The organism is Enterobacter sp. DSM 30060 (assembly GCF_013375955.1).
Classification (GTDB): domain Bacteria; phylum Pseudomonadota; class Gammaproteobacteria; order Enterobacterales; family Enterobacteriaceae; genus Enterobacter; species Enterobacter intestinihominis.
On sequence record NZ_CP056118.1, the window covers coordinates 345,163 to 402,114 of the forward strand.

Genomic DNA, 56,952 nt, shown 5'->3' on the forward strand with positions numbered 1-56,952 from the left:
CGGCCAGCCCGGCGAGGCGGTGACCATTCTGAACCGCTATACCTTTAACAATAAAGATGACCAGAACGGCTGGGAGCTGCTCGCCCAGGCCCAGGGGCAACTGGGTAATCGCGATCAGGAGCTGGCCGCGCGTGCGGAAGGTCTGGCGCTGGCGGGGCGCCTCGATCAGGCCATTTCCCTGCTAAGCAGCGCCAGCTCACAGGTGAAGCTCGGCAGCCTGCAACAGGCCCGCTACGATGCGCGAATCGACCAGCTGCGTGGCCTGCAACAACGCTTTAAGCCGTACGAGAAGATGTAATAAAGGAGAAGTCATGACAGACGCGGTAAAAATTTACCATAACCCTCGCTGCTCCAAGAGTCGCGAGACTTTGAATCTGCTGAAGTCTAACGACATCGATCCGGAAGTGGTGTTGTATCTGGAGACGCCCCCGGACGCGCAGACGATCCGCCAGTTGCTGAAGATGCTGAACATGGGCAGCGCACGCGAGCTGATGCGTCAGAAAGAAGATCTGTATAAATCGCTCAATCTGAACGATACCAGTCTCACTGAAGATCGGCTGATTCAGGCGATGGTCGACAATCCTAAGCTGATTGAGCGCCCGATTGTCGTGGCGAACGGCAAGGCGCGTATCGGCCGTCCGCCGGAAGACGTACTCGGGATCGTCTAATCGTTACGCCGCAGCGCTTCCAGAAACGCCTGCGGCGTACTCTCCCCCAGCTTTTTCTGCGCTTTTCCCCGGTTGAAAAATTCACACAGCTGGATCAACAGTTCTCCCGCCGGTTCACTATTCACGCGCGGAATGATCTCACGTAACGGCACGGTGACCTGAAGGGCAAGATAATACTGTGAATGCACTTTTACGATGACGTTATGCTCCGGCAAGTTCACTTCTAGCCCAAAAGTCTCAATAGATTGAATATCAGCCGGACAGGCAGCCAGCACCTCGTTCGTCCAGCGGGTCAGCAACTGCGGCGAGACACCGGCATAAAGCCGGGCGTAGCACCAGCCGCTGACGGGTTCACGCGCCCAGAGCAGGTGTTGCTCCCCACCGTCGTCCATATGCAGCGATAGCGGCTGATGATGCAGAAGTAGCTTCTGCGGCATGATACCGGCCTTCAGTGCCTTTTTGCCCTGCAACGGCGCCCCCTTTTGTCTTACCGAAGCCGGTTTGAGGTAGCGGTTCAGGGTCGCGCGGGAAACGGCGATCCCTAGTCCGTCATTCACCAGCAGCAGCAGTTCATCCAGCGGTGCCCCAGTGATATCCCGCAGGGCATTTATCAGTGCCGCCTGCTCTTGTCTCAATGCTTTGTATATCACTTTTGGCGTTGTGTGGTTATCCGAAACCTGGTCGCGGTTGCGCCAGCGCCTGACGGTGGTGACCGAGATCCCCAGTTCAACAGCTAGCTCTCTGTCGCTTTTATCTGACTGCTGAAGATAGCGACGGATACGCGGTGTGGTGGTGGCGTTAGCATGCAGTTTGATTTCCATCGCGTCTCTCTCCGCAACTAATCTTATGAGATTTATAGTAGAACAGCGAATGCTTTGTGACCGATTTCACCTTTCACTCGCCGCGCTTCACTGATAATCCACAGACATAACATAAACAACACCTCTCAATCTTGTACGGAGTTCACAATGAACAATGTTCTGGGATTTCTTGAAGCAAAACTGATGCCGCTGGCGGCGAAAACGGCCCAGCAGCGTCATCTTGGGGCCATTCGTGGGGCCTACGTTTCATTCATGCCGTTTATCATCGTCGGCTCCATCCTGCTGGTGATCTCCTCCTTCCCGAATCAGGCCTATCAGCAGTTTATGTCTCAGGCCTTTGGTGAGAGCTGGAGTGCGATTATAGAGATTCCATTCAACGCGGTATTCTCAACCATGTCGCTGTTTATCAGCTTCCTGGTGGCCTACCGCCTGGCTGAGCACTATGGCGAGGACCGCATCTCCTGCGGCATCCTGGCGCTGGTCGCCTTCCTGATCCTGACGCCCTTTATCAAAGTGGCGGAAAACGGCGGCATTACCGTGATGCCGGTGGAGTGGATTGGCAGCAAAGGGTTGTTTGTGGCGATGATCGGTTCCCTGCTGTGGACGGAACTGTTCTGCTGGCTGAAGCGCAAAAAGCTGGTCATCAAAATGCCGGACGGCGTACCTCCGGCGGTGCAGGAGTCGTTCGCGGCGCTGATCCCGGCCCTGCTGGTGATGATTCTGGTGCTTATTATCCGCATCATCTTCGAAAACACCCACTACCACACCATCCACCAGTTTATTTATGAAGTGGTTGCCACCCCGGTGCGCCACTACGGCACCTCTTATTTCGGTGCGTTGATGACCGTATTCAGTATCACCATTCTGTGGTCAGTGGGCATTAACTCCGGTTCGATGATCAACGGCATTATTCGCCCGCTGTGGATGGAAAACCAGACCGACAACATCGCCGCGATCCAGGCGGGAACGACGCCGCCGCACATCATCACCGAACAGTTTTTTGACATGATCTGGATGGGCGGCGCGGGCGCCACGCTGTCGCTGGTGATAGCGATGCTGATTTTCGCCCGCAGCAAAAACATGCGAGAGGTGGCGCGCCTCGGTGCGGGTGCCTCGGTGTTTAACATCAACGAACCGATCCTGTTTGGCCTGCCGGTGATCATGAACCCGATCATGCTCATCCCGTTTAATCTGGTGCCGCTGGTGCTGGTCACCGTGCAGTATACGGCGATGAAAATTGGCGCGGTCGCCGTCACCACCGGGGTGTTTATTCCCTGGACCCTGCCGCCGGTTATCAGCGGCTTTATCGTCACCGGGCACCTGAGCGGCAGCGTGATGCAGCTGATCAACCTGCTGATTGGCGCCATGCTGTACCTGCCTTTCATGCGTATCGTGGATAAACAGTACCGCGCCGCGGAGCTGACTACCGCTACGCAACCCGACACCACCCTTGCAAAACAGGAGTAAAGCATGTGGGGAATTATCGCAACCTGGCGAATGGCACTTGAAGGGGTAACGGAATCCGCGTCTGCCCTGGCGGCGGGAAAACCGGTCGCTTCGGCGGTGGTCGATGCCGTCGCTGCCGTGGAAGACTTTCCGCTGTATAAATCCGTCGGCTACGGTGGCCTGCCGACCGACAACGGCGAGGTGGAGCTGGACGCGGCCTATATGGACGGCGACACGCTGGCGTTCGGCGCCGTGGGGAATCTGGTGGATATCGCCAACCCGGTGCGCGTGGCGCACGCGCTCAGCCGTCAACGCTATAACAGCCTGCTGGTCGGCCAGGGCGCGCGCGAATGGGCGCTGAGCCAGGGCTTTGCCGACAAAACTATGCTCACGGATCGCGCCATGCAGCACTACCGCAAGCGCTGCCGCGAAACGCTGGATAAGGGGTTAAGCCCCTACGACGGACATGACACCGTCGGCATCATTGGCCTTGATAAACAGGGTTCGATGAGCGTCGCCACCTCCACCAGTGGCCTGTTTATGAAAAAACGTGGTCGCCTCGGTGACTCACCCATCATCGGCTCCGGCTTTTACTGCGACAGCGAAACCGGCGCGGCCACCGCCACAGGCGTCGGTGAAGACCTGATGAAGGGCTGTACCAGCTACGAAATCGTTCGCCGGATGGCGCAAGGGATGACGCCGCAGCAGGCGGCGGATTCAGTCGTATTCGAACTGGAAGACAAGCTGATGTCGCGCTTCGGTCGCGCGGGCGATCTCTCCGTGGTGTGCATGAACAACCAGGGCGAATTTGGCGCCGCGACTAACATAAAAACCTTCTCGTTCGTGGTGGCGACGGCTCGCCAGCCCCTCACCGTTTTTCGTACTGAACGCCTGCGGGAGAAAACGCACTATCACGCGGTAGATGAGGAGTGGATGCAGGCCTATGCCGCACGGATCCGCGCGCCGATTGAGGAATCATGATGATCACTTACCAGTTTATCAACGCGCTTTCAGACGCGAAGCCGAACAGCCATTTGATTGCGCGCGCTGACAGTTCCCTGTTACCGGAAAGCGCTCTTGTCGCTGAAATGCGCCAGCAGAGCACCGTCGCGGACGCTCGCTTTGGCTGCGCGCCGTTTGCGCGCATTACTCTGTTGCCGGACGCGCTATGGCATGACGCCCTGACCGAAGGGTTGCTCACCGCCCTGCGACCGCTGCTTACCGCCCCCGCCAGCGCCGAACTCGTGCTGGACGTGACGGATATCGACGATGTGGTGCTGGCGCAGGTGCTGCGTTTTCTCTTTAATCAGGCGCACAGGCTCAGTGACCTGAAGCTGAAGAAGACGAACGAAGCGGTGCGTCTTACCTGCATCACTGCCCTCTGCCTGCCGGAACAGCAGGCGAAGCTGGAGACGACCTTCCGCCAGCAGCAGGCCATTGCGCTCGGCATGATCGCGGCGCGACGTCTGGCGGATATGCCATCCGACCGCTGCACGCCGCAGTTTGTGGTGGAAGAGGCGCAAAAACTGTGTGCCGCCAGCCCTGCCCTGCGCTGCGAGGTGCTGAACGAAAAAGATATTGCTGAGCAGGGTCTTGGACTGCTGCACGCCGTTGGCAAAGGGGCGACCTGCCCGCCGCGTCTGCTGGCTATTCATTATGATGGTGCCAACGACGGCCCGATGCGCTGCTACGTGGGAAAAGGCATTACCTTTGACACCGGCGGCCTGTGGCTGAAGGAAGGCGCGGGCATGTACACCATGAAATATGACATGTGCGGCGCGGCCAACATACTGGGGCTGATGCTGACCGTTGCGGAGCTGAAATTACCCGTGCGCATCATGGGCGTGCTGGCGCTGGCGGAAAACGCCATCGGCCCCGACGCCATGCAGCCCGGCACGGTGGCAACAGCCTGTAACGGAACCACCGTTGAAATCAATAATACCGATGCCGAGGGCCGGCTGGTGCTGGCTGACGCCATTGCCTGGGCCAGCCAGCGGTACCCGCAGGCCCGCTACATCATTGATATGGCGACTTTGACGGGCGCAGTGGTGAAAGCGCTGGGGTATGAGCTGAGCGGGCTGATGACCCAGGATGAACCGCTGCGCGCCGCGTTGACGCAGGCAGGTAAACGGAGCGGTGACGAGGTGTGGTCTCTGCCGCTGGACGCACGGCTGAAAAAGCAGACCGACAGCGCGATTGCCGATCTGTGCAATACGCCGACTAACAATGCGGCGATAAGCGCCTCGGCGGCGTGGCTGCTGCATCACTTCTGTCCGCCGGCGATCCCATGGGCACATCTGGATATCAGCGGGACGGCGCTGTGGCGTGAGAACGGCAGAAGCGTGGCGTCGGGAAGACCGATTCCGCTGCTGGTTGAGCACCTGATGGGGGATCTTTAGCCCGGTGGCGCTGCGCTTACCGGGCCTACGGGTGCCATATGTAGGCCGGGTAAGGCGCAGCCGCCACCCGGCATAACTACAGCTTAAGAATATCTTTCACAAACGGAATGGTCAGCTTGCGCTGGGCGGTGATGGAGGCGCGATCGAGCTGATCGAGCGTATCAAAGAGCGTGCGCATCTCCCGATCCAGACGCTTGAGCAGGAAGCGCCCTACGTCTTCCGGCAGTTCAAATCCGCGCAGTCTGGCGCGCAACTGAAGTGCCTGGAGTTTGTCTTCATCCGACAGCGGTTGCAGCTTGTAGATTTGCCCCCAGTCCAGACGAGACGCCAGATCCGGCAGCCCCAGATTGAGCTGACGCGGCGGACGATCGCCGGTGATCAGCAGCCGGGTTTTGCCCGACTCCAGAATGCGGTTGTAGAGGTTAAAGATCGCCATTTCCCACGGCTCGTCTCCCGCCACGCATTCAATATTATCGATGCAGACCAGGGAGAGATGTTCCATGCCCTCCAGCACTTCAGGCACAAACCAGGTGCGTTTATCCAGCGGCACATAGCCTACCGCGTCACCGCGCGCCGAAAGTTCCGCACAGGCGGCATGCAGCAGGTGGCTGCGTCCCGCGCCTTCGCGTGACCAGATATAGATGTATCCGCTGTGTTCCTGGCGCAGCACGTTTTGCAGTGCAGCCAGTAAAGAGGGGTTATCACCCGGCCAGAAACTCGCGAAAGTTTCGTCGTCAGGGAGATAGAGTGGCAAAGAGAGCTGTGCCGGTCCGTTCAGAAATACCTCAACCAGAGATCTTACATAAAATCGGAATGGAGTTTAACACGGAACCAGCAAGGAGAGAACCGGGCGGATCGTCCGCCCGGTTAAAGGATCAATGTGGTGCTTTTTCGCTATCGTCAGCGTCCAGGATTTCTTCTTCCGGACGAATGACCGAGATCAGCTTGAAAATCAGGCTCAGGCCCACGCCGACGATGGTCGCCAGCGCCATACCCTTCAGCTCTGCCGCGCCGATGTGCACCTTCGCGCCGCTCACGCCGATGATCAGGATAACGGAGGTCAGGATCAGGTTCTGCGCCTTGCTGTAATCCACTTTGGATTCAATCAGCACGCGAATACCGGACGCACCGATCACCCCGTAAAGCAGCAGGGAAACGCCGCCCATCACCGGAACCGGGATAATCTGGATCGCCGCCGCCAGTTTGCCGACGCAGGAGAGCAGAATAGCGATGATCGCCGCGCCGCCGATAACCCAGGTGCTGTAGACGCGGGTGATCGCCATTACGCCGATGTTCTCCCCGTAAGTGGTGTTAGGCGTGGAGCCGAAGAAACCGGAGATGATGGTGGAGAAACCGTTGGCAAACATGGAGCGATGCAGGCCCGGGTCGCGGATCAGGTCACGCTTCACGATGTTCGCCGTGACCACCAGGTGGCCAACGTGCTCAGCAATCACCACCAGTGCAGCAGGCAGAATGGTGAAGATAGCAAACCATTCGAAGCGTGGGGTGTAGAAGGTCGGCAGCGCGAACCAGTGTGCCTCGGCAATCGGTGTGGTATCCACAACACCCATCACGAAGGAGAGTGCGTAACCCACGAGCACGCCGATCAGTATCGGGATAATCGCCATAAAGCCGCGGAACAGGACGGAACCGAAAACCGTCACGCCCAGCGTCACCAGCGAAATAATAATGGTTTTAGAATCCGGTGACTGACCGTCCGCAGGCAGCAGCCCAGCCATGTTCGCCGCGACACCCGCCAGTTCCAGGCCGATGACGGCAACGATTGCCCCCATTGCCGCAGGCGGGAACATCACGTCCAGCCAGCCGGTACCCGCTTTCTTCACGATGAAGGAGACCAGGCAGAACAGCACGCCGCACATGATAAAGCCGCCCAGCGCGACCTCGTAACCCAGCGGCAGCAACAGCAGTACCGGGGAGATAAACGCGAAGCTCGACCCGAGATAGGCCGGGATTTTGCCTTTACAGATGAAGAGGTAAAGCAGCGTACCGATGCCGTTAAACAGCAGCACGGTAGCCGGGTTAATGTGAAACAGGATTGGCACCAGCACGGTTGCGCCAAACATGGCGAACAGGTGCTGCAAACTAAGCGGGATTGTCTGTAAAAGCGGCGGTCTTTCACTCACCCCGATAGCACGGCGCGTCATAGTGTTTTCCTCTGAGTGTCATTGTTGGTTTTTATTCAAAAAAAAGCCGACTATCAAAGTCGGCTTCTTTATCGTTATTCGATTATTTAGTCCCAAAAATCTTATCGCCGGCATCGCCGAGCCCCGGGATGATGTACCCGTGCTCGTTCAGTCCCTGGTCGACAGACGCGGTATAGAGTTCAACGTCCGGGTGCGCTTTTTCCAGCGCCGCGATACCTTCCGGCGCCGCGACCAGCACCAGCACTTTGATGCTGCTGCAGCCTGCTTGTTTCAGCAGGTCAATGGTGGCGATCATCGAACCACCGGTCGCCAGCATCGGGTCAACTACCAGCGCCATACGCTCATCAATGTTAGAGACCAGCTTCTGGAAGTATGGGACCGGCTCAAGCGTCTCTTCGTTACGGTAGATACCTACCACGCTGATACGCGCGCTTGGGACGTGCTCCAGCACGCCTTCCATCATGCCCAGACCCGCACGCAGGATTGGCACCACGGTAATTTTTTTACCTTTGATCTGCTCAACCTGTACCGGGCCGTTCCAGCCTTCGATGGTCACTTTTTCCGTTTCCAGATCAGAGGTCGCTTCGTAGGTCAGCAGGCTACCCACTTCAGAAGCCAGTTCGCGAAAACGCTTCGTGCTGATGTCATGCTCACGCATCAGGCCCAACTTGTGTTTAACGAGTGGGTGTTTCACTTCCACAATCTTCATTCTCTTTCTCCTCTGAGGTGGCATCCGCAAAAAAATCGCGGGATTATACCGCTTTTTTCGGATTGCGCCATACCCATGTTGCTTGATGTACATCAATCAAAAACAAAAAAGCCGGAGGCTGGGCTCCGGTTTGGGTGCGGGGTCTTGCCCGGCGGCGCTGCGCTTACGCGGGCCTACGTGTAGTGTAGGTCGGGTAAGCGTTAGCGCCACCCGACAATTACAGGTTATCGCCGTTGCTCGCAATCACCTGCTTATACCAGTCGAACGATTTCTTCTTGCTGCGGTTCAGCGTGCCGTTACCTTCGTTATCTTTATCGACAAAGATAAAACCGTAGCGTTTCTTCATCTCGCCAGTGCCGGCAGAGACCAGGTCGATACAGCCCCACGGGGTATAGCCCATCAGATCCACGCCGTCTTCCACCACCGCTTTTTTCATCTCGCGGATGTGGGCGGAAAGGTAGTCGATGCGGTACTGGTCGTTCACCGTGCCGTCGCTCTCCTGCACGTCGATCGCGCCAAAGCCGTTTTCCACAATAAACAGCGGCAGCTGATAGTGATCCCAGAACCAGTTCAGAGAGTAGCGCAGCCCGACAGGATCGATCTGCCAGCCCCAGTCCGATTTCTGCACGTACGGGTTAGAAACCAGGCTCTTGCTCTCGTCATAATCCAGCGTCGGATTATCCGCCGTCGCTTTGGTGGCGAACGACATGTAGTAGCTGAACCCGATGTAATCCACGCAGCCCTGCGTCAGCGCCACTTTATCTTCTTCGGTGATATCCAGCGCGAAGCCGCGACGTTCAAAGTAGTTGAGCAGATGCTGCGGATACTTGCCGCGCACGTGAACGTCGGTGAACCAGTAGCGGCGATGCATGGCGTTCATCGCCATCATCATGTCGTCCGGGGCACAGGTCAGCGGATAGATGGGGCACATGGCAATCATGCAGCCGATGTGCAGTGATGGGTTGATCTTGCGCCCCGCTTTCACCGCCAGGGCGCTGGCCACCAGCTCATAGTGCGCCGCCTGGAACATCACCGGCTCGCGATCTTCTCCCGGCGCATATTTCAGCCCGGAGTTGGTAAACGGCGCAAAGTCTTCATGAAAGTTGGCCTGGTTATTGATCTCGTTAAAGGTCATCCAGTACTTCACTTTATGCTGATAGCGCTCAAAAACGACCTTCGCGAAGCGGACAAAGAAGTCGATCAGCTTACGGTTACGCCAGCCGCCGTATTCCGTTACCAGGTGGAAAGGCATCTCGAAGTGGGAAAGCGTGATCACCGGCTCGATGCCGTGCTTCAGGCACTCGTCGAAAAGATCGTCATAGAATTTGAGTCCCGCTTCGTTCGGCTCCAGCTCGTCGCCTTTCGGGAAGATACGCGTCCAGGCAATGGAGGTGCGGAAGCATTTGAACCCCATCTCGGCAAAGAGTTTGATGTCTTCTTTATAGCTGTGGTAAAAGTCGATGGCTTCGTGGTTTGGGTAATTTTTCCCCTCCAGCACGCCGTTGGTGATTTCACGCGGTACCCCGTGGGCGCCTGCCGTCATGACATCGGCAACGCTCACGCCCTTGCCGCCCTCTTTCCAGCCGCCTTCAAGCTGGTGCGCCGCAACGGCCCCACCCCACAGAAAACCTGCTTTAAATCCTGACATTCGCTTTCCCTCATTCTGCGTTATTTTCTGCAAAAACAGTTACAGAAACCGGTTTCATTTTGATGATGTGCAAAGGGGATAGCCGTTGCAAGCAGATCGCCGAAACCGGTTTCATTTTCGTGAACGGAGTCAAGTTTGTTGCCCTGGACAGTCCGCACAGAAAAAAAGATCCCCGCGCCGAGAATAGGCTCGCAAACGTTTGCCTGGACTGTTAGAATTGCGCCGATTTTTCTTACTAGCTATGCAATCGCGTGGGGATTTAAGCCGTGACCAACAAAACTTCTCTCAGCTACAAAGATGCCGGTGTTGATATTGACGCAGGTAATGCGCTGGTTGACCGAATCAAAGGTGTGGTGAAAAAAACCCGCCGCCCGGAAGTGATGGGTGGCCTGGGTGGATTCGGCGCACTGTGCGCGCTGCCGCAAAAATATCGTGAACCTGTGCTGGTCTCGGGTACGGATGGTGTCGGTACAAAACTGCGCCTGGCGATGGATCTTAAGCGTCACGATACGATTGGTATTGATCTGGTGGCGATGTGCGTCAACGACCTGGTGGTACAGGGCGCTGAGCCGCTGTTCTTCCTGGATTACTACGCGACCGGCAAGCTGGATGTGGATACCGCAGCCAGCGTCATTAACGGTATCGCCGAAGGCTGTCTGCAATCCGGCTGTGCGCTGGTCGGCGGTGAAACCGCTGAAATGCCAGGCATGTATCACGGTGAAGATTATGACGTCGCAGGCTTCTGCGTCGGCGTGGTAGAAAAATCAGAAATTATCGACGGCAGCAAAGTGGCTGACGGCGATGTGCTGGTTGCGCTGGCCTCCAGCGGTCCGCACTCCAACGGCTACTCTCTGGTGCGTAAGATCCTCGAAGTGAGCGGTTGCGACCCGCTGACCACCGAGCTGGACGGCAAACCGCTGGCCGATCACCTGCTGGCCCCGACCCGCATCTACGTGAAAAACGTGCTGGAGCTGATTGAGAACGTTGACGTGCACGCCATCGCTCACCTTACCGGCGGCGGCTTCTGGGAAAACATTCCGCGCGTGCTGCCGGACAATACCCAGGCGGTGATCGACGCCTCCTCATGGCAGTGGCCGTCCGTCTTCAACTGGCTGCAAACCGCAGGCAACGTGAGCGAGCATGAAATGTACCGCACCTTTAACTGCGGCGTAGGTATGGTTATCGCCCTGCCCGCCAGCGAAGCGGATAAAGCGGTTAAGCTGCTGACAGAAAAAGGTGAAAACGCGTGGAAAATCGGTACGATTAAAGCTTCCGATTCCGAACAGCGTGTGGTCATTGAATGAAAAACATCGTGGTGCTCATTTCCGGCAACGGAAGCAATTTGCAGGCAATCATAGACGCCTGCAAACAGAAGAAAATCAATGGCACCATTCGGGCAGTATTCAGCAACAAGGCCGATGCGTTCGGCCTTGAGCGCGCGCGGGAAGCGAACATTCCTGCGCACGCGCTGGAAGCCAGCCAGTTCGCCGGGCGTGAAGCCTTTGACCGTGAGCTGGTGCAGGAGATTGACGCCTACGCGCCTGACGTGGTGGTGCTGGCGGGCTACATGCGTATCCTGAGCCCGGCTTTCGTCGCGCATTACAACGGACGTTTGCTGAATATTCACCCTTCTCTTCTGCCGAAATATCCTGGCCTGCATACCCATCGTCAGGTGCTGGAGAACGGCGATGAGGAGCATGGGACCTCCGTGCATTTCGTTACCGACGAACTGGACGGCGGTCCGGTCATTTTGCAGGCAAAAGTACCGGTCTTTGACGGTGACAACGAAGACGACGTGACGGAACGTGTACAGGCTCAGGAACACGCCATTTATCCGCTGGTGGTAAGCTGGTTTGTTGACGGCCGTCTTGAGATGCGCGACGGTGCCGCCTGGCTGGACGGCGTGAAGTTACCCCCGCAGGGTCATGCGGCTGAAGAGTAGTTTGTTCTGTCGGGTGGCGCTGCGCTTACCCGACCTACATATTGCATTACCCGATATTCCCTTCTCCAACCCCCTAAAATCCCCAACAAAAAAATAACTGTCATACTTTTCTGGCACTGTTGGACATATCGTGGAAATGCTCGCCATAATAAGGACGAGACGGATTTACCACGTCCTGTGATTGAACTGGAGTGTGAGCTGTAATGGGTCAGGAAAAGTTATATATCGAGAAAGAGCTAAGCTGGTTAGCATTCAACGAACGTGTACTTCAGGAAGCGGCCGATAAAAGTAACCCGCTGATTGAGCGTATGCGTTTTTTAGGCATCTATTCCAACAATCTGGATGAGTTCTACAAGGTTCGCTTCGCCGAACTAAAACGCCGAATCATCATCAGCGAAGAACAGGGCTTAAACTCCCACTCGCGGCATCTGCTTGGAAAAATCCAGTCTCGCGTCATGAAAGCCGATCAGGAATTTGATGGCCTCTATAACGAGCTGCTGCTGGAAATGGCACGCAACCAAATCTTCCTGATCAACGAACGCCAGCTCTCCGCGAATCAGCAAAACTGGCTGCGCCACTATTTCAAACACTATCTGCGCCAGCATATCACCCCGATTCTGATCAACCGTGAAACCGATCTGGTGCAGTTCCTGAAAGATGATTACACCTATCTGGCGGTAGAAATCATTCGTGGTGAGACCATTAACTACGCGCTGCTGGAAATACCGTCTGATAAAGTCCCGCGCTTTGTAAATCTGCCGCCGGAAACCCCGCGCCGACGTAAGCCGATGATCCTGCTGGATAACATTCTGCGCTACTGTCTGGACGATATCTTCAAAGGTTTCTTCGATTACGACGCGCTCAACGCCTACTCGATGAAGATGACCCGTGACGCCGAGTACGATCTGGTGCATGAGATGGAGGCCAGCCTGATGGAGCTGATGTCTTCCAGCCTCAAGCAGCGCCTGACGGCAGAGCCGGTGCGTTTTGTCTATCAGCGAGATATGCCGGACGCGATGGTGGAGATGCTGCGCGATAAGCTGACCATCTCCCGCTACGACTCCATAATCCCCGGTGGGCGTTACCACAACTTTAAAGATTTCATTGGCTTCCCGAACGTCGGCAAAGCCAATCTGGTAAACAAACCGCTGCCGCGCCTGCGCCATATCTGGTTCGATAAATTCCGCAACGGGTTCGATGCCATCCGCGAGCGGGATGTGCTGCTCTACTATCCGTATCACACCTTTGAACACGTGCTGGAATTGCTGCGTCAGGCCTCGTTCGATCCGAACGTGCTGGCGATTAAAATCAACATTTATCGCGTGGCGAAAGATTCCCGCATCATCGATGCGATGATCCACGCGGCGCACAACGGCAAGAAAGTGACCGTGGTGGTTGAGCTCCAGGCTCGCTTCGACGAAGAGGCCAACATCCACTGGGCACGCCGACTGACGGAAGCGGGCGTGCACGTCATCTTCTCCGCGCCGGGGCTGAAAATTCACGCCAAGTTGTTCCTGATCTCCCGTAAAGAGGGCGACGATGTGGTGCGCTACGCCCATATCGGTACCGGGAACTTTAACGAGAAAACCGCGCGTATTTACACCGACTATTCGCTGCTGACTGCCGATGCCCGCATCACCAACGAAGTGCGTCGGGTGTTCAACTTCATTGAGAACCCGTACCGCCCGGTGAGCTTCGATTATCTGCTGGTGTCACCGCAGAACTCACGGCGCCTGCTGTACGATATGATCGACAAAGAGATTGCCAATGCGCAGAACGGCTTGTCGTCCGGCATCACGCTGAAGCTCAACAATCTGGTGGACAAAGGCCTGGTGGATCGCCTGTATGCGGCCTCCAGCTCCGGCGTTCCGGTAAATCTGCTCATTCGCGGCATGTGCTCGCTCATTCCGGAACTGGAAGGCATCAGCGACAACATCCGCGTGATCAGCATTGTGGATCGCTATCTTGAACACGATCGCGTCTATATTTTCGATAACGCCGGTGATAAGCGCGTATACCTCTCGTCCGCCGACTGGATGACGCGTAACATTGATTACCGTATTGAAGTGGCGGCACCGCTGCTGGATCCTCGCCTGAAGCAGCGTATCCTGGACATTATCGAGATCCTGTTCAGCGATACGGTGAAAGCACGTTATATCGACAAAGAACTCAGTAATCGCTATGTACCGCGCGGCAATCGCCGTAAAGTGCGGTCGCAGCTGGCGATTTACGATTACATCAAATCACTTGAGCAACCCGATTAACCTATGCCAATAAACGATAATACCCCACGCCCGCAGGAGTTCGCTGCGGTCGATCTTGGCTCAAACAGTTTCCATATGGTCATCGCCCGCGAGGTGGATGGCGCGATGCAGATCATCGGTCGTCTGAAGCAGCGCGTGCATCTGGCCGATGGGCTCGACGCGCGTAACATGCTGAGCGAAGAGGCAATGGAGCGCGGGCTTAACTGCCTGTCGCTGTTCGCAGAACGTCTGCAAGGCTTTTCGCCGTCCAGCGTCTGCATCGTCGGGACGCATACGCTACGCCAGGCGCTGAACGCGCCGGAATTTCTTAAGCGCGCGGAAAAGGTTATCCCCTACCCGATTGAGATCATCTCTGGTAACGAAGAAGCGCGCCTGATTTTTATGGGCGTGGAGCATACGCAGCCGGAAAAAGGCCGCAAGCTGGTGATTGATATCGGCGGAGGCTCAACCGAACTGGTGATTGGCGAAGATTTCGAGCCGCGTCTGGTTGAAAGCCGCCGTATGGGCTGCGTCAGCTTCGCGCAAATGTATTTTCCGGGCGGCGTCATCACCCGCGAAAACTTCCAGCGCGCGCGCATGGCCGCCGTGCAAAAACTGGAAAATCTGGCCTGGCAGTATCGTATTCAGGGCTGGAACGTGGCGCTGGGCGCATCGGGGTCGATTAAAGCGGCCCATGAAGTGCTGCTGGCGATGGGTGAAAAGGACGGGTTTATTACGCCTGAGCGCCTGGTGAAACTCACCGAAGAGGTGCTTAAGCACAAGAGCTTCGACGCCCTGAGTCTGCCGGGCTTGTCCGACGAGCGTAAAGCGGTGTTCGTACCGGGGCTGGCGATCCTCTGCGGCGTGTTTGACGCGCTGGCGATCAAAGAGCTGCGCCTCTCTGACGGCGCCCTGCGCGAAGGTGTGCTGTATGAGATGGAAGGCCGTTTCCGTCATCAGGATATTCGCAGCCGCACCGCGCAGAGCCTTGCCAACCAGTACAATATCGACCGCGAACAGGCGAAACGGGTGCTGGAAACCACGGTTCAGATGTACGAGCAGTGGGAGGAGCAGAATCCAAAGCTGGCGCATCCGCAGCTGGCCGCGCTGTTAAAATGGGCCGCGATGCTGCATGAGGTGGGGCTGAACATTAACCACAGCGGAATGCATCGCCATTCAGCCTATATTCTGCAAAATAGCGATCTGCCTGGCTTCAACCAGGAGCAGCAAACCATGATGGCGACGCTGGTGCGCTATCACCGCAAAGCCATCAAGCTCGACGATCTGCCGCGCTTTACGCTATTTAAGAAAAAGCAGTTCCTGCCACTCATTCAGCTTCTGCGCCTGGGCGTGCTGCTCAATAATCAGCGACAGGCGACCACCACGCCGCCGACGTTGAAGCTTAAAACGGATGACTATCACTGGACGCTGAGCTTCCCGCACGACTGGTTTAGCCAGAACGCGCTGGTGCTGCTGGATCTGGAAAAAGAGCAGCAGTACTGGGAAGCGGTCACCGGCTGGCTGTTGAAGATTGAAGAAGAGAGTTCTGAGGCGGCAGCGTAACGGCTAAGGCGCTCTCCTGAGAAGGCTGTGTTTCGAGCAACGTATCAAGCTCAACTGGCAACCCAATCAAGTAGCCCTGCACATAATCGATACCTAGCGCGTGCACCGCGCTACGTATCTCTTCTGTTTCCACACATTCCGCCACCACCAGCATTTTCTTCATCCGGGCCAGATGGCAAATGGATGCCACGATCTGGTAATCCAGGCTGTTGCTGACAATATTGCGAATAAAGCCGCCGTCGATTTTGAGAATGTCGGCGTCCACGCTTTTTAACCGCGCATAGCTGGCGTAGCCGGTGCCAAAATCATCAATGGCGATCCGTATTCCCATTTTTTGCAATTGCCTGAGGGTGGATGCCGCCAGATCCGCATGACCAAAGGCGCTACTTTCGGTCACTTCAAAGATCAGCTGCCATGCTTCAACGGCATATCTGGCTAACAGGCGGCTCACTTCAAGCGGGAACTGCGCCCGGTAGACGGTAGAAGGTGCGAGGTTGATGGCAAAGCGCTGGCCCGGCAAACGCTGGCGGTGCTGTGCCAGGAAACTCAACGTACGCTCCAGTACCCATAAATCGACACGCGACGATAAACCAAACTCCTGTGCTATGGGCAGGAACTGCTCGGGAAAGATCAGCGCCCCGTTATCATCACGCATTCGCAGCAGCACTTCGTGGTAATGATCGCCGCGCAGGCCGCGAACGGGCTGAACTAACAGGCTAAAAGCGTTCTGCTCCAGCGCTGTCTGCAAACGGCTCATCATCGCCACCTTATCTTTCAGGCTACGCTGCAAGTGAACAGCCCCGCGCTGCTGAAGATTTTCCGGGTGATTCGTTGAGAGGGAGAGGTCAGCCACGATGCCCAGTTCCCCCAGCACCAGATAGAGGTGATTGACGGGTGAGCGTACATAGCAGTAGCTCACGCCAACCTGAGGCTGCACCGGCATACCATCCCAGATAAAAACAAATTGCTTAATATGCTCGTCCAGCGTCTCAATGCGCTGTTGATGCGACTCCGCCTCCAGTCGCACCGCCATGTCATATCCGGTGAGGTGATAGACTTGCTCTTTTGGCTGAAGGGTGCCATTTATCCATTGCGCCAGCTGCTGCTTATACTGGATCCGTAGCAGTACGCCGTAATTACGCCCCAGCACTTCCAGCTCGGGCACGCGCAGTAAACAGAGCGCCGACCAGGGGTTACTGGCCAGCTCTCGCGACAGCGCCCGCAGGTTGGGCATATGCACCACCGGATCGAGAAAAGCCTGACTGCGGGAGCGAATATTGATGGTCCGCTGGCGTGTCGCCAGCATCGACATGTACGTCACAACGAAGGAAAAGACCAGATAGCTGGATGAGGTGATCGCCAGCTGAATGCCATAACCCCCCTGCACCGGAATGTAGTGATAAAAAAAGTGAATCGACACCAGCAGGACCGGCGTCCAGATGATTGACATCAGCTTGTAGCCAAAGCGCATCGCCCCCCAGAGCATCACGGGCATCAGCAGTGACAAAGTGTAGTTGGTGCTGAAAATGGAACTGTTTTCATTCATGGGCAGCAGCAGCATGGCCAGCAACCCACCAAGAGCTAAAAACCACACCACAAACTCAACGGCCGTAACCTTTTTGTCTATTTGCGTGCGGAGCTGGGACATCAGTCCCTTGATATAGCGCGGATGACGTATCAGGCGGATCAGCAGGTAGCTTAGCGGCACACCCGTCAGCCCGCTCACCAGCAGCCCCTGATAGTTAATAAGGGTCCGAATATTGAGGGGATTCAATCCTGCAAGGCTCTGGCGGCTCTCATAGACCCCGAGATAAACCGCAAACTGAAATAGCACCAGAAAAAGCGTTGCCGGGCAAAACACCTGCCAGAAGATACGTTGCCCCATCAGGCGTATGTCACCGTAAGCGGTCATATTGCGTCGGGGCGCAAACACGCGGTAACCGCCCCAGCTGAGCACCAGGGGGACAATAAAATGCAAAATGCCGGTCACGGTTTCAAACAACCCAACGGACGGGTAATAACGTAAAAACAGCGACACCACCACTCCGGGAAGGGCTTCCAGGCCAAAGAACAACATCAGCGTCAGCAGAAAGGAGAGCGGGAGATAATAGAGCGCAACGATACCGTCGCCCAGCTGCGTTAAGGTATTAGCCACACTAAGCACCGGGAGTAACACGACGGGTAATATAAGAGGAAGTGCCCACCAGCGGTCTTTATTTTGCTTCAGGATGTGGTGAATATTCATAGATGCTCGTTTACAACCCTTGCGCTCCAGAGGGTAAATGAAGACAGGCATCCAACCTGACGTACACGATGCCCGGAAAATTCCTGGCAAGCACAGTGGAGGTGGGATTTTAAATATCAACGACGAGATGCCGTTGACCTAAATCAAATTAATTTATCTGAATAAACATTTCTTACGTTTTATTTGAATATTTTTCCTGTAATTATCAATGCGATAAATAAAAGCGTTGTTTTTAATAACATAAATTAATGTAAGCATTGACGGTATTTTACATTTCGCTGAATTGACCCCGACTTGCGGCTGTGCCTTAATAGCCGTATCGCCCAAAAGGGTATACTCAGGAAAAGAAAGTGAGTCAGGCTACGCGTATGCGAAAACGACATCGATTTAACACCCGGATGACCCGCATCATACTGCTCATCAGTTTCCTGTTTTTCTTTGGCCGCTTTGTTTATTCCTCCATTGGCGCCTGGTATCACCATCAGGACAAAATTCAGTCGCAGCAATCAGGTCTTGTAGTGGATTCGCCCGAGCGCTAAAGCGTGTTCGCTCCAGGCAGACAAACTGTATCGCACTGTATCCCGAGCGCTACGCTGACAAACCGGTACAAAACGCCCGCAAAAGCAAACATCCCCGATACATAAAAATGGTCTTCTGTGTCCCTCGCCATAATAAACTGATGAGGAGAGCCACAGATGATTCGTCGATATTTCCTGCTTCCTGTATTTGCGCTGACGTCCTTTGCTGGCGCACTGGCCGCACCGTTGGATGGCCTGAGCGCCGCTGATGTTAATGGCCCGGCCGCCGTAGCGCCGCAGGAAAAACCCCAGCCGCCAGCAAAACTGATCGTCGACCCACCGCTGGCGGGAGCGCTGAGTAAAGGTGCGGTCTTTATTCAGTACCGCGTCGAAAACCTGCGCATTGAACCTGTATTTGGACCCGACGCGCTGAAAGTCACTCCGCGTATCGGCCATATTCACGTAGTGGTGGATGACGCGCCCTGGCACTGGGCTGAAACCAGCGGCGAGCCGGTGATCCTGGTCGGGCTGCCCGCCGGGAAACACAAGGTAACCATCATCGTTGCCGACCCGACGCATAAGCCCATCGACCATAAAACCGTTGAATTCACCGTACCGCCCCACGCGGCGGTTCATCACTTTTAAGGAGCCTGTTATGAAAGCATTGTCTGTATTAACAGCGGCGCTGCTGGCGGTTTCCACCAGCGCGCTGGCAGAGACGAAAGCCAGCGTGGTGCTGGTGCACGGGGCGTTTGCCGACGGGAGCAGCTGGAATAAGGTGATCACCCGGCTGCAAAAACACCATACCGAGGTCATTGAGGTACAACTTCCGCTCACGTCTCTGAAAGATGATGTCGCCGCCACGCAGCGTGCTATTGCCCGGGCTCATGGGGATGTGGTGCTGGTCGGTCACTCCTGGGGCGGGACGGTAATCAGCGAGGCGGGAAACAATGCCCGCTGACGTCACTGGTTTACGTTGCCGCTTTTGCGCCGGATTCCGGCCAGTCGACGGCAGAACTGGCAAATAGCTTCCCTGATCCGCCAGGGAGCGCCAGCCTCGCTAAAACGGCAGAGGGGTATTTATATCTGCCGACAAAAGCGGTCAGCGAGAATTTTGCCCCTGACGTGAAGGACGTTGAGCGCAGCGTGATTGCCGCGACGCAGAGCCCCATTAAGGCCAATGCGTTTGGGGAGAAAGTCGCGCATGCCGCCTGGCATGACAAACCGAGCTGGTATGTGGTCAGCAAACATGAACGGATGATCAATCCTGAGCTTGAGCGCGCAATGGCGAAGAAAATCAACGCCAACACCACGGAGGTTGCGGCAAGCCATGTATCGATGGTCAGCCAGCCGGACGTTGTTACCCGTACGATTGAACAGGCGTTATCGGGTCAACAGTGATAAAAAAAGCCCGCATGATGAACGGTCCGACTTCGGGCCACGCCATCCTACGGGCTTTATGTACTTCCGGCTCCTGTAACGGGGTTATGTGCGGTTTTGTCACAAACGCGCCTTCGCCCTCACTGAACCATCAGAAGCTATACGTCACCTTCAAACTTCCCACAGGAGACGTTTTTCGCTGAACAATGGGGCTATCGCCAGCCTCCCCCGTCAGCTGCGTAACGCCAGCTGCGGCAAGCAGGCTCCAGCGGGAGGTAAGCTTATGGGTCCAGTCCAGATTCAGCGAATACGCATATATTCCCGATCCGGCATCGTGTCGGGCAAAACCCGATGCGGCCGACTGGGCGGCATTCACCCCGTAGTAGGTTTGCACATACTTACTGGATCCCCAGCTACCGGTCAGCGCCAGCGTTAACGCATTTTTCGGAGATGTATAGAGCGGGCTGGCAATACCGAAATGCACAGCTTCACCATTGTCTCTCTCAGAAACCGGGACCTCTGCCTGCAACTGCACGGTCAGCCAGTCAGTCACCCTGTACCCCAGCCCTGGCACAACGATAGCTGAGCCTTTAATGTCACCCATTCCTCGCAGGTCGTCGCTGCCGGAGGCGATCGAATCGCTGCTTACGTCGCGATCCTTACGTCCTGCGCGATAGCTCAGCGCTGCGTTGTAGTCCAGCTTACCAAAGCTGTTGCCGTAGCCGATCCCCCGCGTGGTGCTGACAAAAAAACCATTGGCCATCGCGTAATCAACCACCTGAGCCGCAGAGACCCGGCTCTTGTCCGAACCGGAATAGCGTGGAGAAACATCCACGCCGCCTCCCAGGGTTAACACGTTGCCCTGAGGCTGCTCTGTCGCCAGTGCCGGGGTGGCCAGTAACGCCAGGACGGCCCCCGGCAAGATGCTTTTCATGCTGCGACCGATGCGTGAACGGGGGAAACTATGACGCAGTGTGATGTTTCTCATTAAAGAAGCCCTTTGGATTCAGATAATTGCGATACAAGCGGTGTTAAACGCCAGAGCGCCCATTCTGAATACTCACCCTAAGGTTCTTATGAGCCGTAAATGAAGAAATGCTGAAGCACGTGAAGGTTCTGTAAACCCTGTAGAATTCCTGTTACCGTTTTTTCTTCAGTTGTTCTTCATGCACTGTTGATACAGTTACCAATGTGAAAATTCTACTAATTGAAGACGACCTGGATCTCGGCAACGGCGTACGTTTCGCCCTTGCAGATCAAGGATTTGATGTCATATGGGTACGCCGGAAAGAGGATGCGCTGCATCAGCTTGAGCTCTGCGTGCCGGAGCTTATCCTGCTCGACCTGGGGCTGCCCGATGGCGATGGCATGAGCCTGATGACGCGCCTGCGTCAGCAACTCCGGGGGATGCCCGTCATTATCCTAACGGCGCGAGGCACGCTGCAGGACCGCCTGTGCGGGCTGGACGCGGGCGCGGACGATTATCTGGTCAAACCTTTTGTTCTCGCCGAGCTGCTGGCACGCGTGAGAGCCCTTGCGCGACGCAGTTACGGTTTTGAAAATGAGGCAATAGAAATTCGCGGTTTGTCGCTTCATATTCCGACGCGTCGCGTAACGGTGAGCGCACGCCACGTTGAGCTGACGGCAAGCGAATATGCGCTGCTTGAAACGTTAATGCTGCGCGCCGATCGCGTGCTTACGCGGCGGTATCTGGAAGAGAGGATATTCGGCACGAAAGAAAATCTCAGCAACGCGCTCGACGTGCATATGGGTAACCTGCGGCGAAAAATTGGCGATGGCTTTGTGCGAACGGTGCGGGGCGTAGGGTACGTCATTGATACCGTACCGGTTCAGAAGGCGGCAGGTTGATGCGTAATTTTTGGTACCGCCTCAGGCTCCCTACGCTGGTCAGGCGAATGCTGGTCGCCCAGATGCTGCTGCTTACGTTGCTCTGGTGTTTCTTTTTAACCTTCATTTTGCTGGAGGACCTGCGCAGCCCTCCAATACTCACGGGCAGTGAGACTTACGAAACCCTCTTTTCCCTGGTTGAGAGCATGGAGGATAGGCCGCAGGCGCGTAATGAGGTGCTGGCCGCGTTCAGCAAGGCGCTGCGGGAGGGGTATGGCGGCGGTGAAGATCCGGAACTCGCTATCAACCTGATCGTTCGCAAGCATAATGAGATTATTTTTTCTTCGCGTGGCGCGCCAACGGAGGTGAAAAATAGCCTCCTGGGGGAAATGCAGCGCGTCCGGACCGGAGACCACACCTGGACGAGCCGCACGCTCAAATCCGCGCGCTCCGACGTTGAAGTCACCCTTTTCACCCCGGCTGGCAGCTGGAATTTCTTTATCTACCTGAACTCGCGCGGCTATTACGTCATGCCGCTGCTGGTATGCATCCCTTTTCTTCTGTTTCCCGCGTGGCTGTCAATCCGCATCGCGATGCGCCCCTGGAACAGGGTAGTGAATGAAATTTCATTGCGCACGCCAGACGATCTCTCTCCCTTAAAAGCCGTTCCCAGGCACAGGGAGCTGCGCCAGACGGTGGACGCGATTAATGACTTTCTCGCCAGGGTGCGGGAAAGCGCCGAAAGGGAAAGGGTGTTTATTGCCGATGCCGCGCACGAGCTGCGTACGCCGCTGGCCGCGATGCGAATCAACGTCGAGGCGCTGCAGTCCTCGGTCATCAGCGAAAGCCAGCAGGAGCTGCTTGCAGGCATTGTTCGCAGCAATAGCCGTGCTGCTCGTCTCGTCAATCAGCTTCTGCTGATGAAGCACAGCGAAGCGCACATCGACACGGTAATGGAGCCTGTGCCGCTGACAACGCTTATTCAGGAGCGAATGGCCGCACTGGAGCCGCTGGCATCGGCACGCGGGATTGAGTTTGAATTCTTCGGTGACGATGAAATCCATGTCGCAGGCATTCGGGAACGTCTGGTGTCGCTGATCGACAATTTAATTGAGAATGCCGTGAAGTACAGCCCTGAGGGTGGACGCATTGAGGTACAACTGCAATCGCGTGATAAGTCCGCTCAGCTGCGCGTCTCAGACGCCGGCCCCGGTATCCCGGTTGAACTGCGGGAGCGCGTGTTCGACAGATTTTTCCGCGATCCTAATCAGACCCAAAGCGGGAGTGGACTGGGGCTTGCCATCGTCAAAGCCGTTACGCAGCAACACAACGGCAGGGTCAATCTGAGTACGTCAGCCGAAGGTGGTCTTATGGTGACCGTTGATTTCCCGAATCCGTCGTTCGCATGAACGTAAACCCGGCGCTACACGTCCTGACATGTGTCAGCGCAGCGTTACTTCACGTATGCCGCAGATTGCTTCAATAAAATTACCGTATTTGTTATATTGTTACTCACTGATTATTCACCTCTGCGGTGCCAAAAAGAACAAGATTCACCGCAACCCAGGACAGAAAAATGTTAGATTACCGCTTCCCGACAGCTTTGCAGATGGTTCTCAGCGTAGCGATGGCGGAGCAATCGGGTGAACGTTCGACGAGTGCAATCCTGGCTTACGGCCTGGAAGCGAATCCGAGCTTTATCCGCAAATTAATGGTTCCTCTCGCCCGGGACGGCATCATCGTCTCCACGCTTGGCCGCAACGGCTCTATTCACCTTGGCCGCCCGGCTGAAGAGATCACCCTGCGTGATATCTACCTTTCCGTCACTGAAGATAAAAAGCTGTGGGCGTCCCGTCCTGACGTCCCGGCCCGCTGTGTGGTCAGCGCCAACGCCTGCTGGTACTTCAAATCAATCGCTGATGAAGCGGAGCAGGCTTCGTTAGCGGTTTTAGCGCGCCATACCGTCGCCAGCGCGCTGGAAGAGGTGAAAAAAGCCGATACCAGCGGGTGCGATCCGGTGCCGGAACTCTGTACGCAGCATAAAAAAGCGCCTTAATCCTGACGGATTGCGAAAAAAAAGCCGCCTTCACAGTGAAGGCGGCTTTTTGTTATCTGCTACGTCCTACGCAGGCAACACCTCTCTTTCCGCTTTGCCGCGCGTCACGAACTTACGCAGCGTCACGTAAAAGACCGGCGTCAGGAACAGACCAAACAGCGTCACGCCCAGCATCCCGGAGAAGACGGTGATCCCGGTGACGCCGCGGACTTCTGCCCCTGCCCCGTGACCAAGGATCAGTGGAATGGTCCCGGCAATAAAGGCGATAGAGGTCATTACAATCGGGCGTAAACGCAGGCGGCACGCCTCCAGCGCAGCCTCCATGATGCTTTTGCCCTGAATTTCCAGCTCGCGGGCAAACTCCACGATAAGTATCGCGTTTTTACAGGCCAGCCCCATCAGCACGACCAGCCCCACCTGCACGAAGACGTTGTTATCGCCCCCGGTCAGCCAGACGCCGAACAGCGCGGAGAGCATCGTCATCGGCACGATAAGGATCACCGCCAGCGGCAGCGTCCAGCTTTCATACAGCGCCGCCAGCACCAGGAACGCCAGCAGCACCGCGACCGGGAAGACGATCAGCGCCGTATTGCCCTGGGTGGCCTGCTGGAAACTCAGGTCCGTCCATTCAATATTCATCCCGTTCGGCAGGATCTGCTTAGACATGGCGTCCAGCTGCGTCATCGCCTGCGCGGAAGAGAGCACGCGCGGGTCAGCATCACCAATAAGATCCGCCGCCGGGTAACCATTATAGCGGATCACCGGGTCCGGCCCGTAGGTGGTCGTGATTTTCACCATACTGCCAATCGGCACCATTTCGCCCTGGTCATTGCGTGTGCGTAAATTCGCGATATCTTCCACGCTGTCGCGGAACTGCCCGTCGGCCTGTGCCATTACGCGCCAGGTCCGTCCAAACTGGTTAAAGTCGTTTACATATGACGAGCCCAGATAGGTTTGCAGCGTGCCGAAAAGATCGGTAAGCGATACGCCCTGCGCTTTCGCTTTATCACGGTCAACCTGCACATCCAGCTGCGGAACGTTAGCCTGGTAGGTTGAGATGGGGAAATGCATCCCCGGCGTCTGCATAATCGCCCCGGACATGGTGTTCACCGCGCTTTGCAGCGCGCCATAGCCCAGACCAGCACGGTCCTGAATGTACAGCGAATAACCGGACCCTTGACCCAGCCCTAAAATCGGCGGCGGCAGAATCGAGAAGCCAAAGCCCTGCTGGATTTGCGCGATTTTCGCATTGATCTCCGCGTTAATTTCCGCCGCAGTATGTTTACGCTGGTCGAACGGCTTCAGGCCAAAGAAGACCGTCCCGGTGTTCGGCGTATTGGTGAACTGGAGCGCGTTCAGGCCAGGAAACGCGACCGCATAATCCACGCCTTCGGTATTCATCCCGATTTCGCTCATTTTGCGGATCACCGCATCGGTGCGCGCCAGCGACGAGCCTTCCGGCATTTTCACGCCGCCGATCAGGTACAGCTTATCCTGCGTCGGAATAAACCCGCCGGGTACGACTTTAAACATCACACCCGCGGCACAAAGCAGCAGCAAATAAACCGCAAACACTGCACCGCGTCGGCCAAGCGTTTTACCTACCATTCCCTGATAGCCGGTCGAGCTGCGATGGAAAAAGCGGTTAAACGGACGGAAAATCCAGCCGAACAGACGATCGATAAGCCGGGTCGGGAAATCTTTCGGGGCACCATGCGGCTTCAACAGCAGCGCGGCCAGCGCCGGAGAAAGCGTCAGCGAGTTGATCGCGGAGATCACCGTGGAAATAGCTATCGTTACCGCAAACTGTTTGTAGAACTGGCCGGTCACGCCAGAGAGGAACGCCATCGGCACAAACACTGCACACAGCACCAGCGCAATGGCGATAATCGGCCCGGACACTTCACGCATCGCCTGATGCGCCGCCGCAAGCGGGGCGAGCCCCTCTTCGATATTTCGCTCGACGTTCTCCACCACCACGATGGCATCATCCACCACGATACCGATGGCCAGCACCAGCCCGAACAGGCTCAGGGTATTCAGCGAGAAGCCCAGCAGGTAAAGAATGCTGAAGGTACCCACCACCGATACCGGCACCGCGATCAGCGGGATGATCGACGCGCGCCAGGTTTGCAGGAACAGGATCACCACCAGCACGACCAGCACCACCGCTTCCAGCAGCGTTTGTACAACCGCACGGATCGAATCGCGCACAAATACCGTTGGGTCGTAAGGTGCCGCCCACTTCATATCGTCCGGGAAACGGGTGGACAGTTCGTCCATTTTGGCGCGCACCGCGTTAGACAGATCGATGGCGTTTGCCCCCGGCGACTGGAAGATACCAATCCCGACCGCGTCTTTATTGTTCAGCTGGGAGCGCAGCGCATAGCTGCCGGAACCCATCTCGATACGCGCCACGTCGCGCAGGCGGACGACCGTACCGTCCTGCGTTGTTTTCAGGACAATATTGCCAAACTCTTCTTCGGTATGCAGACGGCCCTGGGCGTTAATGGAGATCAGGAAATCGCTCTCTTTCGGCAGCGGCTCGGCGCCAAGCTGCCCGGCGGATACCTGTACGTTTTGCTCCTGCATCGCCGTCACCACGTCCGAGGCCGTCAGTCCGCGCGCCGCCACCTTGTTTGGATCCAGCCAGACGCGCATCGCGTATTCACCCGAGCCGAAAATCTGGATCTGACCCACGCCGGGCAGACGCGCCAGCTCGTCCTTCACCTTCAGCGTGGCGTAGTTACGCATATACAGTGAATCGTACTTACCGCCAGGCGAAAAGAGATGCACCACCAGCGTCAGCGTTGGCGACTGTTTCTGAGTCGTAATGCCCAGACGCCGAACGTCTTCCGGCAGACGCGCCTCGGCCTGTGCGACGCGGTTTTGCACCTGTACCTGCGCCTGATCCGGGTCGGTACCCGGACGGAAGGTGACGGTAGTCACCAGCACGCCATCGGAGCCCGCGACGGATTTCATGTACATCATGTTTTCAACGCCGTTGATCGCCTCTTCCAGCGGCGTCGCCACGGTTTCGGCAATCACTTTCGGGTTGGCGCCCGGGTACTCGGCGCGCACCTGCACGCTTGGCGGCACGACATCAGGATATTCGCTCACCGGCAGCAGCGGGATGGCGATTAATCCTGTGATAAAAATCAGAATCGACAGTACGGCGGCAAAAATCGGCCTGTCGATGAAAAAACGGGAAAAGTCCATGGATTGGATTCTCAGGTAAGGGATCAGTTGAGGGCGGCGCTGGCGGTCATGGCAACGGTTTTCGCGTTAACCGGCATACCCGGCATAAACACTTTTTGTAAACCATCGACGATGACTTTATCCCCGGGATTCAGCCCCTGCTGTACAATACGTAAACCGTCGGCCAGACGCCCCGGCGTAATATCGCGGCGCTGCGCTTTCCCGTCTTTATCAACGACATAAACATACTTACGATCCTGATCGGTCAGCACCGCCTTATCGTCAACAAGCGTGGCTTTAAATTCCGCACTGCCCGGCAGGCGCACGCGTGCGAAGAGTCCCGGCGTGAACTGACGCTGTGAGTTATCCAGCAGCGCGCGCATGCGGATTGTACCGGTACTCGGCGTGAGCTGGTTATCCAGGAAATCCACTTTGCCCTGATGGGGATAGCCCTCCTCACCCGTCAGACCAATCTCCACCGGCAGCGCCGTGTGGTGACTGGACGCCCCCTGCCCGCTGCGGGCCAGGTTCTGATAGTGAAGATAGGTGGACTCGTCCACGTCGAAGTAGACGTAAACCGTCTTCTGTGAGACCAGGGTGGTGAGCACGCTGGCGCTGTCACCCGCAGTCACCAGGTTACCGCTGGTGATCAGCGCCCGGCTGGCGCGACCGTCGATAGGCGCGGTCACTTTGGTGAAGTCGAGGTTGAGCTGCGCGGCATCAACCGCCGCCTGCGCCGCGCGAATATCGGCCTGCGCCTGGGTAGCGGCGGAACGGCGCTGCTCCCACTCTTCACGGGATACCACGTTGGTATTGACTAATTTATCGGTACGGTTAGCCTCGCTTCGCGCCAGGCTGGCCTGCGTTTTGGCTCTCGCCAGGTTCGCCTGCGCCTGTTCCAGCGCCGCGCGATAGGTTCGGTCATCAATCGTGAACAGCACCTCGCCCTTTTTCACCTCCTGACCGTCGGTGTAATTCACTTTATCAATGTAGCCGGAGACGCGTGGGCGCAGCTGAACGCTTTCCACCGCTTCAATGCGACCGTTAAAGCTGTCCCACTGGCTAATGGATTTCACCACCACGTCAGCTGCGCTGACGACGGGCGCTTGCGGTGCGGCATTTTGCGCGACGCTGTCATCGCACCCGACGAGAAGCGCGGAGAGTAAAACCACCCCCGTCGCGCTCAGATGAAAGTAACCCCAGGTTTTTTGCAGGCTCATTATTTTTATTCCGGTTATTGTAGCCGCCGGGCAAGACGCAGCGGGAGGCGCCGCGCCACTTCCTTTGTCCGGTCTGGCTTAAGGCCATTTGTGTCGTTCATCGCCACAAAACTGTAACAGTTTCGAATACACTATCGCGGCGATTGTAGGAAGGCGCTTAATTAAGTGCAAGAATAATTGTTGCACTTTATGTGCTATTTGCCGCGAAGGTAAATCACGGGTTTTGAGAAGGGATTTAAATGTAACAATAAAACTTGCAATTAATATCAAAACGGGCCACCTTTAAGTGCAACAAACAAAGATGCTTTTAATGCGTGGCGTAGGGGGAAGCAAGATGAACACGGGTGCATTCATTCACGATTTGCTCGACTGGATCGACAACAACCTTGATAGCCGCCTGGACATTGAAACCGTCTCCAGGCGAGCCGGCTATTCGAAATGGCATCTCCAGCGGATCTTCAAAGAACATACCGGCTCCCCTCTCGCTGAATATATTCGCGCGCAAAAGCTGCAAAAATCAGTTGAGCGCTTAGCCCAAAGCGATGAACCGATTCTGAACGTGGCGATCGCGCTGGGCTTTGATTCTCAGCAGTCCTTCAACCGCAGCTTTAAGCGTCAGTATGGTCAGGCGCCAGGGGCATGGCGACGCAGTATCGGCTGCCGTGGATCCCGGCAGATGAGCCAATAATTCACGTCCCGTTCGGATATCAGTTACAAAAGAAAAACCCTCTGTAAACAGAGGGTTTTATCAGTCTTACCTGCTTATAACTTCGCAGGAAAGGTTATGGGCTTACTCCCACTCGATTGTTTACGGCACGCATAACCAATTGACTGGTAATAAGTTTTTGAAAACCAATCTCCACCGTACCGTTTTATATACCGTCACCGGAAATCAGTACCCCGTTTCGATGAGGCAAAGTCACCAAAGAATTTGTCCCGCGCCTCTTCAGAAACTAAAGCCGCTAATTCAAAGTCTGAGTAGTACCCAAGACTTTTGAACTTGCCATCAATCCTTAACGTTACCCGCCACTTTTTCCGACCTTCATACCAGTTCACACCGGGAGCACCACTCTTATTATCAGAGCGAATTGGCATGTTCATGTTGTTCTGCTGTATTGTGCACTTCCTGATATTGCACCAGCGGTTATCATGCCGAATTCCATTTCTGTGATCTACATTTTCTGCATATTCACCAGTCATATAAAGATACGCAAGGTGCTGTGCTTTATATAATTTCCTGTTAATTCCTATTCTGACGTAGCCGTGAAAAGGACAGACATTACCTGCCTCTCTGCCTTTGCGCCGATTCAATCCGTTAACAATCCATGTAAAAATACCGTTTTCTGGATTGTAGTGTATCAACTTCTTCAATTCACTTTGTGAGATCATTAGAGTTCCTCACCGCATCATAAGCAGCTTCACATCTTAATCCTGCCTTCCTTGCTCTGTCAGCCTCTGCTGCATACTCTCCCGCCGCTGCGTCAATTTCTCTAAACAGGACGGCAAGCAAACTGCTGGTTCTGGCCCTTGCCTTGCTGCTGATGGTAGCGCCGGCATTGCCGCTATCTGCCTGTAGTCTGGCGATGGCATCTGCGATACCGTCTTGCAGGCGCTTAGACTCAGCAGCAGCAATGGCAGCATTACGCTGCGCTGTAGCAATGTCCTTCTGTGCTTGTTCCTGGATTGCATCTATAGCCCCTTGCCGCTGTAGCTCAATGCGACGTTGTTGTTCTGTGAATTCCAGTTTGGCCTGTAGGTCATCTTGGTCACGAGCATGCCACCTAGCCTGCCAAGACCTATCAGCAATGCTGTAGCCAGCCCACAGAATCATCAGCACACCAACAGCCACTAGCAGCAGTGCTGCCAGTGGTCTCCAGTACGCTTTTACGAATGCCCAGATCATAAAAGCACCTTGCTGGCGGCGATGTACCGCGCGCGCCGGTCGTCGATACCGTTCTGCCCGCCATTGATGATCTTCGTGACGCGCACCAGGTCGCCGGTGTACTTCATGCAGCCTTTGGTGGCGAAGAACCACGCCGCGCTGCGGGCCGCGTATTCGTCCTGCGCCAACAATTCCGGCTGGCTAACCAGCTCAATTTTGAGCCCGTTGCCACAGTCTCGGTAGTTGTTCAGTCCGGTGATCTGGATGAGCCCGCGCCCGCGATAGAACCAGCCGTCAGTCGGGCCATTGTTCCCATTACGTTTGCTGTATACCAGATTGGCGATCGCACGCTGGCGCTCCAGAGGCAACGATGGCTCACCAGCACGGCGGCCCAGCTCGTTGGCCTGGCGCTGAGTGAGACGCCCGGCACGGACGAATCCTGCCAGTCCGGTTACGCTGTAGTTGAAGTTCTCCTGAAGCCGTGTGAACCCTGTCGATTCATGGCCTACCTGCGCGATAAACATCGCCTTGTGCACTGGCGCTTCAATGCCAAACTCTTTCATGGCGGCGGTGATATGCGGGAACCAGCGCGCGGCCAGTTGCTCGTTAATGCCGGCGGCGCGGCGGAATTGGTTAATGTCCATGCTGGGACCTCGTTATCTTGAAAATTTGCACCACGTTCCCTTTTGTCTTGATGAGAGCAGCCAGGAACACAGCTTTGATGATGACTTCTGACCAGTCGGCGCTGACGTAGTACCCGTAGAACGTCCGGATGGGTACGCTGGCAGCCACGACGATCAGCAGATAGGCGAGCCATCCACCCCACCAGCGATGGCGTGACCCGTCACGGCGGAACAGAAGGACTCGGATAGCAATGCCGCCACAGATAGCGGCATTCAGGATGAGAAGCAGATCAGGACCGGTCATCGTCTTTTCTCCCCGGGATCAGGTCGCGTGGATTTCCAGAACGGTGATACAGCCAGGTACCTATACCAACAGCAACGATTGAAGAAACAAACGCCCCTGCTGAATACGCAACCCCTTTCTCAAACATATCTGTGGTGATGCCAGGGAAAGCGGATGCAAATCCTATGAGAAGTGTTGCTGTCGGTTTGTAGAAGAGAAGGCCGCAGAAGAAGCTGATGAACGCCAGAAGTAACCGCCGCTTTATGGGATACTCAACCGCCGAGGTAACAAAAATTACCGCACCAGCAAGCGCCCCTAAAGCCACCTCCGGCGGCACACCCGCGACCACAGACATTAGCGCGCTCAGGCTAAGCCCCTGATTCAGCGATTCCGTGGTTAACGTGTGCGACATAGTGACCACCGTTTAATGTGCATAAAGAACCCCCTTATTTGGTGAGTTCATGATACACAATAAACCGTATGTGGATTAAATTTGATCGGATAACTCTTAACGAAATTACCCTAAAGGTGATAAAGTAAGGTTTTGTATTTTACGGATGAAAAAGTGCTTAAGTTATTCGCCAAGTACACATCGATAGGTGTTATCAACACGCTCATCCATTGGGTTGTGTTTGCCGTTTGCATCTATGCATTCAATACGGGACAGGCTCTGGGGAATTTTGCCGGGTTCGTCGTGGCGGTGTCATTCAGCTTTTTTGCAAACGCGAGGTTCACATTTAACTCATCGACAACCACTCTGCGCTACATGCTCTACGTAGGATTCATGGGCTCACTTAGCGCGATTGTTGGATGGTGCGCTGATAAGTCTGGCATGGCTCCTATCATCACGTTAATCGTGTTCTCCGCAATCAGTCTGGTGTGCGGATTTATCTATTCAAAGTTCATTGTCTTTAGGGATGCGAAATGAAAATTTCTCTGGTCGTTCCCGTCTTCAACGAAGAAGACGCAATACCGATTTTTTATAAAACGGTTCGGGAATTTGAAGGGCTTCAGCAGCATGAAGTAGAGATAGTCTTCATCAATGACGGCAGTAAAGACGCGACAGAGTCAATTATCAACGCGCTTGCTACTGCCGATCCGCTTGTGGTTCCGTTGTCGTTCACTCGCAACTTTGGGAAAGAGCCTGCGCTATTCGCTGGTCTTGATCGTGCCACCGGAGAAGCGATTATCCCAATTGACGTCGACTTGCAGGACCCTATCGAGGTTATTCCGCACCTTATTGAAAAGTGGCAGGCCGGGGCTGATATGGTGCTGGCCAAACGCTCTGATCGTTCTACAGATGGCAGACTGAAGCGCAAGACCGCTGAATGGTTCTATAAGCTGCACAACAAAATCAGTAATCCAAAGATCGAGGAAAACGTTGGCGATTTCCGTCTGATGTCCCGCGAGGTAGTGGAAAACATTAAACTCATGCCGGAACGAAACCTGTTCATGAAAGGCGTGCTGAGCTGGGTTGGTGGCCGCACTGATGTCGTTGAATATGCCCGCGCAGAACGAGTGGCCGGCAGCACGAAATTCAACGGCTGGAAGCTTTGGAACCTGGCACTTGAGGGGATCACAAGCTTCTCAACATTCCCACTCCGCATGTGGACATACATAGGCTTACTGGTTGCTGGCGTTGCGTTCATCTACGGCGCGTGGATGATTATAGACACCCTCGCCTTCGGTAATGCTGTGCGGGGTTACCCATCCCTCCTTGTATCCATTCTTTTCCTTGGCGGCATTCAGCTTATAGGGATTGGGGTTCTTGGTGAGTACATTGGCAGGATTTATGTGGAAGTGAAAAACAGACCTAGATATATTCTGAAGAGAAGAAGCAATGATTGACTACAATAAATTTTCTAGAGTTTTTTTATGCTCGTTTATTTGCTCTGTGATAATTTATGGTTACGAGCTAACTCACTTTACATTGTCGATAGATGAGGAGTTCTTTGACAACTTCTATCAAACCGTCTCACTTGGTAGATGGGGGCATGCTTTCTTGCGGTGGTATATTCTACCAGAGCCATTTGCTCCGTTTTTCACCACGCTAGTTTCATTACTATTCTTCTCATTATCTGCAACATTAGTAACTTATATTTACAATCTTAGCACTAAAGATTCGTGCATAATGGCTGCGTTGTGCATGTCTGTTCCGCAGTTCGCTTATCAATTAGATTTTGCCAATCAGAGCGATACAGTTTCTATCGGCATGCTTCTTAGTGTTATATCTGCTTTGGCTTTTGTTAAATATGCAGACAAAGGAATTATAAAGGGGTGTGTATTATCAATATTTGCTTATGTGTTTTCAATTAGCATCTACCAATCCCTTGCAACATTACCAATTACCATTATTTTAGGTTGGTGCTTGTACTCTGTTTTAGAGAGCAACGCATCAAATGCTTACATTATAAAAAAACTCATTTCATTTGCGTGTATATCTCTCGCGTCTGTAATTATTTACTCTATACTAACATTACTAATTCAGAATATAACTGGAGCGCATGCAACATCTTATGCTTCCAGTATGTTCAAATGGAGTAGAGGTTTTGATAAGGCTTTATTTGATACATTAGCGGCCATAAAATCATACTTTACGTTCTCTGCTTACTATGGCTTAAGTGTGTATTCGCTGGTAATGATTCCATTCTTCGCCATACTTATAAAAAGCATCAAAGATAAGAAGTATGCAATGCTTCCGTCATCCATTTTTTTATTAGTGGCGTTGATGCTTTCTCCTTTCTTTATGCTGGCTGTCTTTGGCTTCAATCAACCACCAAGGACAATGACTTCACTAGGGTTTTCATTCGCACTTATCTCTATTATTGCCGTGAGGTATATAAAAAGCGATCTTTTAAAAGTGCTGTTGCCTGTTATTCTGGTTATTTACTCATGCTCTATAGCCAGCCAGCTATTTCATTCAGACTTCATGTCTGAGCAGTCAGATAGATATTATGCTGGAAGGGTTATGTCTGACGTATATCATAAATATCCTGACTTCAATCCTAAGTTAACTCCTGTTTATTTTTATGGAATGATAAATAAAAAGAATCCATGGAAAATGCCAAACTCTGACATTTTTGGAGAATCTTTCTTTTCATGGGACGGTGGTAATAACGCGAGAATGATAGCATATATTAGAATGTCTGGGATCGACGATCTTAAAAGGTTAGATAAAACAAGAGTTAAAGAGGCTAGAGAATACGCATCAAGTATGGATGTTTGGCCTAAAGATGGATCTATAGTTAGGAAAAATGGAATAATGGTTGTTAAGCTTGGAGGAAGCCCAGGGATTAACTAATGTAATGGGGGGCTCAGCCCCCCCCATTACATTACATCTTAGATCTTATTAAAGCCATTTCAAGAATCATGGCTTCTGAGTACGAAACTCCGTAAACCCCATCCTCAAAAACCACAACTCCATAATCAAGGGCATTTAGCCCCTCAGATTCAAACGCATAAATTACCTCCTGTGCAATTACTCCAAAGTGTTTTTTGTTGTCTCCATCCTTCCACCGATACTGATAAAACTGCACTTTGCTCCATGCTGAAAGAACTCTTTCATCTATGGTTTGAATGTCCTTTTTCTTTGTTTTGTCGGAGGTTTGGATGGTACCGTTCGCGGCGAAAACAGCAGCCCAGCGGTTAGTCCCAGACCCTAAATTAGTGGTGTTATCTAATTCAGGCCTGACTGTTCCTGCAAATTGATGAGCTCCGGCCCGGTATGAAGCAACACTGTTTTGATAGTTAGCTGAGGGCGTGGAAGTTGATGAGACAGTAATTCCAAAGTCGATATACTGTGTTCCTGCTGCCCGCATATGAATTCTTGGTGTAGCCGTTTTTGACTTGGAACCAATTTCTACTCTACTAGCCAAACTTCCGTTGTTTGTGTCATCAGCAATTACTATTGGCAATGATGAATAATTATGATTAACGTGAGAGCCATTATACTGCCCATCACCATTGTTAGGACCGTAGAAAAGCTTGGTGCCTAAGCTTTGCAATTCAAATGACGAGGTCGTAGAACTTAAATACACTTGGTTCGGGGTAGAGTCAGAAACACCAGTTATCTGATACTCATTGCCAGACCAAACTGAACCAGTCACTGACAATGCAGCAGCGACTCCTATCTCGGCATAACACGGTTTTGGTGTTGATGCTGATATTGCATTTGTGGACGCAAGTGCGATATTACCCCATGATATACCGCTGATATTACATCTCGCAGCCTCACCAAGACGGATCGCGCCGCGCGTTAATGTTAATTCAGTGTTGTATTTATTATAGAAATAATAAACATTCATGTCAGTAACGGTGACTTGGCTGTACCCCGAAACATCAAGAACCCTAATTGCGTGCGACACTTCAGACCCGCAGCCCACCATTGACACCTGGCCGCCAATTTTATAAACAGTTTGTGCGCGGTAACCATCTCGGCCGGTTCCATCGGCAGCGCAAGAAACTAAAGATGAATAATTAGCGTTAATATCCCATGCGTGGTAAACCCTAGAAAGAGTATTAGGTGATGTGTTTATAGCGTAGCACGACCTAAACTGGCAGCTAGTTCCAGAAACGATCGTAAATGGAGCTCGGTTTGCAGAAATTATGTTTGTGAATGAGTTAACCCATGTATTGGTGAAATATATTCCATCTTCGAAGCATGTAACATACAGGCTCTCAAAAGTATTTTCTGCACAATCATATCCTCTAATACCATACCCGTAGGAATCTACAACAATATAATCTCGGTTAAGATAGTTAAGCTTAAGAGTGGTCGGGTCCCACTTCACTGCCACCGGCCCACCTCTGTCTATACCGAAGTTACGCAGTGATACACCTGTTACACATCGAGTAATACCGGATTGGTCACTGTCGTTAATGTCATTCTGGTTTGGCATGAACAATAACGCGGCATCGATATTATTATAAACTCGGTTAACTGTCGGACCCATCACATCTGGCAAGTCCGTATACACCCCGTTCCCCACTTTACGGATCACGGAATGCTGATTACCACACCCATTTATTACTGTGCCTGAATAAATAAGAATAGGCAGTGATGTTGTATATACTCGCTCTCCAAGCCTTACCTCTTTTCGTGAATCAATGGCCCTCTGAAGGGCTCCCCCCCAATCAGCTTCACCGGCAATAAAATACATTTCTGGGGTTACGTAGGTAATAGCATCAGCTACCGTACCTGATGGATCAAGGCCAATTAGTCCGGCCCCCGTAGGTTTAGCAAGTTCGATTAGAACTTCTGAAGCAGAACCAGATGGCGGCAAAACAACGATAGGGTTACCTGCATTGTCGAAGGCAGGAATCTTGTTCGCGCGCGTCGCGGCGTCTGGCAGTTGTGGTATCGGCTCAGGAACCCGCAGCGTACGGCTTAGGTTGCTGTTTGCCAGCGTATCAACATAATTCTTCGTAGCCGCGTCCTGCGGATCTCTGGGGTCCTTCAGGTTGCGGATATAATTATTCAGCGCGTCGTACCAGTTCGCGATGCTGGAAGGCTTGCGAAGCGCCAGGCGGAACATACTTCCCACTTGCTGGATCAGCATCGTCAGCTTATCGAAAGCGTCTTCATGCACTTCAGCGAAAAACTTACCCTGGTTGCGCAGGTCAGTTTCCTGCGTTGGCTCCAGCTCGCGCGCGATAGAGATCTGCCATCCTGTAGCCAACGGCGCGGTGAGCACTACATTACCGCCGTTGTAACCCCCGGCGTTGGTCACTGTGTAGTCGGTGTCCAGTACCAGCACCGTGATGTTTTCGCTCAGGTCCACAACCGAAACGGCAAGATCTGTTTTTTTGAAAATGCGGAAGGTGTACGGGAAGGATGTCGTAACGCCATTCCCGGTGTAATCGTTATGGTCAACTACGGTTGATACCGTCATGGCCTCTCTCCATTAAAGCAGCGCCCGGCGCGCGTGCATCATCAGGACAGTTTATTACCTGGCAAACCTTATATGAATTGAATGAATAACAATCAGTAAAGTTATTACCTTTTGGGTAAATAGCAATTCGTGCTGGATAGTATTTCGAACTTTTGCTACTGTACATTTATACAGTGAATGCATGGAGATTATCAGATGCAACGTCAGTATCATCATCCGCTTGAAAAAGGATTTGCCGAACGTATACACACGCCGGGAGGCGTCCGCTCCCTTGTTGAAGATTCTCACCTGATGACGTTGCTGCGCCAGCTGGGTGAAGATGGGTTTAACGTTGATGGCCCGATGGCTGAGCTGACTGCTCTGGTTAACTATGTCACCAGCTCGCAGATGTCCATGAAGGATCTGCAAATGCATCTCGATTACTGCGCTGAGCAGCTGAAGAAACAAACCAGATAGGGTTTGTAATTACCTACATTTCATGCAATCATTACCTTTGCGGTAAATTTACATTGCATAAATCTTGTGCCATAGTAATCAGGCACTGGCAAAATCCAGTGCCGGGATTGGCGTCCCGGATAACTAAACGGCGCACGACACGCGCTATGCGTGTTTTTTTGTGCATCCGCTTCAGCAAATCTATTCAATGGTGGGCTGGGCGGGGGTCCGAAAGGACGCCGGTATCCGTTTAGGCCGGTACGCCAACCTCGCTCAGTTCACCACCAGCATTTGGCGTTGCTGTGGTGATAACTCTACTAAACGAGGTATCGCTATGTCAGACAAGAAAATAACTAACGACGATCTTTATTGGTTAATCACCAATGCACCACTTCTTTTTAAATTAAAACAAGAACAAGCGCCTCTTGTAAAAGAGTTGATTAGTTGCAGAAATAGCATGTGGGATGAAGGCGTTGATTTAGACAATAATCTGCTGAATCACCTTATGCAGCTTGCAGTCGACAATAAGGCAAGACTTCGTTCTGAATACAGTTCTTACCAAGAGATTGCTGAATTCCTTAATGCGGATGTTCTAGGTGGACCTGGACAACCAGATCTCGTTACAAAAGAAGGATATCCAGTAGAGGTTAAGATTGGCAATTTCACAAGCTCTGCTTTAAAACAATTGTTAAGGTATATGGATAGCGCAAAAGCAGATTTCGGTTATGCTTGCGCAAAAAAACTTGCTGTTAACCTCCCAGAAAATATTCGATTCATTAAACTGGCTTATAAAAACAATATTTATGTTGTAGAAAATGGAGGCAGCAAAAATGCGTAATATATCCATTGATAAGTTGCCGATAACAACCCATTGCAACATTCCAGTTATGACTACCGAGATGCTCGCAGATTTGTATGGCGCAGAACCGAAATTGATACGACAAAACTATCAACGTAATGCTGATAGATTCATAGAAGGTAAGCATTGTTTCAAGCTTATCGGCGAAGAATTGAGGGCCTTCAAGAACGAGTCCTCTCAAAGAGGTTTGCTTAATATTGCGCCAAAGGTGAGCCACTTGTTCCTTTGGACTGGTCGCGGCGCCGCGCGCCATGCAAAAGTACTCGAAACAGAAAAGGCTTGGGAAGTATTTGAAAAACTCGAAGACTGTTACTTTGAGAGACGGCCTGCAAACTTCCCAATGGATCTTCAGCCTAGTGGCGTAGATAGCCTTTCCAAAGCAAGTCAGATAATGGAAAGATTCATGCCAGCAATACTGGAGGCGATGAAGTCGGGAGAGAAGCAGGAATACAACGCTCCGCTGAAGCCAGGCTACCGAGAGCACATCCATTCCCCAGAAGGCGTTCTCGGACTGGCGGAGCATTCCTTGCTGATGAATCTGCTCAACCGCATGCAGGACGATGGCCACGATGTTTCCGGCGCGGCGGCGGAATTCACAACCATGGTGAGCTACATCGTCGGCGTCAGTAAATGTCTGAACGACATCCACACCCACGCGCAGTACATCACCAAAAATGCAGCTGCGTTCTGAGACTGTTGGCACAAGGAAGTGCCTTTGTTTAAAGGCCAATGCGGCTGTAAAATATTTTGCTATAGCGTATCAGTGATGTAATATTACCCCATGGGTAAACGAGATGTTTACTAAGGAGAGATTATGGAACTGAACATCATCACTTTAATGAAAGCCATTATTGGTGGGGCTGGAAGCGGTTTCGCTCTATCTGGCGGCCTGTCTATGATCATTCCTGCGTTCACAGTTACTACTGGTGTGGCCTATCTTTTCGCTATTACCGGTGGCCTTGCTATGGCAGGAACCTACATTTTTAAAAAAATGAGTGCCGGCAGTGCAGCCTGAGATCGCTCAAGTATCACACTGGTACAATCCACAAACGGCACAGGAACTGGCAATCTTTTATTGTATCCTGTGCCTTGTGTATATAGTAATCCACCTGATATGGGATTTTTTCTCAAAAGAGACTGGTAACTTTTCCGTTGTTAACCTTCAGTACAAACTGAACGAGGTGTATTCATCAACTACGTTCGCAACGAGTGGTTTTTTCCTCGTTATGCTATGTGACATGAAGAACCCTCTTAGAACATCGGATGCGTTCATCATACCTCTGATACTGGCTATGCTGACTGGATTCATGATATCAATAGCCGCAATAGCGCCAAAGAAAGTCAACATTTAAGCCCGCGATGCGGGCTTTTTCGTGGCTGCTAGACGGCCTTTGTGACATGTCACGCTATTTCATTCCCGGATCAACCTGATTTATCAGCGGGGCAATCCAGAACAGGTTGTTGCCAGGAAGAAGTGTGCGCACATTATGCAGCACCCTGTCACCGGCATCGCCATTGAGTACGCCTGCGGTCACGTCGGTAATGGTATCGAGCAGGCCGAACGTTGGGCCAAGCGCAGAACCGATAAAGCCACGGCTGGCATATCTCGACTGCGCGCCCGTTCCGAGTAGCGCCCCAAGGCCAACCATACCCCCGGTAGCTTTCTCAGCCATATTATTGTATTCCATCAGGGGACCAAGGATACCGGATCGGTCAATCCCCTCAATAGCAAGTTTCTGCGGCGACCAGTCTACCTCTTTGCCATTTGCAGACTGTTTAAGCGCGTACGTCAGTGCGCCCAAAGCAATCTGAAATGCGGTGCCGTAATAAAACTGACCGGTTCCCTCCTGTAGTCCGCCTAACGTCGCACGATTATAGGAAGCGGTCGCGAACGATTTAAACTGGAATATGGTTTTACCCAGCGGCGTACTGGCCCACAGCGGTGTATCGCCGATCCCCGGGGTGATAACGGTATTGTTAACGTCTTTGAGCACCGCAGACTGGAAAACGCCTGCAACGTGCTGATCGTCCCATTTCTCAAAATTGCCGATATGCCAGCCGTTGATCACCTCACCGTGCTTTTCGAACTCGCTGCGGATACGCGCGGCCATATTGTCGTTAATGCCGAGCTTAGCCAGGCGGCGGCCGGTGAATGCGCCGGAAAGAATACCGTCGGACGTGATCATACCGTTTACCGATTTGTTCATGTCATCGAAGTGACCCATCAGCGTGAGCTTGCCGAACGCATCGGTAACACGCTCCATACCCGCTTCCACTGCCGTTGTCCGGGCGGAACTGTCCACCAGGTCGCCCATCGTACGCGCGCGGGTATGGAGGATGGTCTCCAGCCCGACGGCCATTTTTAACTGTTCTGACCGGCTGGCCTTGAATGCCGGTGATCGCGTAATCAGCGCTGAGTAGCCGCGCATGGTATTGCCAAACCCGTTAACCATCACACCGCGCGCAAGATCAGGAATAGCGGAAACGGTCATACCGCCCAGCTTGGTAACAAAGTTAGCGCTGCGTAGAAACGCACCAGCGCGTACGAAAAATGATGATGGATCGTCAGGCATGCCATAGGTACCCGCCAGGCGGTCTCGTAGCGCTGTGATATCCCGGATATCGTTATCGCGGGCTTTCGCCAGTTTTGCCTGGTCTTTGGGATTCTGGCGCATCAGCGCATCGTATTCGTCCTGAATATCCTTGAGCTGCTTTTCCAGGGATTTGTTACCGAATGCGCGGGTCAGCTCAACCTCTGCCGATGCCTCGCGAATGTGTCGCTGTAACACATAGTTGGCGTCACTCTCCAGATAATCTTTCATCAGGCGATCTGGAACACTGAGCGTACGCGCCCGGGTGCTTCCTGCCGCTTTCACCATAAAGACGTTCGCGAAATCCTGGGGAATTTTTGCGCCGACGATTTTATTGATCGTGGCATCGGCCGTAATTTCCGCCTCTTCGCGGGACATGGTTTTTTCACCACGCGACCACCAGTCAACCAGCATGTCGCGGAATTTATCACGCTCGTTGACGATCTTGCCGACTTTGTACACGCGAGGGAAATAACTCTCCTGGCCGATGGCTTTCAGTTCCTCGTCAGGTGGCAACAGGCCAAGCTTTTGCTGTGCCACTTTCACCCGATTAACAACGGTGCGCATTGCCTGCGCCGCTTCCTGCACCACCGGATTAGCATGCACATCACCGCTGCGCATGGCGTTACCTACCTCCTCACGGAACTGTGAAAAACTCAGGTCGCCCCCGGCGGCTTTATACTGGCTGTAGGCCTGTTTGTTCGTCACCACGACGGCCGCCTCTTCACGACGCCACCCGCGAACACGGGTTTCCGCCGCAATTGGTGTCTCAATGCCGCGGGCATTTCCTTGCAGTGTGTAGTTATTCTCTGCCAGTTCAAGCGCGGTGCGGCGGGAGGTTTTAGACGGCGACTCCATCAGACGGGTAAACGGTGTCAGATAACTCCCTGCCTTACGTGCCAGCTTGCCGACCGGGCCGCCAGCTGCCGGAGTGAGATCCTCGAGCGTGGCCTCACTGATTCGCGCCGCGCCGACGCTGCCACCTTCGGGAAGCGAGGCAGCAGCCGTGTCCGTCACTGACGTGATACTCATATTATCGAGCGCGTCAGCCACCTCACGCGTGGCCGCTGTACGAATTGATGGCGATAGCGCAGCACCGGCGGATGCAAATACACCGCTCATCAACGCACCAGCTGCGACGTGGGAAGCACTCTCCCCCCACGTGCGGGTAATCTGCTGGTTATTCAGCGCAACCTCGCTCGCTGCTGTTGCAGCTGCGCCAATCGCAGCCTGTGACGCTATACGGGCCACTGCTCCGCCCTGAGCACCAGGAATGAACATCGACGCGACGGTGACCGGATCGACAACCCCGGCGGCAATACTGGCGAGAACGCCCTCCCCGCCCGCCTCTGAAAGTACCCGACGGTCCTCGTTTTCGTCGTCAATCTGCTGTTTAAGCCAGGCAGTTTCTTCCGGTGAACGGGAATCAGCAAAAGCAGATCCCCATTGTTCGTATCCGTGCAGCTCGGTTTTATCAGCATAGGGGTTATACCCGTCTACCGACTCAAACTGCTTGGCCGGGCGGAACATCTCGGCCAGAAGGTTATTCTGGCGGAAGGCGGCGCCCCATACCGATGGTTCTGGTTGCTGCGGCTCCGGGTTGGTTCCTTCAGGCAAAGGCACATCAAACCCTGTGGGCTCTGGCAGAACATTGCCAGCAGGAGTAAATCCGTTGCTCAGTTCTTCTGGCGATGAATACACAGGCATTATTCATTACTCCATGAGAAATAGTTTTTGAAGCGATTAACACGATCATTGTGGAACCTGCGATACTGTTCATCAATTGCACGGTGTTTATCTTTAAAGCCGCGAATTTCCTGACCCTTGATGATTTCTTCCTGATCTTTTTGCTCTCTTTCCTGTATGGATTTTTTATATGGCTCCCATTCATCCAAAGAGGGTTTCCACCGCATAGGCCTGCCATAAGAATCGTAGAATGGCTGTACCGCCTCAATACCATCCTTATCTTTTGTTCGCACCATAATGGCGTAATCTCCATTGCGGGCCGTCAGCACATCAGGGGTAATCTCCAGTTCGCCGCCAATACGCGACTCCGGCGTTTTACTGGTAACAGGTGCTGAGTTGCCGGAGGTGATCCCGAGTTGTGTCGGGCTTGTAGTGATGTCTATCTTACGGTCGCCATACATCAGTTGCTCTTTATCTGCCTTCCACTGCTCTGCCTGCCATCCGGAAGGGCCATAATTGTAAAGAGCCTCAGGGGCATACTTCATCAGCTTTGCAGTCCCATTCACTTCGCTGATGCTCCAGGTGCGGGCGATCTGCTGATTGGTCATTTTCTTCGCTGCATCAGCATTTCCGCCAGTGGTGCGGTAGTTAATGTCGTACAGCGCCTGATAGTCATTTCTGAATCTTGCAGCATCTGGAGTTGAGTCATCTGCCGATGGCCCGCCAAAGCTATACCAGGGAGACATATTGCTTACGGCTGAATCCATCGCCTTGACCCGGTCTTTTTTATATTCCTTTGTGCTCTGTGTTGATGACAGCTGCGCTTTGAGCGCATCGGTCTGGTTGTATGAGAGGTTATTAGCCTGTTCTATAGCTGATTCAGGTGCCATGCCGGAATCAGTTAGCTGCTTAACGGTGAGATAAAATCCCTGCATATCCTTGGGCATATCGCCGACAGATGCTGGGTCTGCGTCATAGAGGCGATTAAATAACTCAGCCCCCTGACGGACCGCCTCAGGACTGCGCGCGCGGGATATCGCCGATAACTGGGTGGTTACCTGCGAAGGAATGATCCCGGTCTGGGCCACCTGCTGCACAATCCCGTCATGGGTGGTGGCGTCGTTAATCCGGAAGTTTTGCGCCGTTGGCGTGGCATCGGCGGCTTTTTGCATGGATTTATTGGTAGGGTCGAGTTTCTCGCCCATAGACAGCGCTTCGTTAAAACGACGGGCATCACGCTGCGCCTGTATCGCTTCATTACTTTTCTGCACCAGCGCGCCGAGCTTGCCATACGCATCGAGTTTGAGCGCATATTCAGGGTCATTGACCTCTGGTTTCTTTTTGAGTAATTCCTGCTGCTGCTGTTCAGGAGAAAGGTACTGAATTGCCTGGAAAGTTTTTGCATTGTCCATAGCGATATCGAGCTTCGATACCATTTTTTTCCCTTGCTCACCGTAGCCAAACATAATGGCAGGGATAGAAGGAACGGCATCAGGGACTTCGCCATTATTGAGTTGAGCCATTGTATTGTTGAGCAGCGGTTCGAGCTCATTAAGTACCAGTTTTCTCTGCTTCTCAATCTGAGCGTTTGCAAGATTATCAATTTGATTAACGGTAACGGGATCCATACCGGTTTTATTTTTACGGTATCGTGAAATCCAACCCTGCGTTTCAGATGGTAGTTTTTTTATGAAATCGGCTTGGGATATCTCTCCTTTTCTTGGATCACCGACCTTCTCAATAAGTTTGTCAACATTGCCCTGCCCCCAGTTATATGCTGCTCCAGCCAGTAATTCAGAGCCATACTTGTTTGACAGTTCCTGCGCGTAATCCGAGGCCAGCATGGTATGTTGCTGCTCGTCTGCCGGGTTGTACTTCAGCCCACGCCGTGCGGCCAGTTCTTTGCCTGTTTCAGGCATTAACTGGAAACGGCCCTGAGCACCAGCTGAAGAAGTGACAATTGACCCGTCTGAATTAAGATGCTTACCACCTGACTCGACGATACCTACAGATCGCATATCCAGACCGCCAGTATCATCTGCTGAAAACTCACCGTTCATCCACCCAAGCGGGTTATCAACTGCATAGTTTTTAGCTCTCATCTCAGTGGCGGCAAGGTTATCTTTTTCAATGGCAGCCAGAATCTGCTCCTGTGACCAACCTCTTGAGGCACCGAATCTCGCTGTTGCTACTGTGCGAATATTCTTTGCGAGAATAGCTTCCTGGGGATTATTCCACGAATCAGCCTCTTTCTGGATCTGCAACTGTCTGGTGGCATCGTATTGATTGCTTTCAAACTCGCTGACCTGCCCCTGCTCATAGCGGCCAACGTTTCCCTGAAACTGGATGCGCTGCTGCTGCGCCTGCTGCATGAACATCTGGCGCGATGCGTCATCAGGTAGCGACGAGGCCAGGGATTGGATCTGCTCATCATATTGCTGCGTAAACTCCTGACCCTTACCGATGGCGTTTTGGCCCTTCAGGCTGTAAAGTTGGGTCTTTAAATCCTCTTCGGCCTGACTGAGCTTTAAGCTGGCCTCCTGTGAAAGAGCCACATTCGCCCGCTGTTTAGCTTCTGCAACTGCGCCAATATATTTTTCACCTACCTCAGACAAAGCACCAAAAGCATCCAGATTTTGCGGAGCTGAAAATCCACCGGTCTGCACACCTGTGCTTTGAACCTGTCGGCCTTGAACTGTCGGAACAATTGGCATCAGTAGCCCCCTAATTTGAACTGTGAGCTGCTATTAATAAAACCCTTGTTGGATAACATCGGGGTAGTTCCACCACCAGATGAAAGTGATGTTTTGAATGGACTCCAGGTGCCGCCGGCCATCTGATAAGCGCCGTAGGCTTTGAGCGGGGCCGTCAACAGTGTCATTCCTACAGCGTTACGCCCATTCGTGCGGGCCGCTCTCGACTCGGCCTGAGCATTCATTCCTTGGACTTGGAATCCGTAGGCTTCACGCTGGGCATTATTAATGGTCGTAAGAGCATCAAGCTCTCCAAATTGTGCAGTATCACCGAAGATATCCAGCGCATTGCCAGTTGAGAGATCCGCGCCGGTGGCTCCCATCGTCGCCGCCTGGGTGCCAGCTGCCTGGCGATTACGTCGGCGAACTTCAGCGGCCTGCGCATTCCCCCTATTTATAGAGTCTTGCGCCTGCTGCTGAGCAATATCCGCATTCTGATCAGCAACGGCAGATTGATACTTAGCTTGTTGGTTCTGGCTGTAGGCTTGCATTGCTGACATGGCAAGCATTCCTACACCAACTGCAACTGGTCCGCACATTATTTTCTCTCCATGTGGAAGCGATGAAACAGAAGACCGTGAGCGCCGTACGGCTGTGGTTCTTCAATGGTGAATCCCAGCCAGTGCAGCCAGATACGCGCTGTGTGGTTGCGGGCATCAACATAGTTTTCAAGATACGGGTAAACAGCCAGCATTGCATTGACCACTTTCCCGCAGCGGCGCAGGAAAGTGCGCTGGTATTTCTCCAGCGAAACGGTGCCCACCAGCCACGGGATACCGTTACCACCGATCATTGATGCCGGGGCCACGCCGAAGATGGTCACCACCTCACCGTTAATCAGACCGGCACAGGCAAATGTTGACGTGCGCAGACCGGTTTCAAGCACGCGGCGCGGGCTCCACCCATTTGTCGCCAGAAATTCATCAACGTCAGCCTGGCGGACATGCGGGAGCATGGCTTCGATATGCGCTGCGGTGGCCGGTACGATCTGAGCTTTAATCATCAGAATCCCCCGACAGTCATGCGCGGAATGACAGCCAGAACTGACAGCGGCAGCGGATCGAGCTGGCGCACCTTAACGCGTCCGTTTTTATCCCAGTTGCTGTCGAGCTTCACCTCAACTTTTCCGGTAGCGTCATCAACAGGGTCGTCGTAAAACTCGAACTCACGCTGTGGATACTCGTACCATTTGCCACCAGGCGTGGTTGCCCATATTCCTCGGCTGGCATTTACCACCATCGTGACAGTGGGGATCACCTGCTTTTTATCCAGTAGCGTTTCCTGCCCGTTGATATTGATGTCCAGCGTTTCGAATTCAGCCGTGATCGGCAGTCCGATATGCACAACTGCGCCAGGAGATTCCAGCGTGACAGCGCCACCAGATACGGTTTTCTGCGGCTCAACGCTGGCGTCTGAGAGGATGTTGACTGTCTGGCCTTCGAGATGTGACAGACCGCTGAAGGTCTGGCGGGCCATCTGCCAGTTAGTTGTGGCCACAGTGCGCAGGACCGCAGGAACGTTACGGTTAAAGCGCACAACCACAGCGGTATTACTCGTTACTGAGATGATGTCGCCACGCAATTCTTTCGCCACTGCTTCGCCGGTATCGGGATCCGTCTCTGAATACGGGAACTGGATCTGAGCGCCAACGTCAGTGCCCACGAAATAAGCCCCGCCGCTTATTGTCACCGGGTAGTCGACCTGATAGCTCCAGTCTCCGGTTCCGCCGCTGATGGTCAATGTGCGTGTTGATGTATTACGCCCGTCATAGCTCAGGCCGCAGTCGACAAAGAACGCGTCTTCATCACTGGTAAACAGGCGGCTGGACAGGCGCTCGATGTAACGTTTCGTCTGTCCGTTGATGCTGCGGTTAACCACGAAATAAACAGCGTCTTCGCTGCCTTCGCTGATAGAGCAGGTGCTTTCGTACTTCCCGGCGCTGGACTGCGGAGCCCAGGCGAACACCTGCTGATCACGCAGATATGTCAGCACCAGCAGTTTGCCGTCGTCGCGGATGCAGAACGCGCTGCTGTACGGCACGATGCAGAATGACCAGTCAACGATGCTGCGTTTCTGGAAGAGGTGGTTTGCCAGTATGGTCAGGTCAGTGCCCTGGTACCCATCGACGTCAAAGGAGTAAGCCAGATCACGGACCACGCTCCCCTTCTCCTGGATGAACAGCGCGATGTTTGCCACTGCGATCGGCGGCACATTGCTGGAGCCGTTATTCCCCTGCGAGATGAACGAGAACGCCGACGGCGTGAGAACCTTATTCTGGTCTCCGGATATCGTATATTCCCCGCCGGATGTCAGCGCGACCAGGTTGCCGACGTCTATAAGGTGGCGGATCTCGTTCACTTGCCGCCCGGCGTAGGTGTAGATAATGCGATCGTCATCCTGAATAGGGTTGCTCTTGCCGAAGTCTTTATAGTCACCGGTACGGCTCGCCCAGATGGTTTGCGGGTAAGCGGTAGACGCGGCGAAATACAGGCGCTGCTGATAGTAAACAACCGTGCTTGGATAGCCGTTGACGCTGTTCCAGGCGTATTTTGCCCATTTATAACTGCCGTTAGCGGAGCCAACAACCTGTGAAGGGATATAGCTCACCACCGTTGCAGTTGCGGTAGTGCCCGCCACAGCCGTGATCCGAGCAATGCCAAAACCGCTGTGGAGGTATTCCCACTGAATGCCGGTATCACCACCCCAGCCATCCCATGACATGCCTTCAGTGTGAGATGGTCGAAGCGTGCCAGTGGTACCTCCTGTATTGGCGCGGTAGTAGTTGCTGTCAGCGCGGCGCACATCATTGATAGCAGTGGTCTTACTGGTTTCCCAGACGGGAACGGAATCAACCGCCGGCTGCTCGAGATAAAACAATTTCCCGACCTGCTCGGCACCGAAGATAGAAGAACTGGCCGTCAGCGTAATGGTCCCGGTGCTGGCGCTGGCGTATACCTTCACTGACTCGTCAATGTTGATATCTTCGAACGGTCCGTTTTTTGTGGTGACATCGACGATCTGCCAGTTGTCATGCGCGTAACGGCGCAGCTCCTTCGGCGGGTAGGCCGGGTGAACCAGCGTAAGCACGTCGGCGCTCTGCGTGAATTTAATGCGGAACAGGTCGGCCTCAGCATACGGCATAGCCAATTCGTAGATCACATTGCTGCTGTTCAGCACATACGCACCATCTTTGATAACGCGCATATAGTTGTGCCCGAACTCCAGCGCATAAGTCTGGACGGTAGAGAACTGGAAAGGGATAAGACGGCATTTGCGCGTCGGGTATTTGGCTTCGCCGACGAAGCGCGTTCCCGGGCGATTCTCCACCCCGCCATACTGACGGACGATAAAGTTGTCGCACTTACGCAGCGCAACCTGATACTTCGACATATCGATGCGCCCGTACAGCGATGGGCCAATCTCGCCACCGGCAAAGCTCGGCTGGATCCAACTGAAAGCCATTATGACAACCTCGCTGCGGTGAACTCATCAACTGGCGGCTGCGGCTCCTGGGATTCGTTCTGGCTGTGCGAGCCAGCGCTCAGGATGACACTCCGGTAAGTCATCAGTGCGTTGTTACCTAGATCTGCGCTGCCAGTCAGCGTCATATTGATTGCGGCGGCAAGACGCCAGGACAGCGCCTCTATGAAGATGGCATCGAACATATTCACGTCAGTGACGCGCGCAACGTACTTCAACCAAGCTTGAGGCTGATCGGTGTAGATCAGCTTTCCGGTGCCGTCGGCATCAGACCCAACTTCATAGTTGATGCGCATGGCCGCCGTCGGATTACGGATACCGGGCACCATAATTTCGGTGATGCGCAGGCAGTCGGTCGGATACTGGTAGGAATAAGCCCAGTCCGGCGGCGGGTTGTTGGTATCGGCCAGCGCCAGGCGTTTGGTGGCAAAGTTCCAGTCGAAGTCCGCCAGCGCAGCATCGCGGCAGGAATCGAAATGCAGGGAGCACTGCCCGGCTTCTTTGCTGGCCTCTGTCAGGCTGTTAATGCTGCGGCTGTTCCCGATATTGCTCAGCGCGCGGTTGCAGATCTCGATAACGGAGGCCATTAATCATCCTCCCCGCCGTAGAGAGTCTGGGCGGCAGTTTTTGGCTTCTCACCTGACACAGGCGAGATTGCCATGTCGGTGATTTGCAGGCTGGCATCGTGCCGGACACCCTCACCATCTTCGCGAGTCGACATGCTTTTGATGATAGCTTTGGCGGAGATCATCACCTCAGTACCTACAGGCTGAGACGTGGCGCCGAGTTTCTTCAGTGTTTCATTGTCAAGGTTGATGCATAGACCCCATGGATAATCGTCACGGGTTTTTGTTTCACCAGATTCATCCTGGTAGCTGTCGGTGCCGGTTTTGAGGTTTACCAGTTCCATAACGGACTCCTGCAATAAAGGGGCCGAAGCCCCTTGTTTTATTAGCGAGGCTCAGACGCCCAGTTTTTGCCGTTCCTCAGCAATACGTTCTTTGATCGTTTCAACATTCATGTTGCCAGGTTTCTTGTTGAAAAGTTCTTCGTACTGCTGGCGTAGCGCGGCTTCATCTTCACTGAAGGTATTGGCATCTTTACCGCCAGTATATTCCTGGCCATCATCTTCAGCCTGTGGTTCAGGCTGAGAGTCAACCGGCACGATTCCACGCTTCTGGTCTGCCTTCTTCTTTGCCGCCTTCGCCGCTGCGTTGATCGGCTCCAGCGCAGATCCTGGCTCGCCGTCATATTCAATCTCTGAGCCTTCAGGCCAGAGGTTGTTATGAATATGGGATAAGCGCAGGACGCGGTATTTTGCTTTTTCCATTGCCATCACCTTAGCCAGTCACTTTGGAACGGGTCGGGTAATAAGGAGTGTTGTTGTCAACATCCAGATTAATTCCCGAGGTGAACGCGCCAGCAGTCAGCGGACCGGTGCCGACTGAATAGTTAACGCGCAGATAACGCTGGACGCCCGCCGGAACTTTGGTAGAGAACAGGCGTTTGCCAACTGTCAGAGCAGACAGCGCCAGAGCACCGCTGTCGTAGATAGTGGTCCAGGTGGAGTTGTCCGGGCTGGTCTGCAACTGAACGTTGAGGGTCGCGGCACCAGCAGCGGTTGCAGTGGTGTCAACGGTTGCCCAGAACTCCAGCGGATAACCAACGCCGATATCGCGGCGGGTGCCGTCGATAGGGCCGAGATCAATAACATCCGTAGAAGCAGCGGAAGCTGTAACCGCCTGCTTCTCGGAGAACATCAACAGTTTGTCGAGGATCATTTTCTTTCTCCATTTATGGGCCGGTTAAGGCCCATCAGTTAATGACAGGCGTTAAACAACGCGCGCTTCTGTTTCGAGAATCGCATCGGTTTCACGGATTGGGATGCCACGGAACGTGGTCCAGAATTCGCCTTCAGTCTCTTTTACGGACAGAGCCAGAGAGGCTTTATCCAGAGATTGCAGATCCAGCGCCTGGGCAACGGTACGGTTCATGTAGAACACCGCGCGTCCCATTTTCAGGTTAGGGACGCGGTGCAGCGCTTTAACCATCAGGCTGACGATATTTGCAGCTGAACCTGGTACTGACAGATCGCTCACATCGATGTTGGCGATGCGCACAACGTAGCGCCAGTCACGGAGAGCCAGGCCGTTATCCCACTTATAATGGGTGCGGTAACCCTGGTATTTGCCGCCATTGGCATCGGTAAGCGTCTGCTCGCCGAGGTTCTGAGTCTGCAAACCAGCCTTCTGCCCTTTAGGGAAGATGCCGTGCACAGTGTTTTCACCCCAGACCACCAGCCAGATAGAGGTGTTATCTGTACCGGTGCCGCCAGCATCAATAATGTTCTGGCCGTTGCCTGCGGATTTGCTGGAGTAGCGGGATGACAGGCCCATGAACTGCTGTGGGTTCACACTGGTGTCGCCGTAGAACAGCGTCTGAGCCATCTGCTGGTTCATGCCTTCGAGGAATGCACGATCTTCAGACAGGCGGAATTCAGCAGTGTTACCGTTAAGATCTGCCAGTGACTTATCTACTTCCGCATAAGCCTCCAGCATGCCGACAGTGTCAGTGACCTGTACGGTAGTTGATTTTGTCGGTTGCACACCGTAGTTCAGCAAACGCCAGGTAGGCTGCGGGAGCCCCGAGCGAACGGTGGTACGGTGACCAGTTGGAAGGTTACCCTCTACGAACATCATATCCGTCAGGATTTCGTTGGTCTGGGAAAGAAGTTCGACAATCTTATCGACCTTTCCGTTTGGATCAGTACGCTTAGCCCAGTCAGCCAGCGTCAGCGCATTTACGCCTTTAACAGCCATGGTTATATCCTCTCTTATTAGCCATAAAGCACTTCGGCCGCACTACGCTGGCCTTGATTACTGCCATCGACCATGCCGTCTTCCGACATGGCTTTACCGATTTTCACAAACGTTTTAACCAGGTCTGGATGGTTACCAAGCCCGGTAGCGTTCAGATATTCTTTCAGTTCCGGCGTGCCGAACTGGTCGAGTGCACGCTGCGCAGCACTGAGGTTTGCGGTCAGTTTGTCGCCGCCGATCTCCTTGTCTGCCTTCACGGTCTCTGCCCAGCCTTCGGTCTGCTTCTGCCAGGCTTCTGCCTGACGCTGCTGCACACCGGCCAGAATTTTGGGATATGCGTCCACCAGCTTCTGCGCCTGCTCGTTGGTCAGGTTCAGATCACGGGCAACGGGTTCGAAGTCCTTCAGCGCGTCGGCATCCAGCTCTACGCCTTCGCCAGCGGTAAATTCGTATTTCTCCGGAGCACCTTCCTGCTTCTGGTCTTTTTCAGCCTTTTCTGCTTTGGCTTTATCAGCAGCAAGTTCTTCCTCGGTTTTCTGAGTTTCTGAACCTTTGTCAGAATCAGTACCCGTCGCGTTATCCTGCGTCTGGGTTTGCTCCTGAGTTTGTTGCTGCGTTTCGCCAGCGCCTTGAGTTGTTTCAGTGGCACCAGTTGAAGCTGTATCTGCCTGACCACCTTCAGTGGATTGCTCATTGCAAAGACGGCGATGCAGCAAACGTTCAAATAAATTCATGGTTACTCCTGTTCACTGGCCTCTGCGGCCATCTTCAGATACTGATCGGGGCAGTGCGTCATGACGCGCTGAAACAGAACCAGCGCCAGGTTGCGCTGCCCTTCATTGAATGCTGTGATGTGCGGGTCTACGTTGAAGCAGGTGCCGAACACCTGACCTTTCTCCAGCAAACTCCACACGACGCGGCGACCCTGCTCGCTATCCATGACGAACTTGATGTCGTCCTTCTCGCGCTGCTCCAGATCGTGCTTCTTACGCTCGTTCTGAATGCGCAGTTCTTCTTCGTCGAAGTCCGTCATTGCTGAGCCGCTCCCACTGCGTTAGTGATTGCTGTGAGCGCGCTTGGATCTGCGGTTTGCGTGTCGCTGAGCGTCTTCGCGCCCTGCGCTACGGCCTGACCCATTGCCAGCGCCTGAGCTGCCTGCTGCTGTTTGGCGCGGTCTTCTCGAATCTGCTGCACCTGCTCCTGCGGAACGATGACTGTTGGCGATACGCCGGACATTTCGGAGAACGCGTCGATAGCCTGATCCGCGTCGAGCTTGTCGAGCGCTTCCGTTTTACCGACTGAAGCCAGTTGAGCGATGAAGCCAACGGTCTGCGACAGGCTGGTGAGGCCGATAGATTTCTGCGCCTGCGCCATAACGGAGATGTACTCGATGCGCAGCGGCATTCCCTGCATAACGTCAGGCGGTGGCGGCAGCATGTTCTTGCGCGCCATGATGGAGAAAACGCGGTCAATTAGCGGGTTGAGCGCTTCGTCGTTCAGACGTTCCAGCACCGGGCCGAGCATCAGCAGCTTCTCTTCCTTCATCTCGATCACTGCTTCCACTGGCATTGAGCGGGTGTTGATGTTTTGCAGCATCATGAAGAGGTCGACAAAGTAGGCGCTGTTGATGGTCTGGCGGGTGTCCTGGATGTCAGCCAGCAGGTCGGCGGTATTCGGGTTTACCAGGTACGCAGGTTTGAAACCGTCCTGCCCGCTCAGAACGTCGAGATACGTCACGTCGCCAGGTAGCAGAGAAACGCGCTGATTTTTCAGCGACGTCGGAGCGACCATCGGCGGGTTTGTAGCTTTGTCGATGAGCTGAGCTTTACGTTTCTGCTCAACCTGAAGCGCTTTGACCTGCCCGAGCGCCAGCATTCCAGGGCAGGATGACGCATAAACGTCCTCGCCGTTAACTTCCCAGCGCGGCGCCAGGATCGGGAATTCATCGAAACCAGATTCACGCAGCAATTTGTCGGAGTCGCCGCCTGTCTCGAAATAGACAGAGCGATACGGCTTGTTCTTGCTGTCCATCTTCCCGCTGTCGCGGTTGATGTTTGGTGTGATGCAGTGGTTTACCTCGATCCAGTTTTCATACAATCCGCTTTCCCACTGGCTCTTCACGGACGCGCTGACATTGTCCAGGCCAAACTCTTGCACGAGCTGGCGCACGGTCATTGAGAACTGACGGAAGGAGGTGTCGACGCTGCCACGCGGGCTGTTAGCCAGGTAGTAGCTGCCAATCGGGAAAGGCATTGTGCGGATCACGTCCTGGTCATCTTCCAGAACAGCCATAGCGGCGGTGCCATAAGTACCCAGACTGGCGTACATGACGGGAAGAGACTGATAAAGATTCGACTTGTTGAACACTTCGTTCATGCGGCGCTGCACGACTTCCAGCCAGACCTTCACCGGGCCGTAATCCATCATGTCAGGGTCAGGCGTTGCCAGCTTGAACCACGGACGGGCAGGGCTGGTGATGCCGGACATCATGCCGCTGGCGAGAGTGCGCTGAGCGAATGAGCCGGTGGGGTCAACAATTTTGGTGTTGCGGCGATCGTCACGGTTAACGTCAGACGTCAGGAAGCGGGAACCGCGCGGATTGATAAAGTCGCTCAGGTCGCGCCAGTGCGGCTCGAACGATGTGCGCTCATTCTTCAGCTGTGCAAGCTGCTTCAGCAGCCGCTCTTTTTCGGTTTCCACCATCTCTGCGCGCTCCGTTACTGACCGAGCAGCGTTTTACCGCTGGTATTGGCGGCGGAAGTGTCGCCCTGGGCACCGGTGAGCATGGTCGAGTTACGACCGGCGGCAGCACGGCGGCGGCGCTCTTCGTCATCGCGCGCACTGACAACAGCGGCGTCCTGCTCCTGAGGTGCGGCCTGAACTTCTGGTGCCGCTGGCACTGATGGCTTGCTGCCGATACACATAGCGATAACCTCACACACGATTAAATTATTACCAATTTAACCATATACGGATTATTTTACGTAGTGTATTGACATAATGAACCGTAATTATTACCCTTCAGGTAACACAACATGAAAGCGCACTTTGATATCGGTTCGGTGAGGTCTTGTCGCTAAATCAAAACTGGTGAGTGCGCTTCCAGGTGTGAGCAGTACGGCATATGGCACATGTGTCGTAGCGGTCTGGCGGGGTCCTTGACAACTTCCCCTGAGCAGGTAGCCGGAATGTGCAAGTCACTCTCGGTATGCACGGACATGACGATTCACCATCGTGGCGATACGGTGTGACACATCGGAAGAGACGAGGCCATAACAGGTAAGAGCATTGACTACACCAGATAAATCCTCGGATGTAATGGTAAAACCATGCAGTGCTCTTTCCGTTGTGGTTAGCTCAGGAATTGGTTAGAGCTCCATCCATGCTTGCCATTGCTGCATGGGCGGGTAATGGGTTCCGAAAGGATCGCCGCGCCGGTTCGAATCCGGCACCACAACCCAATCACGCCTTAGGACCGTGATACGGCAGTACCAGGTAATGCGTGTAGCTTTGGCGGTGGCAGTTGCTCCCACTTCTGACCACCGCCCTTTTTACAGCAGAGCGCCATCCCGATGACGTTGCGCTGTAAGCCCTGCATCACCCGCCAAGGAAGGCACTCCGTAGACCCTTGCTTCCAGTTCGCCCGGTTCGTCCGGGCATTTTTTTAAGGTGAAAATCATGAGTCAAACAGTCGTTAATGTTCAGAAACAATCTCCTGCTGAAGAGATACGCCGGGAGAACCTCTACCACACCAAATTGCAGTGCCTGGCTGAGGTTCTTGGTAAACAGTCATTCATTGACAAAAATTCAGCCAACAATGCAGCAGAAGCGATCAACGCCGCATTTGATAAGATTACTTTTTGAGGTAAGCAACCATGGTATCAACCGCATCCCCAGCACCATCCTGCATGGCTATCGAGCAGGAAATTCAGGCCAAAGAATCATCAGCTATTGAGCACCTCGAGTCTTTAACTGCTCATGATACTTATGCGAGGATGGTTATTGCGGCGCTCAGGAATGGTGCGATTACTGAACAACATGCCATCGTTCAGTACATGAAAATTCAGAAACAAAGAGCAGATCATTACGAAAGCGAGCTAATTAAGAATATCCAAAGGACGGCATCTGCCCCTCCTGTTTTTAAGCCGTGACATGTCACAGCCAGCCCGCCGATGCGCGGGCTTTGTTTTATGGGTTATTGCCAAAGGACATTTTTGGGCTTTGGCCTGGAGCAAAATTGCGCCCATTGATTTTATTGAAGAAATCCTAAGCTACAGAAATAGCTTTGCTACTTCCACGGGTCGTAATCCGTAACCGCTTTGCCCTGCTGACTCTCCTGACCAGGAATGCGCAGCCGCTTCGTAACCGGGAAAGCAAACGTCAGCAGCAGCGCGTCACCCTTACCAGGCGAGCGGCCTAAGCGCTCTTTGATATCTTCCTTCGGCTCAATGACGATCTTGCCATCCACCCTGACTTTGTACTCTGCCGCCGACAGGTCATCAGCCGTCTCCTGGTCGTCCAGCGCACCGCCGAGCTTCAGCCACGTTTTGCAGCTGTTGAACATCTCGCCGCGCTTATTGAGCATCTGCGGGTCGGTCGATCCTCCGCCGAACGGAATTAGCTGCCACGTCCGGCCCCAGCCGTCACCGATGGACTTCAGCCCGGTACCGTAACCAAAGTCGATAAACACCGCGTCAGCCTGGTACTGATCTTCAAAGTCGGCGATACGCTTCGCCATAATCAGATCGTCAGTGGTCTTGTTGCCGGTCCATAGCACTTTGCTGTGCAGCCCCTGGCGCAGGTATATCACCGCGTCATCCACGCCGGAATATGCCGGGTCGACGCCGATAATAACCGGAGCGTGCGCCACTTGCCCGGCGGTCACTACGCGCTTCATCGCCTCGTCAGTGAGCCCGGTCGGGATAAACTGGAGTTCAGACGCGTCAGGGAAGATCCCCCGCACACGGACCTTCACGAAGTCGCTGTCCTCGCCGTAGTCATCCACCCATTTCTGGAGTTGCTGCTTATTCGTGCCTTCGACGGTACGGCTGTCAATCTGCGCACACTTCCAGCGGTGCTTGTACTTGCGGAAGCATTCGCGGAAACGCCCGGTGTTACGCGTCGGGTTCCCGAACGCCACCCAGATGATTTCCGTGTCTTCGTCCGTCAGCGCGCCCTCTGCTACCTCCCACACCAGATCGGCAATGTTCGATGCTTCGTCGAATACCACGATGATGCGCTTGCGCTCGTTGTGCAGGCCAGCAAACGCTTCGGTGTTGTGCTCAGACCACGGGATTGCGTCAGCGCGCCAGCGTTTATCGTGGCCCGGATCGTTGCTGTACATCGCCGTGGCGGTGCAGGTGAACCACTCTTTCGTGATAGCCAGATTCGACCACTTTATGATTTCCGGCCAGGTCTTGGTGCGCAGCTGGTTGTCGGTGTTGGCGGTCACCACCACCTTGCAGTCCTCGCAGGTGGACATGCCCCAGTTGATGAGCATCGAGATGAAAGCGGATTTGCCGATACCGTGGCCGGATGCGCGGGCCAGCATTATCGGCTGGTGGCGCGTCGCGGGGTTCTG

General features: G+C 53.9%; 54 protein-coding genes and 2 pseudogenes (2 of these 56 cut by a window edge). 26 read left to right on the top strand and 30 right to left on the bottom strand.

Translation table 11 applies throughout. The annotated features are described in order from the left end of the window. Both bepA and arsC read left to right on the top strand, forming a co-directional pair. Positions 1-298: the end of a beta-barrel assembly-enhancing protease gene (gene bepA / locus HWQ15_RS01555; protein WP_003860547.1), read on the top strand. 1,166 nt of this gene lie to the left of the window's left edge; the window shows 298 of its 1,464 coding nt (coding positions 1,167-1,464); the start codon falls outside the window, past its left edge; its stop codon occupies positions 296-298. Between the two features lie 13 nt (positions 299-311). Further along, positions 312-668: an arsenate reductase (glutaredoxin) gene (gene arsC / locus HWQ15_RS01560; protein WP_022648973.1), complete on the top strand. Its 357-nt coding sequence runs from the start codon at positions 312-314 to the stop codon at positions 666-668. On the opposite strand, the gene HWQ15_RS01565 is transcribed toward arsC, so the two are convergent. Further along, positions 665-1,489 (bottom strand): hypothetical protein, encoded by an 825-nt coding sequence (locus HWQ15_RS01565; RefSeq protein WP_063149265.1) that lies wholly within the window; start codon positions 1,487-1,489, stop codon positions 665-667. The genes arsC and HWQ15_RS01565 overlap by 4 nt on opposite strands. 147 nt (positions 1,490-1,636) lie before the next feature. Here HWQ15_RS01565 and celB point away from each other — a divergent pair, with 147 nt between their 5' ends. Genes celB through HWQ15_RS01580 form a run of 3 tightly spaced genes read left to right on the top strand, consistent with a single transcriptional unit; the run spans position 1,637 to position 5,334 of the window. Continuing rightward, entirely contained in the window at positions 1,637-2,956 is a 1,320-nt protein-coding gene (gene celB, locus HWQ15_RS01570) for a PTS cellobiose transporter subunit IIC (RefSeq protein ID WP_063149264.1), read from the top strand. 3 nt (positions 2,957-2,959) lie between these two features. Beyond that, complete coding sequence (locus HWQ15_RS01575) at positions 2,960-3,916, top strand: N(4)-(beta-N-acetylglucosaminyl)-L-asparaginase (protein WP_063149263.1); 957 nt, start codon at positions 2,960-2,962, stop codon at positions 3,914-3,916. After that, positions 3,916-5,334 carry a M17 family metallopeptidase gene (locus tag HWQ15_RS01580; protein ID WP_063149262.1) on the top strand — a complete coding sequence of 473 codons (1,419 nt, stop codon included), beginning with the start codon at positions 3,916-3,918 and terminating at the stop codon, positions 5,332-5,334. The genes HWQ15_RS01575 and HWQ15_RS01580 overlap by 1 nt, the downstream gene beginning before the upstream one ends. A gap of 76 nt (positions 5,335-5,410) precedes the next feature. Here the strand turns inward: HWQ15_RS01580 and HWQ15_RS01585 are convergent, their stop codons facing one another. The 4 genes from HWQ15_RS01585 to HWQ15_RS01600 all read right to left on the bottom strand — a co-directional run bounded on the left by HWQ15_RS01585 (position 5,411) and on the right by HWQ15_RS01600 (position 9,856). Next, positions 5,411-6,112, bottom strand: coding sequence for a DnaA inactivator Hda (locus tag HWQ15_RS01585; RefSeq protein WP_211482948.1), 702 nt, complete (start codon positions 6,110-6,112; stop codon positions 5,411-5,413). Positions 6,113-6,209: 97 nt separating this feature from the next. Beyond that, positions 6,210-7,499: a uracil permease gene (gene uraA, locus HWQ15_RS01590; RefSeq protein ID WP_063216245.1), complete on the bottom strand. Its 1,290-nt coding sequence runs from the start codon at positions 7,497-7,499 to the stop codon at positions 6,210-6,212. Positions 7,500-7,581: 82 nt separating this feature from the next. Next, positions 7,582-8,208, bottom strand: coding sequence for a uracil phosphoribosyltransferase (gene upp / locus HWQ15_RS01595; RefSeq protein ID WP_022648979.1), 627 nt, complete (start codon positions 8,206-8,208; stop codon positions 7,582-7,584). Between the two features lie 217 nt (positions 8,209-8,425). Further along, positions 8,426-9,856 carry a 6-phospho-beta-glucosidase gene (locus HWQ15_RS01600; RefSeq protein ID WP_063149260.1) on the bottom strand — a complete coding sequence of 477 codons (1,431 nt, stop codon included), beginning with the start codon at positions 9,854-9,856 and terminating at the stop codon, positions 8,426-8,428. A 266-nt stretch (positions 9,857-10,122) separates the two neighbouring features. Here HWQ15_RS01600 and purM point away from each other — a divergent pair, with 266 nt between their 5' ends. The 4 genes from purM (at position 10,123) to ppx (ending at position 15,604) form a co-directional block, all read left to right on the top strand. Continuing rightward, the gene (purM, locus tag HWQ15_RS01605; protein WP_023300680.1) at positions 10,123-11,160 is read left to right on the top strand and encodes a phosphoribosylformylglycinamidine cyclo-ligase; all 1,038 of its coding nucleotides are present in this window, start codon (positions 10,123-10,125) and stop codon (positions 11,158-11,160) included. Continuing rightward, positions 11,157-11,798 carry a phosphoribosylglycinamide formyltransferase gene (purN, locus tag HWQ15_RS01610; protein WP_023300681.1) on the top strand — a complete coding sequence of 214 codons (642 nt, stop codon included), beginning with the start codon at positions 11,157-11,159 and terminating at the stop codon, positions 11,796-11,798. Before purM ends, purN begins: the two co-directional genes overlap by 4 nt. A 203-nt stretch (positions 11,799-12,001) precedes the next feature. Then, positions 12,002-14,062, top strand: coding sequence for a polyphosphate kinase 1 (gene ppk1 / locus HWQ15_RS01615; protein ID WP_006811494.1), 2,061 nt, complete (start codon positions 12,002-12,004; stop codon positions 14,060-14,062). 3 nt (positions 14,063-14,065) lie between these two features. Then, the gene (gene ppx, locus HWQ15_RS01620) at positions 14,066-15,604 is read left to right on the top strand and encodes an exopolyphosphatase (protein WP_003860570.1); all 1,539 of its coding nucleotides are present in this window, start codon (positions 14,066-14,068) and stop codon (positions 15,602-15,604) included. Here the strand turns inward: ppx and HWQ15_RS01625 are convergent. After that, complete coding sequence (locus HWQ15_RS01625) at positions 15,552-17,849, bottom strand: EAL domain-containing protein (protein ID WP_063149259.1); 2,298 nt, start codon at positions 17,847-17,849, stop codon at positions 15,552-15,554. The genes ppx and HWQ15_RS01625 overlap by 53 nt on opposite strands. Positions 17,850-18,217: 368 nt before the next feature. On the opposite strand from HWQ15_RS01625, the gene HWQ15_RS01630 reads away from it, so the two are divergent. The 3 genes and pseudogenes from HWQ15_RS01630 (at position 18,218) to HWQ15_RS01640 (ending at position 19,768) form a co-directional block, all read left to right on the top strand. Next, positions 18,218-18,388, top strand: coding sequence for a YfgG family protein (locus HWQ15_RS01630; RefSeq protein ID WP_017383512.1), 171 nt, complete (start codon positions 18,218-18,220; stop codon positions 18,386-18,388). 156 nt (positions 18,389-18,544) lie between these two features. Continuing rightward, complete coding sequence (locus tag HWQ15_RS01635; protein ID WP_058646174.1) at positions 18,545-19,012, top strand: DUF6130 family protein; 468 nt, start codon at positions 18,545-18,547, stop codon at positions 19,010-19,012. Between the two features lie 10 nt (positions 19,013-19,022). Beyond that, positions 19,023-19,768 (top strand): annotated as a pseudogene (locus HWQ15_RS01640) (alpha/beta fold hydrolase). 130 nt (positions 19,769-19,898) lie between these two features. Here HWQ15_RS01640 and HWQ15_RS01645 read toward each other — a convergent pair. Beyond that, positions 19,899-20,735 carry a MipA/OmpV family protein gene (locus HWQ15_RS01645; protein WP_063132476.1) on the bottom strand — a complete coding sequence of 279 codons (837 nt, stop codon included), beginning with the start codon at positions 20,733-20,735 and terminating at the stop codon, positions 19,899-19,901. A 203-nt stretch (positions 20,736-20,938) separates the two neighbouring features. On the opposite strand from HWQ15_RS01645, the gene HWQ15_RS01650 reads away from it, so the two are divergent. The 3 genes from HWQ15_RS01650 to HWQ15_RS01660 all read left to right on the top strand — a co-directional run bounded on the left by HWQ15_RS01650 (position 20,939) and on the right by HWQ15_RS01660 (position 23,651). Then, positions 20,939-21,616 (top strand): response regulator, encoded by a 678-nt coding sequence (locus HWQ15_RS01650; RefSeq protein WP_045621477.1) that lies wholly within the window; start codon positions 20,939-20,941, stop codon positions 21,614-21,616. Further along, a complete protein-coding gene (locus HWQ15_RS01655) occupies positions 21,616-23,004 on the top strand; it encodes a HAMP domain-containing sensor histidine kinase (RefSeq protein WP_063149258.1) in 1,389 nt (462 codons plus the stop codon). Before HWQ15_RS01650 ends, HWQ15_RS01655 begins: the two co-directional genes overlap by 1 nt. Positions 23,005-23,171: 167 nt before the next feature. Further along, positions 23,172-23,651, top strand: coding sequence for an Rrf2 family transcriptional regulator (locus HWQ15_RS01660; RefSeq protein ID WP_003860591.1), 480 nt, complete (start codon positions 23,172-23,174; stop codon positions 23,649-23,651). A gap of 66 nt (positions 23,652-23,717) precedes the next feature. On the opposite strand, the gene oqxB is transcribed toward HWQ15_RS01660, so the two are convergent. Further along, complete coding sequence (gene oqxB / locus HWQ15_RS01665; protein ID WP_063216249.1) at positions 23,718-26,870, bottom strand: multidrug efflux RND transporter permease subunit OqxB; 3,153 nt, start codon at positions 26,868-26,870, stop codon at positions 23,718-23,720. Between the two features lie 23 nt (positions 26,871-26,893). Further along, positions 26,894-28,069 carry an efflux RND transporter periplasmic adaptor subunit gene (locus HWQ15_RS01670; RefSeq protein ID WP_022648992.1) on the bottom strand — a complete coding sequence of 392 codons (1,176 nt, stop codon included), beginning with the start codon at positions 28,067-28,069 and terminating at the stop codon, positions 26,894-26,896. A gap of 334 nt (positions 28,070-28,403) precedes the next feature. Between HWQ15_RS01670 and HWQ15_RS01675 the strand changes: the two genes are divergently transcribed. Continuing rightward, complete coding sequence (locus HWQ15_RS01675; protein WP_006811509.1) at positions 28,404-28,757, top strand: helix-turn-helix domain-containing protein; 354 nt, start codon at positions 28,404-28,406, stop codon at positions 28,755-28,757. Between the two features lie 194 nt (positions 28,758-28,951). On the opposite strand, the gene HWQ15_RS01680 is transcribed toward HWQ15_RS01675, so the two are convergent. The 5 genes from HWQ15_RS01680 to HWQ15_RS01700 are packed head-to-tail and all read right to left on the bottom strand — an operon-like array spanning position 28,952 to position 31,269. Then, the gene (locus tag HWQ15_RS01680) at positions 28,952-29,458 is read right to left on the bottom strand and encodes an HNH endonuclease (RefSeq protein WP_063850255.1); all 507 of its coding nucleotides are present in this window, start codon (positions 29,456-29,458) and stop codon (positions 28,952-28,954) included. Beyond that, the gene (locus tag HWQ15_RS01685) at positions 29,442-29,972 is read right to left on the bottom strand and encodes a DUF2514 family protein (RefSeq protein WP_063850257.1); all 531 of its coding nucleotides are present in this window, start codon (positions 29,970-29,972) and stop codon (positions 29,442-29,444) included. The genes HWQ15_RS01680 and HWQ15_RS01685 overlap by 17 nt, the downstream gene beginning before the upstream one ends. Then, entirely contained in the window at positions 29,969-30,595 is a 627-nt protein-coding gene (locus tag HWQ15_RS01690; protein ID WP_155019873.1) for a glycoside hydrolase family 19 protein, read from the bottom strand. Before HWQ15_RS01690 ends, HWQ15_RS01685 begins: the two co-directional genes overlap by 4 nt. Beyond that, positions 30,585-30,878 (bottom strand): phage holin family protein, encoded by a 294-nt coding sequence (locus HWQ15_RS01695; RefSeq protein WP_063149254.1) that lies wholly within the window; start codon positions 30,876-30,878, stop codon positions 30,585-30,587. Before HWQ15_RS01695 ends, HWQ15_RS01690 begins: the two co-directional genes overlap by 11 nt. Then, complete coding sequence (locus HWQ15_RS01700; RefSeq protein ID WP_063149253.1) at positions 30,865-31,269, bottom strand: putative holin; 405 nt, start codon at positions 31,267-31,269, stop codon at positions 30,865-30,867. The genes HWQ15_RS01695 and HWQ15_RS01700 overlap by 14 nt, the downstream gene beginning before the upstream one ends. Before the next feature lie 153 nt (positions 31,270-31,422). Between HWQ15_RS01700 and HWQ15_RS01705 the strand changes: the two genes are divergently transcribed. The 3 genes from HWQ15_RS01705 to HWQ15_RS01715 are packed head-to-tail and all read left to right on the top strand — an operon-like array spanning position 31,423 to position 34,158. After that, positions 31,423-31,785 (top strand): GtrA family protein, encoded by a 363-nt coding sequence (locus HWQ15_RS01705; protein ID WP_176587353.1) that lies wholly within the window; start codon positions 31,423-31,425, stop codon positions 31,783-31,785. After that, on the top strand, positions 31,782-32,705 hold the full coding sequence (locus HWQ15_RS01710; protein ID WP_176587354.1) for a glycosyltransferase family 2 protein: 924 nt from the start codon (positions 31,782-31,784) through the stop codon (positions 32,703-32,705). The genes HWQ15_RS01705 and HWQ15_RS01710 overlap by 4 nt, the downstream gene beginning before the upstream one ends. Beyond that, complete coding sequence (locus tag HWQ15_RS01715) at positions 32,698-34,158, top strand: glucosyltransferase domain-containing protein (RefSeq protein WP_176587355.1); 1,461 nt, start codon at positions 32,698-32,700, stop codon at positions 34,156-34,158. The genes HWQ15_RS01710 and HWQ15_RS01715 overlap by 8 nt, the downstream gene beginning before the upstream one ends. Positions 34,159-34,189: 31 nt before the next feature. On the opposite strand, the gene HWQ15_RS01720 is transcribed toward HWQ15_RS01715, so the two are convergent. Further along, complete coding sequence (locus HWQ15_RS01720; protein ID WP_176587356.1) at positions 34,190-36,748, bottom strand: tail fiber domain-containing protein; 2,559 nt, start codon at positions 36,746-36,748, stop codon at positions 34,190-34,192. A 195-nt stretch (positions 36,749-36,943) separates the two neighbouring features. Between HWQ15_RS01720 and HWQ15_RS01725 the strand changes: the two genes are divergently transcribed. From HWQ15_RS01725 to HWQ15_RS01740, 4 genes are all read left to right on the top strand, one after another. Then, a complete protein-coding gene (locus tag HWQ15_RS01725) occupies positions 36,944-37,204 on the top strand; it encodes a hypothetical protein (RefSeq protein WP_032636519.1) in 261 nt (86 codons plus the stop codon). Between the two features lie 313 nt (positions 37,205-37,517). Beyond that, the gene (locus HWQ15_RS01730; protein WP_176587357.1) at positions 37,518-38,021 is read left to right on the top strand and encodes a hypothetical protein; all 504 of its coding nucleotides are present in this window, start codon (positions 37,518-37,520) and stop codon (positions 38,019-38,021) included. Next, the gene (locus tag HWQ15_RS01735) at positions 38,014-38,733 is read left to right on the top strand and encodes an ORF6N domain-containing protein (protein ID WP_176587358.1); all 720 of its coding nucleotides are present in this window, start codon (positions 38,014-38,016) and stop codon (positions 38,731-38,733) included. The genes HWQ15_RS01730 and HWQ15_RS01735 overlap by 8 nt, the downstream gene beginning before the upstream one ends. Before the next feature lie 123 nt (positions 38,734-38,856). After that, complete coding sequence (locus HWQ15_RS01740; protein WP_063255862.1) at positions 38,857-39,057, top strand: hypothetical protein; 201 nt, start codon at positions 38,857-38,859, stop codon at positions 39,055-39,057. Positions 39,058-39,448: 391 nt separating this feature from the next. Here HWQ15_RS01740 and HWQ15_RS01745 read toward each other — a convergent pair whose 3' ends face one another. The 14 genes from HWQ15_RS01745 to HWQ15_RS01810 are packed head-to-tail and all read right to left on the bottom strand — an operon-like array spanning position 39,449 to position 54,295. After that, positions 39,449-42,340, bottom strand: coding sequence for a hypothetical protein (locus HWQ15_RS01745; RefSeq protein ID WP_176587359.1), 2,892 nt, complete (start codon positions 42,338-42,340; stop codon positions 39,449-39,451). Beyond that, on the bottom strand, positions 42,340-45,033 hold the full coding sequence (locus HWQ15_RS01750; RefSeq protein ID WP_176587360.1) for a transglycosylase SLT domain-containing protein: 2,694 nt from the start codon (positions 45,031-45,033) through the stop codon (positions 42,340-42,342). Before HWQ15_RS01750 ends, HWQ15_RS01745 begins: the two co-directional genes overlap by 1 nt. Beyond that, positions 45,033-45,611 carry a hypothetical protein gene (locus HWQ15_RS01755; RefSeq protein WP_077579855.1) on the bottom strand — a complete coding sequence of 193 codons (579 nt, stop codon included), beginning with the start codon at positions 45,609-45,611 and terminating at the stop codon, positions 45,033-45,035. Before HWQ15_RS01755 ends, HWQ15_RS01750 begins: the two co-directional genes overlap by 1 nt. Then, positions 45,611-46,075 carry a hypothetical protein gene (locus HWQ15_RS01760; RefSeq protein ID WP_063850268.1) on the bottom strand — a complete coding sequence of 155 codons (465 nt, stop codon included), beginning with the start codon at positions 46,073-46,075 and terminating at the stop codon, positions 45,611-45,613. Before HWQ15_RS01760 ends, HWQ15_RS01755 begins: the two co-directional genes overlap by 1 nt. After that, the gene (locus HWQ15_RS01765) at positions 46,075-48,534 is read right to left on the bottom strand and encodes a hypothetical protein (RefSeq protein WP_176587361.1); all 2,460 of its coding nucleotides are present in this window, start codon (positions 48,532-48,534) and stop codon (positions 46,075-46,077) included. Before HWQ15_RS01765 ends, HWQ15_RS01760 begins: the two co-directional genes overlap by 1 nt. Continuing rightward, positions 48,534-49,139: a hypothetical protein gene (locus tag HWQ15_RS01770; protein WP_104208894.1), complete on the bottom strand. Its 606-nt coding sequence runs from the start codon at positions 49,137-49,139 to the stop codon at positions 48,534-48,536. The genes HWQ15_RS01765 and HWQ15_RS01770 overlap by 1 nt, the downstream gene beginning before the upstream one ends. Beyond that, entirely contained in the window at positions 49,139-49,462 is a 324-nt protein-coding gene (gene gp10 / locus HWQ15_RS01775; RefSeq protein WP_176587362.1) for a capsid staple protein, read from the bottom strand. The genes HWQ15_RS01770 and gp10 overlap by 1 nt, the downstream gene beginning before the upstream one ends. 51 nt (positions 49,463-49,513) lie before the next feature. Then, a complete protein-coding gene (locus HWQ15_RS01780) occupies positions 49,514-49,888 on the bottom strand; it encodes a hypothetical protein (RefSeq protein WP_176587363.1) in 375 nt (124 codons plus the stop codon). 4 nt (positions 49,889-49,892) lie between these two features. Beyond that, complete coding sequence (locus HWQ15_RS01785) at positions 49,893-50,333, bottom strand: Bbp16 family capsid cement protein (protein ID WP_063850272.1); 441 nt, start codon at positions 50,331-50,333, stop codon at positions 49,893-49,895. 51 nt (positions 50,334-50,384) lie between these two features. Further along, the gene (locus tag HWQ15_RS01790; RefSeq protein WP_045342886.1) at positions 50,385-51,371 is read right to left on the bottom strand and encodes a major capsid protein; all 987 of its coding nucleotides are present in this window, start codon (positions 51,369-51,371) and stop codon (positions 50,385-50,387) included. A gap of 17 nt (positions 51,372-51,388) precedes the next feature. Then, positions 51,389-52,105, bottom strand: coding sequence for a peptidase (locus HWQ15_RS01795; protein WP_176587364.1), 717 nt, complete (start codon positions 52,103-52,105; stop codon positions 51,389-51,391). Between the two features lie 2 nt (positions 52,106-52,107). Beyond that, entirely contained in the window at positions 52,108-52,404 is a 297-nt protein-coding gene (locus HWQ15_RS01800; protein ID WP_176587365.1) for a hypothetical protein, read from the bottom strand. Beyond that, entirely contained in the window at positions 52,401-54,074 is a 1,674-nt protein-coding gene (locus tag HWQ15_RS01805; RefSeq protein WP_176587366.1) for a portal protein, read from the bottom strand. The genes HWQ15_RS01800 and HWQ15_RS01805 overlap by 4 nt, the downstream gene beginning before the upstream one ends. Before the next feature lie 14 nt (positions 54,075-54,088). Continuing rightward, entirely contained in the window at positions 54,089-54,295 is a 207-nt protein-coding gene (locus tag HWQ15_RS01810; RefSeq protein ID WP_032636549.1) for a hypothetical protein, read from the bottom strand. Positions 54,296-54,717: 422 nt separating this feature from the next. Here HWQ15_RS01810 and HWQ15_RS01815 point away from each other — a divergent pair. From HWQ15_RS01815 to HWQ15_RS01825, 3 genes and pseudogenes are all read left to right on the top strand, one after another. After that, positions 54,718-54,832 (top strand): annotated as a pseudogene (locus HWQ15_RS01815). A 217-nt stretch (positions 54,833-55,049) separates the two neighbouring features. Further along, positions 55,050-55,235 (top strand): hypothetical protein, encoded by a 186-nt coding sequence (locus tag HWQ15_RS01820; protein WP_063850280.1) that lies wholly within the window; start codon positions 55,050-55,052, stop codon positions 55,233-55,235. Positions 55,236-55,246: 11 nt separating this feature from the next. Beyond that, a complete protein-coding gene (locus HWQ15_RS01825) occupies positions 55,247-55,522 on the top strand; it encodes a hypothetical protein (protein WP_139154140.1) in 276 nt (91 codons plus the stop codon). Between the two features lie 137 nt (positions 55,523-55,659). Here HWQ15_RS01825 and HWQ15_RS01830 read toward each other — a convergent pair whose 3' ends face one another. Further along, positions 55,660-56,952: the 3' portion of a terminase gene (locus HWQ15_RS01830; RefSeq protein ID WP_176587367.1), read on the bottom strand. Its footprint extends 183 nt past the window's final position; the window shows 1,293 of its 1,476 coding nt (coding positions 184-1,476); its start codon lies off the right edge, out of view — the gene reads right to left on this strand; its stop codon occupies positions 55,660-55,662.

Excerpts from the sequence above, each read along its gene's own strand:
- arsC (WP_022648973.1), top strand. The coding sequence starts at position 312 with ATGACAGACGCGGTAAAAATTTACCATAACCCTCGCTGCTCCAAGAGT.
- HWQ15_RS01565 (WP_063149265.1), bottom strand. The coding sequence starts at position 1,489 with ATGGAAATCAAACTGCATGCTAACGCCACCACCACACCGCGTATCCGT.
- celB (WP_063149264.1), top strand. The coding sequence starts at position 1,637 with ATGAACAATGTTCTGGGATTTCTTGAAGCAAAACTGATGCCGCTGGCG.
- HWQ15_RS01575 (WP_063149263.1), top strand. The coding sequence starts at position 2,960 with ATGTGGGGAATTATCGCAACCTGGCGAATGGCACTTGAAGGGGTAACG.
- HWQ15_RS01580 (WP_063149262.1), top strand. The coding sequence starts at position 3,916 with ATGATCACTTACCAGTTTATCAACGCGCTTTCAGACGCGAAGCCGAAC.
- uraA (WP_063216245.1), bottom strand. The coding sequence starts at position 7,499 with ATGACGCGCCGTGCTATCGGGGTGAGTGAAAGACCGCCGCTTTTACAG.
- upp (WP_022648979.1), bottom strand. The coding sequence starts at position 8,208 with ATGAAGATTGTGGAAGTGAAACACCCACTCGTTAAACACAAGTTGGGC.
- HWQ15_RS01600 (WP_063149260.1), bottom strand. The coding sequence starts at position 9,856 with ATGTCAGGATTTAAAGCAGGTTTTCTGTGGGGTGGGGCCGTTGCGGCG.
- purN (WP_023300681.1), top strand. The coding sequence starts at position 11,157 with ATGAAAAACATCGTGGTGCTCATTTCCGGCAACGGAAGCAATTTGCAG.
- ppk1 (WP_006811494.1), top strand. The coding sequence starts at position 12,002 with ATGGGTCAGGAAAAGTTATATATCGAGAAAGAGCTAAGCTGGTTAGCA.
- ppx (WP_003860570.1), top strand. The coding sequence starts at position 14,066 with ATGCCAATAAACGATAATACCCCACGCCCGCAGGAGTTCGCTGCGGTC.
- HWQ15_RS01625 (WP_063149259.1), bottom strand. The coding sequence starts at position 17,849 with ATGAATATTCACCACATCCTGAAGCAAAATAAAGACCGCTGGTGGGCA.
- HWQ15_RS01630 (WP_017383512.1), top strand. The coding sequence starts at position 18,218 with ATGCGAAAACGACATCGATTTAACACCCGGATGACCCGCATCATACTG.
- HWQ15_RS01635 (WP_058646174.1), top strand. The coding sequence starts at position 18,545 with ATGATTCGTCGATATTTCCTGCTTCCTGTATTTGCGCTGACGTCCTTT.
- HWQ15_RS01645 (WP_063132476.1), bottom strand. The coding sequence starts at position 20,735 with ATGAGAAACATCACACTGCGTCATAGTTTCCCCCGTTCACGCATCGGT.
- HWQ15_RS01655 (WP_063149258.1), top strand. The coding sequence starts at position 21,616 with ATGCGTAATTTTTGGTACCGCCTCAGGCTCCCTACGCTGGTCAGGCGA.
- HWQ15_RS01660 (WP_003860591.1), top strand. The coding sequence starts at position 23,172 with ATGTTAGATTACCGCTTCCCGACAGCTTTGCAGATGGTTCTCAGCGTA.
- oqxB (WP_063216249.1), bottom strand. The coding sequence starts at position 26,870 with ATGGACTTTTCCCGTTTTTTCATCGACAGGCCGATTTTTGCCGCCGTA.
- HWQ15_RS01670 (WP_022648992.1), bottom strand. The coding sequence starts at position 28,069 with ATGAGCCTGCAAAAAACCTGGGGTTACTTTCATCTGAGCGCGACGGGG.
- HWQ15_RS01675 (WP_006811509.1), top strand. The coding sequence starts at position 28,404 with ATGAACACGGGTGCATTCATTCACGATTTGCTCGACTGGATCGACAAC.
- HWQ15_RS01680 (WP_063850255.1), bottom strand. The coding sequence starts at position 29,458 with ATGATCTCACAAAGTGAATTGAAGAAGTTGATACACTACAATCCAGAA.
- HWQ15_RS01685 (WP_063850257.1), bottom strand. The coding sequence starts at position 29,972 with ATGATCTGGGCATTCGTAAAAGCGTACTGGAGACCACTGGCAGCACTG.
- HWQ15_RS01690 (WP_155019873.1), bottom strand. The coding sequence starts at position 30,595 with ATGGACATTAACCAATTCCGCCGCGCCGCCGGCATTAACGAGCAACTG.
- HWQ15_RS01695 (WP_063149254.1), bottom strand. The coding sequence starts at position 30,878 with ATGACCGGTCCTGATCTGCTTCTCATCCTGAATGCCGCTATCTGTGGC.
- HWQ15_RS01700 (WP_063149253.1), bottom strand. The coding sequence starts at position 31,269 with ATGTCGCACACGTTAACCACGGAATCGCTGAATCAGGGGCTTAGCCTG.
- HWQ15_RS01710 (WP_176587354.1), top strand. The coding sequence starts at position 31,782 with ATGAAAATTTCTCTGGTCGTTCCCGTCTTCAACGAAGAAGACGCAATA.
- HWQ15_RS01715 (WP_176587355.1), top strand. The coding sequence starts at position 32,698 with ATGATTGACTACAATAAATTTTCTAGAGTTTTTTTATGCTCGTTTATT.
- HWQ15_RS01720 (WP_176587356.1), bottom strand. The coding sequence starts at position 36,748 with ATGACGGTATCAACCGTAGTTGACCATAACGATTACACCGGGAATGGC.
- HWQ15_RS01725 (WP_032636519.1), top strand. The coding sequence starts at position 36,944 with ATGCAACGTCAGTATCATCATCCGCTTGAAAAAGGATTTGCCGAACGT.
- HWQ15_RS01730 (WP_176587357.1), top strand. The coding sequence starts at position 37,518 with ATGTCAGACAAGAAAATAACTAACGACGATCTTTATTGGTTAATCACC.
- HWQ15_RS01735 (WP_176587358.1), top strand. The coding sequence starts at position 38,014 with ATGCGTAATATATCCATTGATAAGTTGCCGATAACAACCCATTGCAAC.
- HWQ15_RS01740 (WP_063255862.1), top strand. The coding sequence starts at position 38,857 with ATGGAACTGAACATCATCACTTTAATGAAAGCCATTATTGGTGGGGCT.
- HWQ15_RS01745 (WP_176587359.1), bottom strand. The coding sequence starts at position 42,340 with ATGCCTGTGTATTCATCGCCAGAAGAACTGAGCAACGGATTTACTCCT.
- HWQ15_RS01750 (WP_176587360.1), bottom strand. The coding sequence starts at position 45,033 with ATGCCAATTGTTCCGACAGTTCAAGGCCGACAGGTTCAAAGCACAGGT.
- HWQ15_RS01755 (WP_077579855.1), bottom strand. The coding sequence starts at position 45,611 with ATGTGCGGACCAGTTGCAGTTGGTGTAGGAATGCTTGCCATGTCAGCA.
- HWQ15_RS01760 (WP_063850268.1), bottom strand. The coding sequence starts at position 46,075 with ATGATTAAAGCTCAGATCGTACCGGCCACCGCAGCGCATATCGAAGCC.
- HWQ15_RS01765 (WP_176587361.1), bottom strand. The coding sequence starts at position 48,534 with ATGGCTTTCAGTTGGATCCAGCCGAGCTTTGCCGGTGGCGAGATTGGC.
- HWQ15_RS01770 (WP_104208894.1), bottom strand. The coding sequence starts at position 49,139 with ATGGCCTCCGTTATCGAGATCTGCAACCGCGCGCTGAGCAATATCGGG.
- gp10 (WP_176587362.1), bottom strand. The coding sequence starts at position 49,462 with ATGGAACTGGTAAACCTCAAAACCGGCACCGACAGCTACCAGGATGAA.
- HWQ15_RS01780 (WP_176587363.1), bottom strand. The coding sequence starts at position 49,888 with ATGGCAATGGAAAAAGCAAAATACCGCGTCCTGCGCTTATCCCATATT.
- HWQ15_RS01785 (WP_063850272.1), bottom strand. The coding sequence starts at position 50,333 with ATGATCCTCGACAAACTGTTGATGTTCTCCGAGAAGCAGGCGGTTACA.
- HWQ15_RS01790 (WP_045342886.1), bottom strand. The coding sequence starts at position 51,371 with ATGGCTGTTAAAGGCGTAAATGCGCTGACGCTGGCTGACTGGGCTAAG.
- HWQ15_RS01795 (WP_176587364.1), bottom strand. The coding sequence starts at position 52,105 with ATGAATTTATTTGAACGTTTGCTGCATCGCCGTCTTTGCAATGAGCAA.
- HWQ15_RS01800 (WP_176587365.1), bottom strand. The coding sequence starts at position 52,404 with ATGACGGACTTCGACGAAGAAGAACTGCGCATTCAGAACGAGCGTAAG.
- HWQ15_RS01805 (WP_176587366.1), bottom strand. The coding sequence starts at position 54,074 with ATGGTGGAAACCGAAAAAGAGCGGCTGCTGAAGCAGCTTGCACAGCTG.
- HWQ15_RS01810 (WP_032636549.1), bottom strand. The coding sequence starts at position 54,295 with ATGTGTATCGGCAGCAAGCCATCAGTGCCAGCGGCACCAGAAGTTCAG.
- HWQ15_RS01820 (WP_063850280.1), top strand. The coding sequence starts at position 55,050 with ATGAGTCAAACAGTCGTTAATGTTCAGAAACAATCTCCTGCTGAAGAG.
- HWQ15_RS01825 (WP_139154140.1), top strand. The coding sequence starts at position 55,247 with ATGGTATCAACCGCATCCCCAGCACCATCCTGCATGGCTATCGAGCAG.